Origin of the sequence: Streptomyces sp. TG1A-8 (assembly GCF_030499535.1) — a bacterium.
In the GTDB taxonomy this organism is placed as follows: domain Bacteria; phylum Actinomycetota; class Actinomycetes; order Streptomycetales; family Streptomycetaceae; genus Streptomyces.
Genome location: NZ_JASTLB010000001.1, coordinates 2642996 through 2698933 on the forward strand (window position 1 = coordinate 2642996; position 55938 = coordinate 2698933).

51 protein-coding genes and 5 pseudogenes (2 of these 56 only partly in view) are annotated in these 55938 nt (G+C 72.9%); 25 read left to right on the top strand and 31 right to left on the bottom strand.

Features of this window, described 5'->3' with window-relative positions:
• The 3 genes from QQY24_RS11145 to QQY24_RS11155 all read left to right on the top strand — a co-directional run.
• Positions 1 to 223, top strand: partial view of an aspartate ammonia-lyase gene (locus tag QQY24_RS11145; RefSeq protein WP_301972515.1) — the final stretch only. Its footprint begins 1163 nt before the window's first position; 223 of the gene's 1386 nt are visible here — the last part of the coding sequence; its start codon lies beyond the left edge, outside the window; the stop codon is at positions 221 to 223.
• 83 nt (positions 224 to 306) lie between these two features.
• Entirely contained in the window at positions 307 to 996 is a 690-nt protein-coding gene (locus tag QQY24_RS11150; RefSeq protein WP_301972516.1) for a DUF402 domain-containing protein, read from the top strand.
• 295 nt (positions 997 to 1291) lie between these two features.
• Positions 1292 to 3388 carry a SpoIIE family protein phosphatase gene (locus QQY24_RS11155; RefSeq protein ID WP_301972517.1) on the top strand — a complete coding sequence of 699 codons (2097 nt, stop codon included), beginning with the start codon at positions 1292 to 1294 and terminating at the stop codon, positions 3386 to 3388.
• Positions 3389 to 3465: 77 nt separating this feature from the next.
• On the opposite strand, the gene QQY24_RS11160 is transcribed toward QQY24_RS11155, so the two are convergent.
• Positions 3466 to 5760, bottom strand: a complete 2295-nt coding sequence (locus QQY24_RS11160; RefSeq protein WP_301972519.1) for a transglycosylase domain-containing protein — start codon at positions 5758 to 5760, stop codon at positions 3466 to 3468.
• Between the two features lie 314 nt (positions 5761 to 6074).
• On the opposite strand from QQY24_RS11160, the pseudogene QQY24_RS11165 reads away from it, so the two are divergent.
• The 5 genes and pseudogenes from QQY24_RS11165 to QQY24_RS11185 form a co-directional block, all read left to right on the top strand.
• A pseudogene (locus tag QQY24_RS11165) lies at positions 6075 to 6290 on the top strand (SPFH domain-containing protein); the annotation flags it as partial.
• A complete protein-coding gene (locus QQY24_RS11170; protein ID WP_301972520.1) occupies positions 6287 to 6523 on the top strand; it encodes a hypothetical protein in 237 nt (78 codons plus the stop codon). The pseudogene QQY24_RS11165 and the gene QQY24_RS11170, both read left to right, overlap by 4 nt.
• A gap of 94 nt (positions 6524 to 6617) precedes the next feature.
• On the top strand, positions 6618 to 7142 hold the full coding sequence (locus tag QQY24_RS11175; protein ID WP_301972522.1) for a PadR family transcriptional regulator: 525 nt from the start codon (positions 6618 to 6620) through the stop codon (positions 7140 to 7142).
• Complete coding sequence (locus tag QQY24_RS11180) at positions 7139 to 7828, top strand: ABC transporter ATP-binding protein (RefSeq protein WP_301972523.1); 690 nt, start codon at positions 7139 to 7141, stop codon at positions 7826 to 7828. The genes QQY24_RS11175 and QQY24_RS11180 overlap by 4 nt, the downstream gene beginning before the upstream one ends.
• The gene (locus tag QQY24_RS11185) at positions 7825 to 10176 is read left to right on the top strand and encodes an ABC transporter permease (RefSeq protein ID WP_301972524.1); all 2352 of its coding nucleotides are present in this window, start codon (positions 7825 to 7827) and stop codon (positions 10174 to 10176) included. Before QQY24_RS11180 ends, QQY24_RS11185 begins: the two co-directional genes overlap by 4 nt.
• Positions 10177 to 10284: 108 nt before the next feature.
• On the opposite strand, the gene QQY24_RS11190 is transcribed toward QQY24_RS11185, so the two are convergent.
• Positions 10285 to 11238, bottom strand: coding sequence for a LysR substrate-binding domain-containing protein (locus tag QQY24_RS11190; RefSeq protein WP_301972525.1), 954 nt, complete (start codon positions 11236 to 11238; stop codon positions 10285 to 10287).
• A 133-nt stretch (positions 11239 to 11371) separates the two neighbouring features.
• Between QQY24_RS11190 and QQY24_RS11195 the strand changes: the two genes are divergently transcribed.
• Positions 11372 to 11926: a peroxiredoxin gene (locus tag QQY24_RS11195; protein ID WP_301972526.1), complete on the top strand. Its 555-nt coding sequence runs from the start codon at positions 11372 to 11374 to the stop codon at positions 11924 to 11926.
• Between the two features lie 3 nt (positions 11927 to 11929).
• Positions 11930 to 12463 (top strand): alkyl hydroperoxide reductase, encoded by a 534-nt coding sequence (locus QQY24_RS11200; protein WP_301972527.1) that lies wholly within the window; start codon positions 11930 to 11932, stop codon positions 12461 to 12463.
• A 30-nt stretch (positions 12464 to 12493) separates the two neighbouring features.
• Here the strand turns inward: QQY24_RS11200 and QQY24_RS11205 are convergent, their stop codons facing one another.
• The 4 genes from QQY24_RS11205 to QQY24_RS11220 form a co-directional block, all read right to left on the bottom strand.
• Entirely contained in the window at positions 12494 to 13870 is a 1377-nt protein-coding gene (locus QQY24_RS11205; RefSeq protein WP_301972528.1) for an AI-2E family transporter, read from the bottom strand.
• A 125-nt stretch (positions 13871 to 13995) separates the two neighbouring features.
• Complete coding sequence (locus QQY24_RS11210) at positions 13996 to 14715, bottom strand: transglycosylase SLT domain-containing protein (RefSeq protein WP_301972529.1); 720 nt, start codon at positions 14713 to 14715, stop codon at positions 13996 to 13998.
• 369 nt (positions 14716 to 15084) lie between these two features.
• Positions 15085 to 16410 (bottom strand): PhoH family protein, encoded by a 1326-nt coding sequence (locus QQY24_RS11215; RefSeq protein ID WP_301972530.1) that lies wholly within the window; start codon positions 16408 to 16410, stop codon positions 15085 to 15087.
• 348 nt (positions 16411 to 16758) lie between these two features.
• Complete coding sequence (locus tag QQY24_RS11220; RefSeq protein ID WP_301972531.1) at positions 16759 to 17532, bottom strand: isoprenyl transferase; 774 nt, start codon at positions 17530 to 17532, stop codon at positions 16759 to 16761.
• A gap of 1325 nt (positions 17533 to 18857) precedes the next feature.
• Here QQY24_RS11220 and QQY24_RS11225 point away from each other — a divergent pair.
• The gene (locus tag QQY24_RS11225) at positions 18858 to 19283 is read left to right on the top strand and encodes a DUF192 domain-containing protein (protein WP_301972532.1); all 426 of its coding nucleotides are present in this window, start codon (positions 18858 to 18860) and stop codon (positions 19281 to 19283) included.
• Positions 19284 to 19359: 76 nt separating this feature from the next.
• On the opposite strand, the gene QQY24_RS11230 is transcribed toward QQY24_RS11225, so the two are convergent.
• From QQY24_RS11230 to QQY24_RS11295, 14 genes are all read right to left on the bottom strand, one after another.
• Positions 19360 to 19992, bottom strand: a complete 633-nt coding sequence (locus QQY24_RS11230) for an OmpA family protein (RefSeq protein WP_301972533.1) — start codon at positions 19990 to 19992, stop codon at positions 19360 to 19362.
• A 7-nt stretch (positions 19993 to 19999) separates the two neighbouring features.
• Positions 20000 to 20578 (bottom strand): hypothetical protein, encoded by a 579-nt coding sequence (locus QQY24_RS11235; protein WP_301972534.1) that lies wholly within the window; start codon positions 20576 to 20578, stop codon positions 20000 to 20002.
• A gap of 33 nt (positions 20579 to 20611) precedes the next feature.
• The gene (locus QQY24_RS11240) at positions 20612 to 21148 is read right to left on the bottom strand and encodes a pilus assembly protein TadG-related protein (protein ID WP_367657988.1); all 537 of its coding nucleotides are present in this window, start codon (positions 21146 to 21148) and stop codon (positions 20612 to 20614) included.
• A gap of 56 nt (positions 21149 to 21204) precedes the next feature.
• Positions 21205 to 21435 (bottom strand): hypothetical protein, encoded by a 231-nt coding sequence (locus QQY24_RS11245; protein ID WP_301972535.1) that lies wholly within the window; start codon positions 21433 to 21435, stop codon positions 21205 to 21207.
• Positions 21436 to 21548: 113 nt separating this feature from the next.
• Complete coding sequence (locus tag QQY24_RS11250; RefSeq protein WP_301972536.1) at positions 21549 to 22304, bottom strand: response regulator transcription factor; 756 nt, start codon at positions 22302 to 22304, stop codon at positions 21549 to 21551.
• 13 nt (positions 22305 to 22317) lie between these two features.
• Entirely contained in the window at positions 22318 to 23550 is a 1233-nt protein-coding gene (locus tag QQY24_RS11255) for a sensor histidine kinase (RefSeq protein WP_301976210.1), read from the bottom strand.
• 398 nt (positions 23551 to 23948) lie between these two features.
• Positions 23949 to 24836 (bottom strand): DUF5936 domain-containing protein, encoded by an 888-nt coding sequence (locus tag QQY24_RS11260; protein ID WP_301972537.1) that lies wholly within the window; start codon positions 24834 to 24836, stop codon positions 23949 to 23951.
• Between the two features lie 10 nt (positions 24837 to 24846).
• Positions 24847 to 25791 carry a type II secretion system F family protein gene (locus QQY24_RS11265; protein ID WP_301972538.1) on the bottom strand — a complete coding sequence of 315 codons (945 nt, stop codon included), beginning with the start codon at positions 25789 to 25791 and terminating at the stop codon, positions 24847 to 24849.
• Between the two features lie 4 nt (positions 25792 to 25795).
• The gene (locus QQY24_RS11270; RefSeq protein WP_301972539.1) at positions 25796 to 27133 is read right to left on the bottom strand and encodes a CpaF family protein; all 1338 of its coding nucleotides are present in this window, start codon (positions 27131 to 27133) and stop codon (positions 25796 to 25798) included.
• Between the two features lie 18 nt (positions 27134 to 27151).
• Positions 27152 to 27499: a TadE/TadG family type IV pilus assembly protein gene (locus QQY24_RS11275; protein WP_301972540.1), complete on the bottom strand. Its 348-nt coding sequence runs from the start codon at positions 27497 to 27499 to the stop codon at positions 27152 to 27154.
• A gap of 1 nt (position 27500) precedes the next feature.
• On the bottom strand, positions 27501 to 27830 hold the full coding sequence (locus tag QQY24_RS11280; protein WP_301976211.1) for a pilus assembly protein: 330 nt from the start codon (positions 27828 to 27830) through the stop codon (positions 27501 to 27503).
• Positions 27831 to 27896: 66 nt separating this feature from the next.
• Positions 27897 to 29159 carry an AAA family ATPase gene (locus QQY24_RS11285; RefSeq protein WP_301972541.1) on the bottom strand — a complete coding sequence of 421 codons (1263 nt, stop codon included), beginning with the start codon at positions 29157 to 29159 and terminating at the stop codon, positions 27897 to 27899.
• A gap of 12 nt (positions 29160 to 29171) precedes the next feature.
• The gene (cpaB, locus tag QQY24_RS11290) at positions 29172 to 29876 is read right to left on the bottom strand and encodes a Flp pilus assembly protein CpaB (protein WP_301972542.1); all 705 of its coding nucleotides are present in this window, start codon (positions 29874 to 29876) and stop codon (positions 29172 to 29174) included.
• Between the two features lie 62 nt (positions 29877 to 29938).
• Positions 29939 to 30766: a hypothetical protein gene (locus QQY24_RS11295; RefSeq protein WP_301976212.1), complete on the bottom strand. Its 828-nt coding sequence runs from the start codon at positions 30764 to 30766 to the stop codon at positions 29939 to 29941.
• A gap of 423 nt (positions 30767 to 31189) precedes the next feature.
• Between QQY24_RS11295 and QQY24_RS11300 the strand changes: the two genes are divergently transcribed.
• On the top strand, positions 31190 to 32905 hold the full coding sequence (locus QQY24_RS11300) for a chitinase (RefSeq protein WP_301972543.1): 1716 nt from the start codon (positions 31190 to 31192) through the stop codon (positions 32903 to 32905).
• Positions 32906 to 33051: 146 nt separating this feature from the next.
• Here the strand turns inward: QQY24_RS11300 and QQY24_RS11305 are convergent, their stop codons facing one another.
• From QQY24_RS11305 to QQY24_RS11320, 4 genes are all read right to left on the bottom strand, one after another.
• Positions 33052 to 33582 carry a hypothetical protein gene (locus QQY24_RS11305; protein ID WP_301972544.1) on the bottom strand — a complete coding sequence of 177 codons (531 nt, stop codon included), beginning with the start codon at positions 33580 to 33582 and terminating at the stop codon, positions 33052 to 33054.
• 452 nt (positions 33583 to 34034) lie between these two features.
• Positions 34035 to 34445 carry a RidA family protein gene (locus QQY24_RS11310; protein WP_301972545.1) on the bottom strand — a complete coding sequence of 137 codons (411 nt, stop codon included), beginning with the start codon at positions 34443 to 34445 and terminating at the stop codon, positions 34035 to 34037.
• Positions 34442 to 35206: an IclR family transcriptional regulator gene (locus QQY24_RS11315; protein ID WP_301972546.1), complete on the bottom strand. Its 765-nt coding sequence runs from the start codon at positions 35204 to 35206 to the stop codon at positions 34442 to 34444. Before QQY24_RS11315 ends, QQY24_RS11310 begins: the two co-directional genes overlap by 4 nt.
• Positions 35203 to 36219, bottom strand: a complete 1017-nt coding sequence (locus QQY24_RS11320; RefSeq protein ID WP_301976213.1) for a sugar kinase — start codon at positions 36217 to 36219, stop codon at positions 35203 to 35205. Before QQY24_RS11320 ends, QQY24_RS11315 begins: the two co-directional genes overlap by 4 nt.
• 197 nt (positions 36220 to 36416) lie before the next feature.
• Here QQY24_RS11320 and QQY24_RS11325 point away from each other — a divergent pair, with 197 nt between their 5' ends.
• Both QQY24_RS11325 and QQY24_RS11330 read left to right on the top strand, forming a co-directional pair.
• On the top strand, positions 36417 to 37694 hold the full coding sequence (locus QQY24_RS11325) for an alanine racemase (RefSeq protein ID WP_301972547.1): 1278 nt from the start codon (positions 36417 to 36419) through the stop codon (positions 37692 to 37694).
• A 13-nt stretch (positions 37695 to 37707) separates the two neighbouring features.
• Positions 37708 to 39319, top strand: a pseudogene (locus tag QQY24_RS11330) (amidohydrolase family protein).
• A 21-nt stretch (positions 39320 to 39340) separates the two neighbouring features.
• Here QQY24_RS11330 and QQY24_RS11335 read toward each other — a convergent pair.
• The gene (locus QQY24_RS11335; protein WP_301972548.1) at positions 39341 to 40165 is read right to left on the bottom strand and encodes a serine protease; all 825 of its coding nucleotides are present in this window, start codon (positions 40163 to 40165) and stop codon (positions 39341 to 39343) included.
• A gap of 383 nt (positions 40166 to 40548) precedes the next feature.
• On the opposite strand from QQY24_RS11335, the gene QQY24_RS11340 reads away from it, so the two are divergent.
• On the top strand, positions 40549 to 41760 hold the full coding sequence (locus QQY24_RS11340) for a pyridoxal phosphate-dependent aminotransferase (protein WP_301972549.1): 1212 nt from the start codon (positions 40549 to 40551) through the stop codon (positions 41758 to 41760).
• Between the two features lie 97 nt (positions 41761 to 41857).
• Positions 41858 to 42280: a hypothetical protein gene (locus QQY24_RS11345; protein WP_301972550.1), complete on the top strand. Its 423-nt coding sequence runs from the start codon at positions 41858 to 41860 to the stop codon at positions 42278 to 42280.
• Positions 42281 to 42404: 124 nt separating this feature from the next.
• Here the strand turns inward: QQY24_RS11345 and QQY24_RS11350 are convergent, their stop codons facing one another.
• The gene (locus QQY24_RS11350) at positions 42405 to 44237 is read right to left on the bottom strand and encodes a phosphoenolpyruvate carboxykinase (GTP) (protein ID WP_301972551.1); all 1833 of its coding nucleotides are present in this window, start codon (positions 44235 to 44237) and stop codon (positions 42405 to 42407) included.
• Between the two features lie 273 nt (positions 44238 to 44510).
• Here QQY24_RS11350 and QQY24_RS11355 point away from each other — a divergent pair, with 273 nt between their 5' ends.
• The 4 genes and pseudogenes from QQY24_RS11355 to QQY24_RS11370 all read left to right on the top strand — a co-directional run bounded on the left by QQY24_RS11355 (position 44511) and on the right by QQY24_RS11370 (position 47220).
• Positions 44511 to 45224: a hemolysin III family protein gene (locus QQY24_RS11355; protein ID WP_301972553.1), complete on the top strand. Its 714-nt coding sequence runs from the start codon at positions 44511 to 44513 to the stop codon at positions 45222 to 45224.
• Between the two features lie 166 nt (positions 45225 to 45390).
• Positions 45391 to 45813, top strand: a pseudogene (locus QQY24_RS11360) (MFS transporter); the annotation flags it as partial.
• Positions 45810 to 46454, top strand: coding sequence for a TetR/AcrR family transcriptional regulator (locus tag QQY24_RS11365; RefSeq protein ID WP_301972554.1), 645 nt, complete (start codon positions 45810 to 45812; stop codon positions 46452 to 46454). The pseudogene QQY24_RS11360 and the gene QQY24_RS11365, both read left to right, overlap by 4 nt.
• A gap of 34 nt (positions 46455 to 46488) precedes the next feature.
• A complete protein-coding gene (locus QQY24_RS11370; protein WP_301972555.1) occupies positions 46489 to 47220 on the top strand; it encodes a Mut7-C RNAse domain-containing protein in 732 nt (243 codons plus the stop codon).
• A 4-nt stretch (positions 47221 to 47224) separates the two neighbouring features.
• Here QQY24_RS11370 and QQY24_RS11375 read toward each other — a convergent pair whose 3' ends face one another.
• The 3 genes from QQY24_RS11375 to mca form a co-directional block, all read right to left on the bottom strand.
• Positions 47225 to 49267, bottom strand: coding sequence for a thioredoxin domain-containing protein (locus tag QQY24_RS11375; RefSeq protein ID WP_301972556.1), 2043 nt, complete (start codon positions 49265 to 49267; stop codon positions 47225 to 47227).
• 151 nt (positions 49268 to 49418) lie between these two features.
• Positions 49419 to 49652 carry a hypothetical protein gene (locus QQY24_RS11380; RefSeq protein ID WP_301972557.1) on the bottom strand — a complete coding sequence of 78 codons (234 nt, stop codon included), beginning with the start codon at positions 49650 to 49652 and terminating at the stop codon, positions 49419 to 49421.
• Complete coding sequence (mca, locus tag QQY24_RS11385; protein WP_301976214.1) at positions 49645 to 50505, bottom strand: mycothiol conjugate amidase Mca; 861 nt, start codon at positions 50503 to 50505, stop codon at positions 49645 to 49647. Before mca ends, QQY24_RS11380 begins: the two co-directional genes overlap by 8 nt.
• A gap of 174 nt (positions 50506 to 50679) precedes the next feature.
• Here mca and QQY24_RS11390 point away from each other — a divergent pair, with 174 nt between their 5' ends.
• Together QQY24_RS11390 and greA are read left to right on the top strand one after the other, a co-directional pair.
• Positions 50680 to 51078: a DUF4307 domain-containing protein gene (locus QQY24_RS11390; RefSeq protein WP_301972558.1), complete on the top strand. Its 399-nt coding sequence runs from the start codon at positions 50680 to 50682 to the stop codon at positions 51076 to 51078.
• 189 nt (positions 51079 to 51267) lie between these two features.
• Positions 51268 to 51768 carry a transcription elongation factor GreA gene (greA, locus tag QQY24_RS11395; RefSeq protein ID WP_301972559.1) on the top strand — a complete coding sequence of 167 codons (501 nt, stop codon included), beginning with the start codon at positions 51268 to 51270 and terminating at the stop codon, positions 51766 to 51768.
• Between the two features lie 292 nt (positions 51769 to 52060).
• Here greA and ilvA read toward each other — a convergent pair whose 3' ends face one another.
• Complete coding sequence (gene ilvA / locus QQY24_RS11400; protein WP_301972560.1) at positions 52061 to 53290, bottom strand: threonine ammonia-lyase; 1230 nt, start codon at positions 53288 to 53290, stop codon at positions 52061 to 52063.
• 142 nt (positions 53291 to 53432) lie between these two features.
• On the opposite strand from ilvA, the gene QQY24_RS11405 reads away from it, so the two are divergent.
• From QQY24_RS11405 to QQY24_RS11415, 3 genes and pseudogenes are all read left to right on the top strand, one after another.
• Complete coding sequence (locus tag QQY24_RS11405; protein ID WP_301972561.1) at positions 53433 to 53957, top strand: MarR family winged helix-turn-helix transcriptional regulator; 525 nt, start codon at positions 53433 to 53435, stop codon at positions 53955 to 53957.
• Positions 53958 to 54082: 125 nt separating this feature from the next.
• Positions 54083 to 54584, top strand: a pseudogene (locus QQY24_RS11410) (sigma factor-like helix-turn-helix DNA-binding protein).
• Between the two features lie 25 nt (positions 54585 to 54609).
• On the top strand, positions 54610 to 54858 hold the full coding sequence (locus tag QQY24_RS11415; protein ID WP_301972562.1) for a hypothetical protein: 249 nt from the start codon (positions 54610 to 54612) through the stop codon (positions 54856 to 54858).
• Positions 54859 to 54865: 7 nt separating this feature from the next.
• Here QQY24_RS11415 and QQY24_RS11420 read toward each other — a convergent pair.
• Positions 54866 to 55938: pseudogene (locus tag QQY24_RS11420) on the bottom strand (cystathionine gamma-synthase) (it continues 84 nt past the right edge of the window).

The window sequence follows — 55938 nt, forward strand, 5'->3', positions numbered from 1 at the left end:
CCGCGAACGGGCCCGCGAGTACGCCGAGTCCTCCCCCTCGGTGGTGACCCCCCTCAACAAGTACATCGGCTACGAGGAGGCCGCGAAGGTCGCCAAGAAGTCCCTCGCCGAGCGCCGGACGATCCGCGAGGTGGTGCTGGAGGGCGGCTACGTGGAGCGCGGCGACCTCACCCTGGAGCAGCTGGACGAGGCGCTGGACGTCCTGCGGATGACACGTCCGTGACCGCCGGCGAACCTTTCCGGCCACGTCGCGCAACCGTGGCCCGCGCCGCAGCGTCGTACGTCCGCGGCACCTAATATCTGGCCATGGCGGACGACGGAACGGTGAGACGAGTGGCGGCGGGCCCTGCGGCGTACTGGACCCCCGGGACCCCCATCCTGTGGCGGTACCGGGAGAACGCCGGCGACCAGGTGCACATCGCGCGGCCCGTCACCGTCGTGCGGGACGACGAGGAGGGCCTCGCGGTGTGGCTGGCGCCCGGTACCGAGTGCGTCAGGCCGGTGCTGGCCGACGGCACGCCGGTGCACGCGGAGCCGCTGGAGTCCCGCTACACCAAGCCGCGCACGGTGCAGCGGGACCGGTGGTTCGGCACGGGCGTGCTGAAGCTGGCCCGGCCCGGTGAGCCGTGGTCGGTGTGGCTGTTCTGGGAGCCGGGCTGGCGGTTCAAGAACTGGTACGTGAACCTGGAGCAGCCGCTGGCCCGGTGGGCGGGCGGGGTGGACTCCGAGGACCACTTCCTGGACATCTCCGTGCACCCGGACCGCAGTTGGCACTGGCGCGACGAGGACGAGTTCGCCCAGGCCCAGCGGGACGGCCTGATGGACGCGGGGACCGCCGAGCGGGTGCGGGCGGCCGGGCGGGCCGCGGTGGAGGTGGTCCGCGCCTGGGGCCCGCCGTTCTCGGACGGCTGGGAGCACTGGCGCCCCGACCCCTCCTGGGCGGTACCGTCACTTCCGGAGGACTGGGACCGTACGCCCGCGCGCGTGTCCACATGAGACCCTTGATGCGCCCCGGGGCAAGAAACGTAGGATCGTCCTCCGCAAGGGCGCACAGCGACAACTCCCGGCGCACGCGCCGGGCCTGATCAGACGTCACCGAGGGGCGGCAGGACGTGAGCGAGGGGTACGAGCGCAGCAGCGCCGCGGACCACGGGGGGTCCGCCGGTGGTACGGGCACGACCCCCGGCCCCGCGGGAACCCCGTTCCCCGGGCACGTATTGCGGGTATCGGCATGTCGGCGGGACCGACTGCGCGCGGAGCGCGCAGCCCCGGACGGATGGATGCGACACGCGTGACGGAGCAGCCCACGTCGTACGACCGCCCGCAGCCGGGCGTCGACCCCGCGGAGGCCCGCGGGGCGCTCCTGCGTGTCCCGGCGGTGTCCGGCTCCCCGGCCTTACCCGTCCGGGCCGGGACGGACGGGACACCCGCCGGCCCGGGGACGGCCACGCCCTGCGGCAACGGGAACAAGGGGAAGGAGCCCCCAGTCAACGGCCCGGAGCATTCCCAGCCCGCCACCGCCGAGACCGACGCGCACCGGCCGCGTCCGGCACCGGAGGCCGTTCCGCCGCAGCCGGGCGCCGAGCAGGAGCGTGCGTCGGGCGGCCAGGAGCGCCGCACCGGGCGGGGCCTGCCGCCGGGGCGGCCGATGCCGATGCGGCGTGACGGGGACCGGTTGCGGTTCGTCGGCGCGGCCACCCGGCGGATCGCGCGCGGCCTGGACCTGGACGAGATCGTCATGGGGCTGTGCCGGGCCACGGTGCCGACGTTCTCGGACGCGATCCTGGTCTACCTGCGCGACCCGCTGCCGGTCGGCGACGAGCGGCCCACCGGCCCGGTGGTGCTGCGGCTGCGCCGCACGGACCGGATACCGGAGGAACGGGACACCGAGAACGGCTTCCTGCTGCCGTCCGCGCCGGACCCGGACCCGGACTCCGCGGCGGCCGTGTTCGCGGGGCTGTCGTCGCTGACGACGGAGCTGTGCGAGGTGCGTCCCGGAGGCGCGCTGAACGAGGTGCTGCGCGGGGTGCGGCCGGTGTTCGCCGACGCGCCCGGCGCCCGGGCCGCGCTGCCCGAACTGCTCGGCGAGAGCGGTGAGACGGTGGTGCCGGGCGGGCGGCACGCGATCCTCGCGCCGCTGCGCGGCCGGCGCCGGGTGATCGGCGCGGCGCTGTTCCTGCGCCGCCCGGAGCGCCTGGCGTTCGAGGCGGACGACCTGCTGGTGGCCGCGCAGCTGGCCACGCACAGCGCGCTCGGCGTCGACAAGGCGGTGCTGTACGGCCGCGAGGCCTACATCGCCGACGAGCTGCAGCGCACCATGCTGCCCGAGACGCTGCCCCGGCCGACCGGGGTGCGGCTGGCCTCCCGGTACCTGCCGGCCGCGGAGACCGCGCGGGTGGGCGGCGACTGGTACGACGCGATCCCGCTGCCGGGCAGCCGGGTGGCGCTGGTCGTCGGCGACGTCATGGGCCACTCCATGACCTCGGCGGCGATCATGGGCCAGCTGCGCACGACCGCGCAGACCCTCGCCAATCTCGACCTGCCCCCGCAGGAGGTGCTGCACCACCTGGACGAGCAGGCGCAGCGGCTGGGCACGGACCGCATGGCGACCTGCCTGTACGCCGTCTACGACCCGGTCACGCACCGCATCACGATCGCCAACGCCGGCCATCCGCCGCCCGTGCTGCTGCACCTGGGCGGACGGGCCGAGGTGCTGCGGGTGCCGCCGGGCGCGCCGATCGGCGTGGGCGGGGTGGACTTCGAGGCGGTGGAGCTGGAGGCACCGGCCGGCGCGACGCTGCTGCTGTACACGGACGGGCTGGTGGAGTCCCGGCTGCGGGACGTGTGGACCGGGATAGAGCAGCTGCGGGAGCGGCTGGCCGCGACCGCGCAGCTGACCGGCCCCGACCACCCGCCGCCGCTGGAAGCGCTGTGCGACGAGGTGCTGGACATGCTCGGTCCGGGCGACCGGGACGACGACATCGCGCTGCTCGCGGCCCGCTTCGACGGGATCGCGCCGAGCGATGTGGCGTACTGGACGCTGGAGCCGGAGGACTCGGCCCCCGGCCGGGCCCGGCGGCTGGCCCGGCGGGCGCTGGCCCGCTGGGACCTGGAGGAGCTGACGGACGCGGTGGAGCTACTGGTCAGCGAGGTCGTGACGAACGCGGTCCGCTACGCCTCGCGTCCGGTCACGCTGCGGCTGCTGCGCACGGACGTGCTGCGCTGCGAGGTCGGCGACGACGTGCCCCAGCTGCCGCGGCTGCGGCAGGCCCGCGCCACGGACGAGGGCGGCCGGGGCCTGTACCTGGTCAACCGGATGGCCCGGCGCTGGGGTGCGACACGGCTGAGCACCGGCAAGGTGGTCTGGTTCGAGCTGAACCGGAGCTAGCCCCCGCTCCGCCGCGCTCCTGCGGCGCGGGAGGGGGCGCCCGGTGTCCGCCGGGCGCCCTCGGCGCGTGTCCGCCCCTAGTCGTCCTGGGCCTCGGGGTCGAGCGGTTCCTCGGTACCGCCGTCCGTCGGCGCGCTGGTGGTCGGGGTGTGCGACGGCGTCTGGGAGGGGCTCTGCGAGGGGGTGCCGCTCGGTGTGCCGCTGGGTGTGCCGGACGGCTCCTCGGACGTCGGCGGCTGGCTGCTCGGCGTCTGCGAAGGGGTCGGGGACGGGCTCCGGGACCAGGTCGGGGTGTCCGTCGGCGCGACGGCCGCGCCCTGGGTGGTGTCGAGGTCGAAGACCGCCCTGCCGGTCACGCCGAAGGTGTACGTCGCCCAGATCTGCGCGGGGTAGCCGCCGCCGTTGATGCGGCCGGGGGCCGGGAGGAGCCCGGTGGCGCCCGTCAGGGAGACGTGGGCGTGGGTCTTGGGGTCCTCGCCGAACAGGCCCACGGAGGTGACCAGGTCGGGCGTGTAGCCGGTGAACCAGGCGGACCTGTTGTAGTCGGAGGTGCCGGTCTTGCCGGCCACCTGCTGGCCGTTGCGCAGCGGGTTGCCGGCCACGGACCTCTTGGCCGTGCCGTCGTCGACCACGCCGGTGAGCACCGAGGTCACGGTGTCGGCGGCGGTGCGGCCGATGACCTGGCCGCCCACCGGGTCGGGTATCTCGGCCGTGCGGTCCTTCTTCTCCGCCGACTTCAGGATGGTCGGCGTGACCTTCCGGCCGTGGTTGTCGAAGGTGGCGTAGATCCCGGCCATCTCCAGGGGGCTCGCGCCCATCGAGCCCAGGGTCTGGGCGGGCACCGCCTCCATGCCCTTGGTGTCCATGCCGAGCTCCCGCGCGGTGGCCATCACGTCGGCCATGCCGACGTCGACGCCCATCTGCGCGAAGACGGAGTTGACGGACTTGTTCATGGCCTCCTGGACGGTGATGTCGCCGTAGCTGACCTCGTCCTCGTTGGGCGGGCCGAAGCCGACCCGGGTGCCGTGGTCCACCACCTGGCGTCCGCTGGTGCCGTCGTAGAGCGTGTCGGCGTTGATCGGCTTGCCGCCCTGCGTGGTGGCGTTGCGCTCCAGCGCGGCGGCGAGGATGACCGGCTTGAAGGTGGAGGCGGGCTGGTAGTCGCGGCGGGTGGCGTTGTTGATGTAGTGCTTGAAGTAGTCCCGGCCGCCGTACAGGGCGACGATGCGCCCCGTCCTCGGGTCCACGGACACGGCGCCGGCCTGGACGTCGGCGTCGACCTTGCGCTTCTCCGGGTCGAGCTTGCCGGTCAGCTGGGACGCGACCGCCCGCTCCAGCGCGGCCTGCTTCCTGCGGTCGATGTTCAGGGTGATGGTCCAGCCCTGGTGCTCGACCTTGGCCTCGGCCTCGGACTCGGAGATGCCGTCCTGCCGCATGATCTGCTGTGCCAGCTGGGAGTTGGCGAGGGCGACGAGGTAGCCCTTCTGGCCCTCCATGCCGGGGGCGCCCTTCGGCTCCTCGGGCACGGGGAACTTCATGGCCCGGCGCTTGGCCCGGTCCAGCCAGCCCTCCTTGGCCATGTTGTCCAGGACGTAGTTCCAGCGCGCCCTGACCAGGCGCTTGCCGGTGTCGGTGGCCACCGCCCAGTCGTACTGGCTCGGCGCCTGCAGCAGCGCGGCCAGGTACGCGCCCTGGGCGACGGTGAGGTCCTCGGCGTCCACGCGGTAGTAGGCCTGTGCCGCGGCCTGGATGCCGTAGGCGCCGCGGCCGTAGTAGCTGGTGTTGATGTAGCCGGCGAGGATGTCGTCCTTGGACTTCTCGCGCTCCACCTTGAGCGAGATGACCAGTTCCTTCAGCTTGCGGGTGACGGTCTGGTCCTGGTCGAGGTAGTAGTTCTTGACGTACTGCTGGGTGATCGTGGAGCCGCCCTGCTTGCCCTTGCCGGCCAGCGTGTTGGCCAGAGCGCGGGCGGTGCCCCGGATGTCGACGCCGGGGTCGCTGTAGAAGGACTTGTTCTCCGCGGCCACGAAGGTCAGCTGGACCTTCCTCGGCACCTTGGAGAGGTCCACGATCTCGCGGTTGACCTCGCCGTCGCGGGCCAGGACCGTGCCGTCGCTGTACTTGTAGACGTTGCTCTGGCGCTGGGCGGCGACGTTGCCGGCCGGGACGTCCACCGACGTGTACAGCGCGACGAAGCCGACGATGCCCAGCAGGCACAGTCCGAAGAACGTGCCGAGGATCTTCTTCCAGGTGAAGAGGCGGCGCAGGAAGCCCTTGGCGGGCTTGCCGCCGGCCGCGGATGCGGAGCGGCGCCCGGGCGCCGCGCGGTGGCCGGCGCGCTGTCGCGCCCGCCTGTCGTCCGCTCGTCCCATGGGTTCCTACGCCCCGCTTCCGTTTCGATGGTCAGCTTCGAAAGCTAACACCCGCCTGTACGACGAAGGACGTCCGATCCGTTCTTTTAGGGCGTGACAATCAGCACCCGCCCCTGGGAACCGACGCTCCGGACCGGACCGCGGTTGCTCGACGCGTTTAAGCGATATCACTTGGATAGGAAAACGATGGACGCCACGAGAGCGGGGGACCCACCCATGCCCGCACACGATCCCGCCGGGCCGGCCGATCCGGCCGCCACCGCCGACGTTCCCGAGATGCCCGCGCCGCGCGTCCGCGAGGTCCCCGCGCACAGCAGCGGCAGCAGGCCGGGGCGGTCGTCGCCGCGCGGCGGCAGATCGTCGACGGCGCGGTCGGCATGGTGGAGGCGGCGCTCGCCCGGATCGCGGAACAGGGCGTCGTGGAACTGGACGAGGAGCGGAAGGCGGCGATGGTGTCGAACCTGATGGTGGTGCCGTGCGGGGACCGGGCACCGCAGCCGGCGCTCAACACGGGGACGCTCCACCAGTGACGGATCCGTCGCGGGAGCCGCAGGGGCGCCGGCCGCTGCAGCGCAAGCAGGTGCCGCTGCGGCTCGACCCGTCGGTGTACGAGGCGCTGGCGCGGTGGGCCGGGGACGAACTGCGGTCGGCCGACGCGCAGATCGGGTTCCTGCTCCGCGGGGCGCTGGCGGACGCGGGGCGGCTGCCGAAGGACACCGGCCCCCTGCCCCGCAGGGGGCGCCCGCCCGTTTCCGAACCGTGACAACCGGCGCCCACCTGCACCGCCGCCCACCCTGCCGCGCTCTCCGCACTCCGTGTATACACCCGGCGTATACACCGTGTGTAGAGTGCGGGGCATGTCCATCGGTCACACCCTCCTGGGACTCCTGGAGTCCGGCCCCCGACACGGTTACGACCTGAAGCGGGCCTTTGACGAGAAGTTCGGTCACGACCGGCCGCTGCACTACGGCCAGGTCTATTCGACGATGTCCCGGCTGCTGAGGAACGGGCTGGTGGAGGTCGACGGGATCGAGGCCGACGGCGGCCCCGAGCGCAAGCGGTACGCCATCACCGACGCCGGCGTCACCGACGTCGAGCGCTGGCTCGCCACCCCCGAGAAGCCGGCGGAGTACCTCCGGTCGACCCTCTACACCAAGGTCGTCCTCGCCCTGCTCACCCACCGCGACGCGGCCGACGTCCTCGACACCCAGCGGGCCGAGCACCTGCGCAGCATGCGGATCCTGACCGACCGCAAGCGCAAGGGCGACCTCGCCGACCAGTTGATCTGCGACCACGCCCTGTTCCACCTGGAGGCCGACCTGCGCTGGTTGGAACTGACGGCCGCGCGGCTCGACAGGCTCCGTGAGGCGGTGTCCGCATGACCCCGCCCCCCGGCTCCCTGCTCGCCGCCGAGAACCTGTGCAAGGCCTACGGTCCCACGCTCGCGCTCGACGGCGCCGCCTTCTCCATCCACCCCGGTGAGGTCGTCGCCGTGATGGGCCCCTCCGGGTCCGGCAAGTCGACGCTGCTGCACTGCCTGGCCGGCATCGTCCCGCCCGACTCGGGCTCGATCACCTACGCGGGCCGGGAACTGGCCACCATGGGCGATGCCGGGCGCAGCGCCCTGCGCAGGAGCGAGTTCGGGTTCGTCTTCCAGTTCGGGCAGCTCGTGCCGGAACTGACGTGCGTGGAGAACGTCGCGCTGCCGCTGCGGCTGAACGGCACCTCCCGCAAGGAGGCCGAGCGGGCCGCGCTCACCTGGATGGAGCGGCTGGAGGTCGACGGCCTGGGGGGCAAGCGGCCCGGCGAGGTCTCCGGCGGCCAGGGACAGCGGGTGGCGGTGGCGCGGGCGCTGGTGACCGGCCCCCGGGTGCTGTTCGCCGACGAGCCGACCGGCGCGCTGGACTCCCTCAACGGCGAGCGCGTGATGGAACTCCTCACCGACGCGGCCCGCTCCACCAACGCGGCCGTCGTGCTGGTGACGCACGAGGCCCGGGTGGCCGCCTACTCGGACCGCGAGGTCGTCGTGCGCGACGGCAGGTCCCGGGACATGGAGCGCATCGTATGAGTGCCCGTCAATGGGCCCGGGACCTGGGCATGGGCGCCAGGTTCGCCTTCACCGGCGGGCGCGAGGGCTGGGTGCGGGTCCTGCTGACGGCGGTCGGCGTCGGACTCGGCGTCGCGCTGCTGCTGCTGACGACCGCGCTGCCGAACGCGCTGGCGGTACGCCACCAGCGCGACGAGGCCCGCCTGGACTACACCTACGCCCGGGAACCGCTGCCGAAGGCCGCCGACACCCTGGTGATCGCGCAAGCCGACACGACGTACCACGGCAAGGACGTCCGCGGCCGGCTGGTGGAGCCCGAGGGGCCGCGAGCGCCCCTGGCCCCGGGCCTGTCGCGGTACCCGGCGCCGGGCGAGATGGTCGTCTCCCCCGCGCTGGAGGAGCTGCTCGGCTCCGGCGACGGCGAACTGCTGCGCGCGCGGCTGCCCTACCGGGTGACCGGGACGATCGGTGAGGCCGGGCTGATCGGCTCGCGCGAACTCGCCTACTACGCCGGCGCGAAGGACCTGGCGCCGCGCATCAACGGCTGGCAGACGGCCCGCATCAAGGAGTTCGGCCGGCCGGACCCGGCGCCGGCCGACCGGCTGGACCCGGTCCTCCTCCTGCTCGTGCTGGTGATGTTCGTGGTGCTGCTCATGCCGGTCGCCGTGTTCGTCGCCGCGGCCGTGCGGTTCGGCGGCGAGCGGCGCGACCGCAGGCTGGCCGCCCTGCGGCTGGTCGGCTCCGACAGCCGGATGACCCGGCGCATCGCGGCGGGCGAGGCGCTCGCGGGCGCGCTGGCCGGGCTGGGCTTGGGCACGGTCTTCTTCCTGTCCGGCCGCCGGCTCGCCGGTTCCGCCGAGGTCCTCGGCATCAGCGTGTTCCCCAGCTACCTCGACCCGACGCCCGGGCTGGCCTCGCTGGTCGCCGTGGCCGTCCCGGCGGCGGCGGTGGTGGTCACCCTGTTCGCGCTGCGCGGGGTGGTCATCGAACCGCTGGGCGTGGTCCGTACGGCCGGATCCGCGCGGCGCCGGCTGTGGTGGCGGCTGCTGCTGCCGCTCGGCGGACTGGCGATGCTCGCGCCGATGATCGGCCAGGGCCGGTCGAACGGCGACTTCAACCAGTACCTGGTGACCGGCGGCGTCCTGCTGCTGCTCGTCGGTGTGACCGCGCTGCTGCCGTGGATCGTCGAAGCGGTGGTCGCCCGGCTCGGTCCGGGCCCGGTCGCCTGGCAACTGGCCGTGCGACGGCTGCAGTTGAGCAGTGGCTCGGCGGCCCGCATGGTGAACGGCATCGCGGTCGCGGTGGCCGGGGCGATCGCGCTGCAGATGGTGTTCGCGGGCGTCCAGAGCGACTACACCAAGGAGACCGGCAACGACGTCACCCGGGCCCAGATGCAGGTCTCCCTGCCCCGGGGGACCGCCCCCGCGCCGGCCGCCGCACGGCTCTCCGCCACCCGGGGCGTGCGGAAGGCCGTCGCGCTGTCCGGCGCCAAGGTCGGCGACCGCAGCTGGCACAGTGAACAGGGGCCCTCCTCCTCGGCGTCCGTGACGGTCGGCGACTGCGCCTCCCTGCGCGAGGTGGCCCGCCTGTCCTCCTGCCGCGACGGGGACGTCTTCGTGGTGCGGGGGACCGACCCGGAAACCGACCGGAACACCGCGGCGCTCGCCCGGACGGGCCGCACGCTCCACTTCGACAGCGACTACGGCTTCCACCGCGGCCCGGAGGTCACCTGGACCGTGCCCGGCGGCCTGAAGCCGGCCCGCACGGCCACCTCCCCCACGGGGGACGAGATCGGCGGGTTCCTGATGACACCGGCCGCCGTGCCCGGCCGGGTGGCGCCGGTGATCAGCGGGACGGTGTACCTGTCGCTGGACGAGGCGGTCCCGGACGCGCGCGAGTACGTCCGCAACACCTCGGCGCGGATCGACCCGCTGGCGGACGTGTCGGTGTGGGCGTCCACGGAGGAGTCCTACGAGTTCACCTCCCTGCGGACCGGGCTGTTCGTCGGGGCCACCTGCGTCCTGGCGCTGATCGGCGCGAGCCTGCTGGTCTCCCAGCTGGAGCAGTTGCGCGAGCGCCGGAAGCTGCTGTCGTCGCTGGTCGCCTTCGGCACCCGGCGCCGCACCCTGGGCCTGTCGGTGCTGTGGCAGACGGCGGTCCCGGTCGTGCTCGGCCTGCTGCTCGCGGCGGCCGTGGGGCTGGTGCTGGGCGTGGTGCTGATGAAGATGACGGGCACGACGGTGGCCGTGGACTGGCGGGGCGTGCTGGCGATGACCGCCGTCGGCGCGGGCGTGGTCCTCGCGGTCACCCTGCTGAGCCTGCCGCCGCTGTGGCGGCTGATGCGGCCGGACGGGCTGCGCACCGAGTAGGCGACCGGCTCCGCGCCAGGGGCCCCCACGGCTTCCGCGGAGGGGCCCCTCGCGGCTTTGCGGCTCCTCTCCAGGAGCCTCCCCCGGCCGCGGGCGGGCTTTCGCGCGTCAGGCGCGTCCGTCCAGGACCCGGACCGGCAGGGGGCGCATGGCCTCGCGCAGGGCGGCCGCCAGCGCCTCGTACTCCGCGCCGCGGGCCGCGCCCGCGCGCATGGCGAGGGCGACACGGCGGCTCGGGGCCGGTTCGGCGAAGGAACCGGTCAGCAGCCGGCCGCCGCGGGCCGTCTCCAGTTCCAGGGCGGTGCGCGGGAGCAGGGTGCAGCCCAGGCCGCCGGCGACGAGCTGGACCAGCGTGGACAGTCCGGCGGCCGTGGTGGTGACCGGGGCGTCCTTGCGCCCCGCCTCCCGGCAGATGTCCAGGGCCTGGTCGCGCAGGCAGTGCCCCTCGTCCAGGAGCAGCAGGTTGAGCTCCCGCAGCGCCTCGCGCGCGATGCCCTCGCGTCCGCCGAGCCGGTGGCCGAGCGGGGTGACCAGCACGAAGTCCTCGTCGAACAGCGGCAGTTCGGTGACCCCCGGGACACCGAGCGGGACGGCGAGCAGCAGCAGGTCCAGGCGGCCGGAGGTGAGGCCGTCGATGAGGCTGGCGGTCTGCTCCTCGTGCACCTGCAGGTCGAGCTGCGGATACCGCTCGTGGACCAGCCGCAGCACGGTGGGCAGCAGGTACGGCGCGACGGTGGGGATGACCCCCAGGCGCAGCGCGCCGGTGAAGGGCGCCCGGACCGCCTCGGCCTCCTCCAGCAGTGCCCCGACCTCGTCCAGCACCGCCCTGGCCCGCACCGCGAGACGCTCACCGGCGGGCGAGAGCAGCACCTTGCGCGTCGTACGCTCGAGGAGGGTCACGCCGAGGGTCTCCTCCAGGGACGAGACCGCGCCCGACAGGGCGGGCTGGCTCATCCCTATGGCCGCCGCCGCGTCGCGGAAGTGCAGGTGCTCGGCCACGGCGGAGAAGGCCCGCAGCTGTGCGAGGCTGGGCTGCCTGCGCCTGCCGTTACTGACGGTCACTGATAGCCACCTCCGATCAACACGACCGAGTGTAGCTATTTCCCGGATCAATGCACCCTGTGCCAACATCAACTTTGTCCGACCCGTGGGAAGCATCCCCAAAAGGGGTGTTTCTTCGTTGCAAGGAGAGCGTGTGCTCACTGTTGGTGACAAGTTCCCCGAGTTCGAACTGACCGCCTGCGTCTCGCTGGAGAAGGGCAGGGAGTTCGAGAAGATCGACCACAAGTCCTACGAGGGCAAGTGGAAGGTGATCTTCGCCTGGCCCAAGGACTTCACCTTCGTGTGCCCGACCGAGATCGCCGCCTTCGGCAAGCTGAACGACGAGTTCGCCGACCGGGACGCCCAGGTCCTCGGCTTCTCCGGCGACTCCGAGTTCGTCCACCACGCCTGGCGCAAGGACCACGACGACCTGCGCGACCTGCCGTTCCCGATGATGGCCGACTCCAAGCACGAGCTGATGCGCGAGCTGGGCATCGAGGACGAGGAGGGCTTCGCCAAGCGCGCCGTCTTCATCGTGGACCAGAACAACGAGATCCAGTTCTCCATGGTGACCGCCGGCTCCGTCGGCCGTAACCCCAAGGAGGTCCTGCGGGTCCTGGACGCGCTGCAGACGGACGAGCTGTGCCCCTGCAACTGGAGCAAGGGCGACGAGACACTCGACCCGGTCGCGCTGCTGGCCGGTGAGTGACGCATGTCGCTCGACTCCCTGAAGTCCCGCGTCCCGGACTACGCCAAGGACCTGAAGCTCAACCTGGGTTCGGTCATCGGCAACTCCGAGCTGCCGGCGCAGCAGCTGTGGGGCACGGTGCTGGCGACCGCCATCGCCTCCCGCTCCCCGATCGTGCTGCGTGAGCTGGAGCCGGAGGCGAAGGCGAACCTCTCGCCCGAGGCCTACTCGGCCGCGAAGGCCGCCGCCGCGGTGATGGCGATGAACAACGTCTTCTACCGCACCCGGCACCTGCTGTCCGACCACGAGTACGGCACCCTGCGCGCCGGTCTGCGGATGAACGTCATCGGCAACCCGGGCGTGGACAAGGTCGACTTCGAGCTCTGGTCGTTCGCCGTCTCGGCGATCAACGGCTGCGGGATGTGCCTGGACTCGCACGAGCAGGTGCTGCGCAAGGCCGGCATCGAGCGCGACGTGATCCAGGAGGCGTTCAAGATCGCTTCCGTGGTGCAGGCGGTCGGCGTCACCCTGGACGCCGAGGCCGTGCTGGCCGAGTAGTCCGTCGGGACCGCCCGGCCGGGGCCTCGCTCACTCCTGGTGGGCGAGGCCCGCCGTGTTCTCCGGGACCTCCCCGGGCTCCCCGTCCGCGGCTTCCGCCCCGGCCCCGGGGTCCTCCACGCCGGGCGCCTCCGGGGCGGCCGGGGGCTGCTGCTGCGCGGGCGGGGACGGCTGCCCCTCGGAGTACGTCCGCAGGTACCCCACCACCGTGTTCGTCACCGCCACCAGCGGGACGGCCACCACCGCGCCGCCGATGCCCGCCACCATGCCGCCCGCCGCCACCGTGAGGACCACGGCCAGCGGGTGGACGCGCACCGCGCGGCCCAGGATGAACGGCTGCAGGACGTGGCCCTCGATCTGCTGCACCGCCAGCACCACCAGGAGGGTCATGACGGCCGCAAAGACGCCCTGGGTCACCAGCGCGACCACGACGGCCAGGGCGCCGGAGGCGACCGCGCCGACCAGGGGGATGAAGGAGAACAGGAAGATGAACACGGCCAGCGGGACGGCCATCGGCACGTCCAGGAAGTAGATGCCGAGGCCGATGAAGGTCGCGTCGATCAGGGCGACCAGGACCGTGCCGCGGACGTAGGCCGTCAGGGTGCGCCAGGCGCGCGGGCCGGCGCCGGCCACGCCCGGGCGGGCGGCGGCGGGCACCAGCTTCAGGAACCACTGCCAGATGCGCGCGCCGTCGTAGAGCAGGAACAGCGTCGAGAAGAACACCAGCAGGATGCCGGTCATGGCCTCGACGACGACCTGGACGCCCTCCAGACCCGCGGACGTTATCTGGTCAGTGTTGGCGCCGATGGCCTCGCGCAGGTTCTTCGCGACCTGGTTGATCTGCTTGTCGGTGACGTGGAAGGGGCTCTTCAGCAGCCAGTTGCGCAGGTCGTCGATGCCGCTCTGGATCTGGCTGGAGAGCGTGTCGATGTTCTCCATGACCTGCCAGGTCACGAACCAGCCCATCAGGCCGATCACGACGAAGCCCAGGATCGCGGTGAGGGCGGTGGCCGGGCCGCGCGGCACGCCGTGCCGGGTGAGCCGGGCAACCGTCGGCTGGAGCAGCGCGGTGACCAGCAGCGCGATGACGAAGGCGAAGACCACCAGTTGCACGGCGCTGATGACCCGCATCAGCACCCACACCGTGCCGGCCAGGACCAGCAGCCGCCAGCCGGCCTCGGCCGCGACGCGCACGCCCCACGGCACGGCCTGCGCGGGATCGGGACGGGGACCGGGCGGGACGGCCGGCGGCGCGGCGGGCGCCGCGGGGCCGGGGAGCAGGCCGGCCGCGGACGCCGCGGACGTGGTGCGCTCCTGCTCCACCTCCGCGCGGCGTTCGTCCAGCCGCTCACTCATCTGGGTGAGTCCGGCGCCGATCCGGCCGAGCCACCCTGGCACTCGTGACATGATCCGTCCTCTTCCCCCGCCTGACCGGGTGCACGCCACTCCCCCTGGAGTCGTTCGTGCTCCGACCGTACAGGGCGAAAGCCCCTCACCCTAGGACGGGGAGGGGCTGCGCGGGGTGGAACGGCCTAGTACCAGTGGTTGGCCTGCCAGAACGACCAGGCCTCGCACGGGCTGCCGTACCGGCCGTTCATGTAGTTGAGGCCCCACTTGATCTGGGTGGCCGGATTGGTCTGCCAGTCGGCGCCGGCGGACGCCATCTTGGAACCGGGCAGGGCCTGGAAGAGACCGTAGGCGCCGGAGGAGGCGTTGACCGCCCGGTAGTTCCAGCTGGACTCGTGGTCCACGATGTTGCTGAAGCACTGGAACTGCCCGCCCGCCACCATCTGACGCGCCATCGCCTGGATCTGCGCGACGGAGTAACTGCCCTGGACGGGGAAGCTGGAGGAGTCGCGGGCGGCGTCGCGGCTGGCCGCGGCCTTCGCCTCGGCGCGCTCCTTGGCCGCCTCCTTCGCCGCCTTCTCGGCGGCGGCCTTCTTGGCGACCGCGATCTCGGCGGCGGCCTTGCGGGCCGCTTCCTCGGCGTCCTTCTTGGCGCTCGCGTCCGCGGCGATGGCCTGCGCGTCGGCCTGCTGCGTCAGGGACGCGGTCTGCACCTGCGCCTGCTGACCCGCGGGTATGTCCGCGAGGAGCGTGGTGTCGGCTGCCGTCGCCTCGGCGGCGTCGTTGGTCTGCGCGGTGCTGCCCGAGGCAACGCCGACGACGCTTCCGACGGCGGTGACCGCGGTGGCCGAGGCCACTGCGAATCCCCGGACCGAAATCCGGCTCACACGGTTTCCTTCCAGCATCGCCCGCTTCGGTGACCCTGGCGGACGCGATCGTGCCCCTGGCACTGGCCTCCCAACTGCGGGGTCACGGGAGGCGCGGGCCCGGTGGGCAACTCCCCGGCAGGGAGCGCCACATGATGCTCGGGCGGCATACGGCGGCTCTATGGAGTTGAGGCTTGTGGTGCCGTACTACTGGGGGTACAGGTGTGCCGTATGCGGGGCCTGACAGGAATGAGACTCTGCCGTAACCCGACGCCGGGTGGCAATTCGGAGTTGCGTGTGAAAGCTCACACCGCGTTCGGCCCCACCGGTTCCGGGAAACCACTCCACGCGAAGGCGCCGCCCGGCTAGGCTTTTTCGCCTTTGCCGGACGGCGCCCTCCAGGACTGCTCAGATGTGACCTTCTTCGAGCATTTCGGTCACAAGGGCCGCGATCTGGGATCTCTCGGACCGGTTCAGCGTGACGTGCGCGAAGAGCGGATGCCCCTTCAGCTTCTCCACCACGGCGACCACGCCGTCGTAGCGGCCGACCCGCAGGTTGTCCCGCTGCGCCACGTCATGGGTCAGCACGACCCGCGAATCGGCGCCGATCCGGGACAGGACGGTCAGCAGGACGTTGCGTTCCAGCGACTGCGCCTCGTCCACGATCACGAACGCGTCGTGCAGGGAGCGGCCGCGGATGTGGGTGAGCGGGAGCACCTCCAGCATGCCGCGCGCGGTGACCTCCTCGATGACCTCGCGGCTGGTGACCGCGGACAGCGTGTCGAAGACGGCCTGCGCCCACGGGCTCATCTTCTCCGCCTCGGTGCCCGGCAGGTAGCCCAGTTCCTGCCCGCCGACCGCGTACAGCGGACGGAAGACCATCACCTTCTGGTGCTGGCGGCGCTCCAGGACCGCTTCCAGGCCCGCGCACAGTGCCAGCGCCGACTTGCCGGTGCCGGCCCGGCCGCCCATGGAGACGATCCCGATGTCCGGGTCGAGCAGCAGGTCGAGCGCGATGCGCTGCTCGGCGCTGCGGCCCTTGATGCCGAACGCCTCCCGGTCGCCGCGCACCAGGCGGACGTTGCCCTCGGCGGTGACCCGGCCGAGGGCCTTGCCGCGCTCGGACTGGATGGTCAGGCCGGTGTGCACGGGCAGGTCGGAGGCCTCCGGGACGTACACGTGCCCCTGCTCGAAGAGGATGTCCACCTGTTCGCCCGGCAGGGTCAGTTCCGACATGCCGGTCCAGCCGGAGGCGTCCGTGATGGCCAGTTCGGCCCGGTACTCCTCGGCGAGGAGGCCCACGGACGACGCCTTGATCCTGAGCGGCAGGTCCTTCGAGACGACGGTGACGTCGTACCCCTCGGCCTGCAGGTTGCGGGCCACCGCGAGGATGCGGGAGTCGTTGTCCCCCAGGCGGTAGCCGGTGGGCAGCACGCTGGGGTCCGAGTGGTTGAGCTCGACACGGATGGTCCCGCCCAGTTCCCCGATCGGGATGGGGGCGTCGAGGCGACCGTGCTTCACCCGGTAGTCGTCCAGCAGGCGCAGGGCCTGGCGGGCGAAGTAACCGAGCTCCGGATGGTGCCGCTTGGCCTCCAGTTCCGTGACCACCACGATGGGGAGCACGACCTCGTGCTCGTCGAAGCGGGTCAGGGCGTTCGGGTCGGCCAGCAGGACGCTGGTGTCGAGAACGTAGGTGCGCCGGTCGGGCTTGTGGCGCTTTGTGCTGGTCACCACGGAAGGACGTACCCCCTCGGATGAGGTCGGGGAGCGACGAGGCGGAAGCCGGGCCGGGAGAGCGGGAGCAGGGCGGCCGGTCGGCGGCCGCTGTGCGCGACGGGCCGCGGACCGGCCCTGCGCGGCTGCTTCCGTGCGCCGTCCGCACGGTCGGGCTGGTGCAAAGGGCCTCCCGGGCGGACGGCCCCGTGCCGCCCGCTGAGATCCGACACCCGTGGTTCGGGCGTCGGCCTGCCTGAGTTATGCCCTGGAAGACGCGCCGCCATGCAATTACGGCCAGCGGCACGCCGGTGAACTCCTCGTTGCGTCCGCCCCGGCCGGCGGGGCACCGGGGGCGCGAGCGGGGTCTCAGCCGCCGTAACGGCGGTGACGTGCGGCGTAGTCGCGCAGGGCGCGCAGGAAGTCGACCTTGCGGAAGGCGGGCCAGAAGACCTCGCAGAAGTAGTACTCCGAATGGGCGGTCTGCCAGAGCATGAATCCGGACAGCCGCTGCTCGCCGCTGGTGCGGATGACCAGGTCGGGGTCGGGCTGGTCGCCGGTGTAGAGGTGCCGGCCGATCATGTCGGTGTCGACGGACTCGGCGAGGTCCGCCATCGGCACGCCCTTCTGCTGGGCGTCGAGGAGCATGGAGCGCACGGCGTCGGCGATCTCCTGGCGGCCGCCGTAGCCGATGGCCACGTTGACCACTATCCCGTCGACGTGGGCGGTGGTCTCCTCGGCCTCCTTCAGCGCCGTCTGCATCCGGGCGGGCAGCAGATCGGGCGTGCCGACGTGGTGGACGCGCCAGCGGCCGTCGGCGGCGAGGGTGCGCACGACGTCCTCGATGATGCCCAGCAGCGGCCCCAGCTCGTCCTGGGGCCGGTCGAAGTTGTCCGTGGACAGCAGCCACAGGGTGACGACCTCGACGTCCGTCTCGGCGCACCAGCCGAGGAACTCCTCGATCTTCTCGGCGCCGGCGCGGTGCCCGTGGACCGTACTGGAGCCGGCGGCCTTCGCCCAGCGTCGGTTGCCGTCCATGATGACGCCGATGTGCTTGGGCACCTGAGCGTGGTCCAGGTGGCCCTCCACCCGGCGCGCGTAGAGCCTGACGAGCAGGCCGCGCAACTTGTCGCGCAGGTTCACGTGGCCCTCCGGGGGTCGGACGTGGGGATGGTGGCCGCGGGGCCCGAGCCTACCCGCGCCGCGGGGGCGGGGCGGGCAGGGGGTGCGCAGGGGCGGGTCGGGGCCCCGGCGCGGGCAGGACCCACGCGGGCGGAGCGCCGCGTACGGACGCGGGACCTCCGCCTCGGGTACGGGGACGCCGGTCCTTCGCCGCCCGGTTCCCGCAGTCATTCGCCGCCGGGCCCCGGGCCGGGGCGCCCACGGAAAACGGGCCGGTCCGTGGGGGGAGACGGACCGGCCCGAGGGGGGGTTTCCACCATAACCCTTCGTGAGGGATGGTGCGTGCACCGGCGTGCCACAACTACTCTGCGGAGTCGTCCGGTGACGCCCCGGTGGCCGCGGGACGTTGGATTCAAGGGCGTCACGCGGCCGGTTCGCAGTGGAATCCAAGGAATTCGAGCCGCATACGGAGAGATCGAAAGCGTTTGGGCCGTCCTGACGATCGATCGGCGACTCGCGTCAATGTCCCCCCGATGGGCTACCCCGCCGGTGAACGGCGGCTTGACGCACCCGGCGGCGCGAACCCCCGGCGCCCGCCGGCGCCACGGCACCGCGCAGCCCCCTCCACCGCGGGGTGCCGCCCGCGCAGCTTTGCTCACGCGAATTACCTTGGTCTGCACTTACGTGACCCGCGGGGCGGACGGGAACCATCGCCGGTAACGATGGGGAAACCGGTGGTGGATCCCGGGTGAACCGGACTCCGGTAGGGGCGTCGACCCCTTCGGCCGGGAGGCGCGGGCCCTCGCCGACGGGACCGCTTCCGCCCCGTCGCCGGTGGGGCGGCACGCTCGCGGACGGGGTCGCGGGCGGCGGCCCCTTCGGCCACGGGGTCCCCGCAACGATCGACGGCGCGACGGGCGACCACCGCCCGGCCACCCCCTCGGCCTGACACCCGGCCGACGCCCGCACCTGGGTCCCCGGGGCACCCGGAGCGCCCCGAACCCCGTCGAGCAGGCACCCCGGACCACTCCCCGGAACCGCCGGAGTGGGAACCGGGGGCGGCACACGGGGCCTGGTGCGGCCGGGGGCGGCGGCCGGCTGGTCGGGGTGTGCTCGTCCGTGATCGACCTGCCGGACGGTGGAACGCGAGTGCGTCACCGCGGTCGGCCCCTCGCCGCGGACCTGCCCGGGCCCGTGCCGTTCGCGAAAGCGCGCGTCGCCTCCTGGCGCACTCCGTCAGGCGCCCTGGGACCCGCCGGGCAGGCGCGACAATGGGACGGAGCGGACCGCTTGAGGAGAACCGGACCTCAGTGCCGGGTGGGTCGGGGCAGCGCAGGAGGCTGGGGATGGGGCGTTGGCGGGACGGGTGGGGGCGGCTGGTCGTCGGGCGTGGTGACGGGGGGACGGGGGCGGTCGTGCCCCTGGAGATCGCGGCGTCCTACCGGGCCCGCGCGAAGGGCCTGTTGGGGCGCGACTCCGTCGACGGGGCGATGCTGCTCTCCCCGGCCAGCGGCGTGCACACGTTCCGCATGAGCATCCCCATCGACGTGGCCTACCTCGATCGCCGGCTCACCGTCATCGCCGTACGCACCATGAAGCCGGGTCGCCTCGGCCTGCCCCGGCTCCGTTCCCGGCACGTGCTGGAGGCGGAGGCGGGGGCCATGGCGGGGTGGGGGGTGGAGGCGGGCGTGCGGGTGACCGTCGAGGCCGGTGACGGCGCCGGGGGTGCCGGCCGGGATCCGGGGGGCCGGCGGCCCGGCGGCCGGGGCTGACGGCGCCCGTCGGGGGTCAGGTTCGAGTGGGGGGTCCGCGCGGCGGAGGAGCCGGGACCGCCGGGGTCCGTTCCGGTCACTGGCCCGTGCGCGGGAAGGAGACCTCCACCCGTCGGTTCTTCTTCCGGCCCTCCTCCGTGGAGTTGTCGGCGATCGGGTACTGCTCCCCGTAGCCGCGTACCTCGAAGATGACTCCCGGGTCGTTCAGGTCCTGGTCCAGCACGGTCTGCACGGCGTTGGCGCGCTGCCGGGACAGGACGTCGCCGTGGGCGGAGGAGCCGAGGTTGTCGGTGAAGCCGAAGACGCGGATCCGGGTGGCGTTCTGCTTCTTGATCTCTTCGGCGATCGTCTCGATGCGGGCCCTGGCCTCGTCGCCGAGCCTGGCGCTGTCCCTGCTGAAGAGGACTTCGGCCTGGAGGGCGAAGGTGACGTCGGCGTTGGTGTCCTCGCGGCGCTCGTCCCCGCTCTGGTCCTCGACCACCGACTTGATGTCCAGGACCTTGGGGTCGGCGAGGGTGGCGCCCTCGGGGAGCTTGAGGTCCGGGTCGGTGCGGTCGACCTTCACGGGGGCGGTGGCGGAGGGCTCGGTGCCGGGGGGTTCGCTGGGACCCGTGTCGTCGGCTCCGGCGAGGGTTGCGGCGCACAGGTTCGCTGCGACGAGCAGGGCGGCCGTGGTGAGGGTCAGGGCGAGGCGGGGTGCGGTGGTCACTTCGGCCTCACCCGGTGATCTGGATGGTGGCCGTGGGGAAGGTCGGCAGTTGGAAGCTGACTTCGGCTGTACTCGTGGGGGGTGCCGGGAACTGCATGAAGATGGGGACGGTGTCGCCTGCCCTCACCGATTGAACGCCGATGGTGGTGAGCGGTCGCCCATCCGTGTCTCGGAGAACGTAGTAGCGCTTCCTCCCCTTCGGGTCCACAAGAGTGGCTCCTCCGAAGGACTGTCCGTTCTTCATGATCTCGGTTTCATTGCCGGTGAGCTGCGATGAGAGGACGGCGTCCTTGCTGCCGTCATTCTTGAGCTGTGCGTTGACGGTCACGAAACCACCGGAGTCACGCTCCGCCGACGTGATCTTCAGCGTCAGGCCGTCCGGTCCCCGCAGCTCTGCCAGTGGCTCCGCGGACTGCCCTTCCTGAGGACTTGCTCCGTTGCCGTCCTGCTTAGCGGAGGACGGCGAAGCCTCCGACGCCTTCTCGTCGCCTCCCCCGCCGCAACCGGCTGCACCGAACGCCAAGCCGCCCACGATGGTCATTGCGACCATCCCTCTGCGAGCTTTCGCAGTGAACCGAATGCTCATAGCTCTGCTTCCTTCTCCACTCGTGAATCACTGTCAGTCGGTCAGGTGCACGTCAAAAAGGTCCTCGGCGTTGGGGAGTCCGGCGTGGTCGTCCGGCTCCAGATCCCAGTCCCTTCCCTTGCAGGTGAGTCGGGGCAGCTCCTCACCCCCGGTGTCCTCGCCAGGCAGGTCGAACGTGCACAACGGCTCTATCACAGCGGTGGCTGACTCGGTCGACCTGATGTCCTCGGTCCCGGGGACGACGGAGTCGCCGACGGACTTGTTGGCCTCGACCTCCACCTGGTAGCTCAGCAATCGAGGCGAGTCGCAGGCGTTCAGACGAGCGTCGTTCTGCGCGGCGAGTTGCCCGGCTCTCCAGCAGGGGTCATCAATGTGCGCCTTGCCGTCGAAGACGTCCTGCCACTTGGCGGGGTCGAGGACGTCGTTCAGCCACTGACCGGCGAGCTGGTCACGTGCTTCCTGGGCCGCTGCCAGCGCCGCGGCATCAGCTGCGGTCTGGGCACCATTGCGGTTCACGGCCGCCTGGCCCACCGCCAGGTATGCCAGGGCAAGAAAGAGCAGACCCGCCACCACCGTGATGTAGATGGGGAAGGCCTGCCCGGAGTCGTACTCGGCGCGTAAGGGGATCAGGTGATTTCCGTGATCTTGGACTTGATCTTGTCGAGAATTGTTTTGCCGATGTCCGTGCCGGTGATGGCCAACACGATCGCGACCACCACTGCGATGATGCCCAAGTACTCGACTGCGGTCTGCCCCTTGTCCCCGGCACGCCGTTGAATCGCCGCGACCGTCGTGTTCTTCCAGCCGCTCAAGCGCACCTTGGTCGCCACGGCCGACTTCAGCATCAGATCGCTCACGCTGTTCTCCTCCGCCTACGCTTCCGACGCCCGCACCGTAGAGCGGTGACCGGTCCCTCCCCCAGGGCCCCAGGGCCCAAACCCGGGCCCACGCCCTCGGTGTGGTTGTCACCTCAGACCACCCCCAGCCACTTGGCGGTCGCCTGGGACCGGCTCGTGCTGTGGAGTTTGGCGAAGATGCGGTTGATGTGGTTCTTGACCGTCTTCTCGCTGATGAAGCAGGTGGCGGCGATCTGCTGGTTGCTCATGCCGGACGCGATGAGGTCCATGATCTCCGCCTCCCTCGTACTCAGGTGGAACCGCGACCGGGTCGACTGTCCCACAGTGGATTGCTTCTGCGAAAGTCCGGTGGGGGAAATTTGGCCCTCAACGAGCGGAAGTTGATGCCCCGTGTGTGCATTCGCACTCATCCGCAACTCCGCCAGTAACGCCTTCGCCGCCCCGGGCGTCACGTGCGGCCGGCCCTCCCCGACGTCGCGCACCGCCCTCACCAACTGCTCCGTCGTGAACTCGCCGTGGACCAGGTAGCCCCCGGCCCCCAGCCGCAGCGCATCCCGCACGGTCTCCGCCTCGTGGGTGTACGTGAGCATCATGACGGGGGCCAGCGGGACCAGGTGGGGCAACGCGGTGATTCCGTCGACGCCGGGCATGCGGACGTCGAGGAGGATGACGTCGGGGCGGTGCCGGAGCGCTGCCTCGTAGGCCTGGCGGCCGTCCGCCGCCTCCGCCACCACCGTGATGTCCTCACGGCACGTGAGCAGGGCGGTCAGGCCCGCGCGGACCACCGGGTTGTCGTCGGCCACCACGACGCGCAGGGGGTCCGCTCCGGCGGGCGGGGGGAAGTCCGCCCGGGACGGGTTTCGCTGCATCGTGCGCCTCCTCTCAGGCTTCCGGATGTGGGGGGTCGGGCGTCGGCGGCACCAGGGGCAACTCCACCCGGACTTCCGTGCCCCGCCCGTGGCCGCCCCGGCCGATGCTGATGCGGGCACCCGCCGACTCGGCCCGTTCGACCATGCCGAGCAGGCCGAAGTGGCCCGAGTCGCGGAGGTTGCCCAGGGTGGTGCCGGGGGACAGGCCCCGGCCGTCGTCGCGGACGGTGAGGCGGAGCCGGTCGTCCTCCGCATCCGCCGTCACCTCCACGTGCGTCGCGCGCGCGTGGCGGTGGGCGTTCTCCAGCGCCTCCGCGACGATGGCCAGAAGGTGGCGGGAGAGGTCGGGGGGCAGGGGCGGGAGGGAGTGGATCGCCCGGGGGTGGCAAGTGACTCGCAAACCCGTTTGCGCGGTGAAGTCGGCGAGCCGCGTTGTCAGACGTGTCCAGGTGTCGGTGGCCGTTCCCGGGGGGTCCTCCCGGCGCAGGTCCGTCAGCAGTTCCCTGGACTCCGCCGCCGCCCTGCGCGCCGAGCGGGACACCAGGTCGGCCTGCTGCCGGACGCGTGCCGGGTCGGGGTCCGGGTCCGACGCCGTGGCCGCCAGGCCGTCCGCCGCCAGGGCCACGCCGTACAGGGTCTTGGCCACCGAGTCGTGCATCTCGCGGGCCAGCCGAGCCCGTTCCGCGTGCACCGCCTCCGTCGCCGCCAGCCGGGCCTGGACCGCCGTCAGGGCCTGGGTCGCGGCGCCGAAGCGGAGCATCAGGTTGCGCAGGGTCGAGCCCATCGCGCCCGCGATCACGCACAGGCCGGGCAGCAGGAGGGTCTCCGCGATCCCGGGCCGCCGGTCCGCCTGCACGGTGGCGTGGGCCAGGAGCAGGATCAGGGACTGGAGGGAGGCGAAGCAGGCCGCTCCCCGCCAGCTGTAGACCAGGCCGGCCAGGAGCGGGGTGCAGACGCTGACGTAGGCCAGGGTGGTGTCCGGGCCCGCCGAGACCAGCAGGAAGGAACCGAAGAGGGTGTCCGCGGCCAGGAGCGACGGATGGCGCAGGAGGAGGGGGCCGAAACGCTCCCAGTCGCGGAACAGGACGTAGGAGACCATGACGGTGGCGACGACCGCCGCGCCCACCAGGCGGACGCCCAGGCCGGGAGCGGCGTTGAGCAGGGCGGCGGGGGCCGCCAGGACGATCATCGCCAGCCGGAAGCCGAAGACCTGCCGGCACATCGCCTGCAGGGCCCGGAGCTGGATCTTCTCCGACGGTTCGGGGAGCGGCGCCGGCCGGGGTCCGGTGGGCGGGGACGGCTGGACTCCGGGGAGGGGGGCGGGCCGGGGCCGGGGTCCCCTTGCCGACGCGCCCGCCCTCTTCGTCCCCGTCCTCGGCTCGGGCGGCTCCGCCCCCGCGACCCTCCCCCTCCCCTCGCCCTCCCCTCCCGCACCCGCTTCCTCCCGCCCCTGTCCCTGCCCTCGTTCCTGCTCCGGTTCCCGCCCCCGCCCCTCCTCACGACGGCCCGCACGCCCGAACGGCGCCCAGCCCCGCCCGGACGCCCCCGCCCCACCCCTCGACAGCCCCCGCCCCCGCCCGGACGGCTCCACCGCGCGCACCCCCGATCCCGACCCGGCCGCCACCGACCCCGACCCCACCCTCCTCACTTCCCCGTGAGCGAACCGAAGTCCACGCCCGAGCCCAGGATCAGCCCGGCGCCGAGGAGCAGCATCGTGGCCGGGACCATGAACGTGGTGATCATCAGCGTGGCCTTGGGCACCGCGCGGGCGGCCTTGCGGCGGGCGTTCTGGGCGTCCGTGCGGCGCATGTCCTTGGCCAGGGCGACGAGGGTGTCGACGATCGGAGCCCCCAGTTCCTCGCCCTGCTGCAGCGCGGTCACGAACATGGCGACCTGCTCGGAGTCGTTGCGGCGGCGCAGTTCCGCGAAGGCCTGGCGGCGGCTCATGCCGAGGTCCATCTGACGGAGCGTGATGCGCAGTTCGTCGGCCCACGGACCCTCGTAGCGGGCCGCCACCCGGTCCAGGGCCTGGCGGAAGCCGAGTCCGGCGCTGACCACCACCGCCAGGACGTCGAGGAAGTCCGGCAGGGTCCGCTCGATGACGTCCCTGCGGACGCGGATCGCCGACCAGATGCCGACCTCCGTCCAGAACGCGCCGAAGGCGAGCAGGAGCAGGGCCACGAACCACTGGCCGCGCAGGAGGAAGACCAGGAAGCCGACGCCGCCGAGGGCGCCGTAGACCGCGCGGCGGGCCGCGTAACGGTCGATGGTCAGGCCGCCGGGGTTGCCCGCGAGGTCGATCCTGCGGCGGTACCGGGCGACCAGGCGGGGGCCCATCAGGCGCAGCACGGCGGGGGCGTAGCGCATGCCGAGGCGGTCGATCAGCGAACCGACCGCGCCGGTGCGGGTGGCGCCGACCTCCAGGGCCAGCGCGAGGTCGCCGGGGAGCTTGGCGTCGGCGCGGTACATGCGGATGCCGGCGAAGGCGCCCCAGACGGCGAGGCCCGTCAGCAGGGCGAGCAGGAACGCCATCGTGCCCTCCTCAGACGTCGATCCGGCTCATGCGGCGGATGAGGACGAAGCCGACGGCGTACATGGCGAACGCGACGACCACGCAGGCCTGGCCGACCGGTGAGCCGGTCATGCGTTCCAGGGCGCCGTCCTTGACGCCGTTCATCAGGAACAGGGCGCCGATGCCGAGGACGGGGACGGCGTACGAGGTCATGGTCACCTGGGAGAGCTGGGTGCGGACCTCGCGCCGGGTCTCCTTGCGTTCCTCCAGGGTCTCGGTCAGGTTGCGCAGGGCGGAGACGACCTGGCCGCCCGCCCGGTTGGACAGCACGAGGGTCGTGACGAGGACGACCAGTTCGCGCGAGGGGAGGCGGTCGGCCAGTTCGCCGAGCGCGTCCTCCATGGAGTGGCCGACGGCCAGTTGGTCGGCGACCTTGGACAGTTCCTCGCCCGCGGGCGCCTCCAGCTCCTCGGCGGCCATGCCGATGGCGGTGCGCAGGGCGAGGCCGGCCTGGGTGGCGTTGGCCAGGATGCGGGCCAGTTCGGGAAGTTGGTTGATGAAGCGTTCGATGCGTTTCTGGCGCTGCCAGGTGAGGAACTGCACCGCCGCGCCGATGCCGAGGAGGCCGGCGAGCGGGCCGAAGAAGGGGGCGAGGGTGGCCTGGCCGATCAGCCAGAGCGCGGCGACCGTGGCGAGCAGGTAGGCGAGGAACTCGCCCGGGGTGACGTCCAGGCCGGTCGCGGCGAGCCGGGTCTCCAGCCGGCGGCCCGGGGACGTGCCGCGCAGGCGGCGGTCCAGGGCGCGGAAGCGGCGCCGGCGGCCGGCGGCCGGGGCCTGGCCCGCGTGCGAGAGGCGGTCGATCAGGGCGGCGCGCCGGGCCCGGCCCGAGGCGTAGGTGTGCACGCCGGCGACGGCCAGGACGCAGGTCAGCAGGGCGGTGCCGGTGGTGAGCCGGACGAGGGTGGGCAGTTCCATGGTCCTACCTGGCTTCTCGGGTGGCGAGCTGGTCCGCGGAGCGGGCGACTCCGAAGGCCTGCGGGACGGGCTGGCTCGCCATGTGGAGGCGGTCGGCGGTGCGGCGCGGGAGGGGGTGGTACTCGAAGGTGCCGTGCACGCGTCCGTCGGGCGTCATGGGCCGGGCGTGGAAGCGGGCCGCGGTGGCCAGGCGGTACGGCTCGCCTCCGTGGCTGTCCAGGAGCGCGATCTCGGTGATGCGGCGGGCGCCGTCGGCGAACCGGGTGAGCTGGACGATGACGTCGACGGCACTGTTGATCTGGTCGTGCAGGGCCACGAAGGGGACCTCGACGTCGGACATGGAGGCGAGGGTCTGCAGGCGGGTGAGCGCGTCCTCGGCGCTGTTGGCGTGGACGGTGGCGAGGGAGCCGTCGTGGCCGGTGGACATGGCCTGCAGCATGTCGAGGGACTCGCCGCCGCGGACCTCGCCGACGACGATCCGGTCGGGCCGCATGCGCAGCGAGTTGCGGACCAGGTCGCGGATGGTGACCTGGCCCTTGCCCTCGACGTTGGGCGGGCGGGACTCCAGGCGGACGACGTGGGTCTGCTGGAGCTGGAGTTCGGCCGAGTCCTCGATGGTGATGATGCGCTCGTGCGCCGGGATGAGGCCGGACAGGGCGTTCAGCAGCGTGGTCTTGCCGGTGCCGGTCGCACCCGAGACGATGATGTTGAACTTCGCCTGCACCAGGCCGGCCAGCAGGTACACCATGTGCTCGTCCAGCGAGCCGAAGCCGACGAGCTCCCGCAGGGTGAAGGAGCGCGGGAAGCGGCGGATGGTGAGGATGGGCCCGGTCAGGGACAGCGGCGGGATGATGACGTTGACGCGCTCGCCGGAGGGGAGGCGGGCGTCGACCATCGGGGTGGACTCGTCCACGCGGCGGTTGACCGTGGAGACGATCCGTTCGATGGTCTGCATCAACTGGTCGGCGGAGGCGAAGCGCAGGGGCAGCTGCTCGACCCGGCCGCCGCGTTCGACGAAGATCGCGTCGGGGCCGTTGACCATGATTTCGGTGATGGAGACGTCCTCGAGGAGGGGTTCCAGGATGCCCAGGCCCAGTGCCTCGTCGACGACGCGGCGGATCAGCTGGGAGCGCTCCGCCGTCGACAGGACCGGGCCCTCGCGGCTGATGATGTGTCCCAGGACCCGTTCCAGGCGCGCCCTGCGTTCGGCGGCGACCAGCGAACTCATCTCCGCGAGGTCGATCTCCTCCAGCAGCTTGGCCCGGTAGGCGGCGACCAGGTGCCCGTCCTCGCCCCGGCTGCCCTGCTCCTCGGGGGAGTTGATGCGTGCCCGCAGGCTCATGGGTTCGCTTCTCCTCGGTCAGTGGTCGAGCGGCATGGTGGCGGTCCTGCGGGCGTCGCCGAGGTCCCACACGATCGTGGGGATGTGGACGGTGGCGGTGACGGTGACGGTGTCGCCCCCCGTGGCGGAGGAGCACCGCACGTCGATCCCGCCGCTGACCGCGCCGGCGCAGGCCCCTCCCGCGTCCTGGCGCAGCGACGCGGCCCGCGCCCCCGCCCGCGCGGCCGTGCCGGCCTGTTCGGCGGCGTAGGCGACGGCCCCGAGCTGGAGGCCGGCCAGTCCCACGACCAGCAGGACCGGGATGAACCCGAGGTACTCGATGGCGACCTGGCCCCGGTCGCGGGGCCTCGTGCGGCGGTGGGGCATCTCAGTCCTTCACCTCCTCCACCGTGCCCGCGTGGCCGTGCACCGTGACGGGGAAGGGGACGGCGCCCGGGAAGAGGACGGGGACCTTGAGGGAGACGTCGGCGGTGACGTAGCCGGACGGGCTGCAGTTCACCGCCGCGTCCCCTTCCCACGCCCCCGACAGGTGCCCGAGCCCCGCCTCCCGGCAGGCGGCCAGGCGGGCACCGCCGGGTGCCGCCGCCGTGCCCGCGCGGACCGCCTCGTCGGCGGCGTTCCCGGCGAGCGTGAAGGTGTAGCCCACGAGCACGCACTGCCACATCAGCACCAGCGTCAGGACGATCAGCGGAGTCATCCCGAGCAGTTCGACGCTGACCTGCCCCCGGTCCCCGCGCGCGCCTTCCGGTCGTCTGCGCACCCCTCACTCCTTCCGCCGCCGGAAGCCGGCCGCTCCGCGGTCGCCGCGCACGCGGTCGCCGCGCACGCGCCCCCCGCCCCGGTGCGTCCCCTCGGCGGTCTTCACCAGTCCCAGTTCCCCGGCGAGGCTCCACAGGGCCTGTTTGACCGTGGACCTGCTGTCGAGGTCGTGCAGGCGGCCGGCGTCCACGACCGCCTGGAGTTCCCTGAAGTGGGCGGGGACCGTCGTCCGCGCCAGCGCGGTCCCGGTGATGCGCCGGATGAGCGGTGGCTGGATGTCCGCGGTGCGGGTGTGGCGGTTGACGACGACCGTGGTCTCCTCCGCCTTGCGGATCTGCAGCCGGTCCCACATGCGGACGGTGCGCTTGGCGGCGCGCACGGCGATCACGTCGGGCGTGGTCACCAGCACCGCCGTGTCGGCCGTCTCCACGGCCGCCGCGTTCGCCCCGCCGAGCTGGGCGCCGCAGTCGACCACGACGACCTCGTAGCGCGAGCGCAGGGCGCTGATGATCTGGCGGGCGGCGCGGTCGGTGACCTCCTCGCCGCGTTCGCCCTCGCCGGGGGCGAGGAGCAGGGCGAGGCCGGTGTCGTGGCGGAAGACGGCGTCGGCGAGGACGCGCGGGGAGACGTCGGTGATGGCGGCGAGGTCGGCCACCGAGCGGCGGAACTGGACGTCCAGGTAGGAGGCGACGTCGCCGGTCTGCAGGTCGAGGTCGACCAGGGCGGTGGGCCGGCCGGAGGCCTGGGCGGCGAGGGCCAGTTGGACGGCCGTCAGGGTGGCGCCGACGCCCCCCTTGGCGCCGCTGACCGTGACGACCGTGCCGCCGGCGCCGCCGGAGACGTCGGCTCCGTGCCCGAGATGGCGCCGCACGCCGGTGGACCACTGGGCGACGGCCTGGACGCGGTTGGCGAGTTCCTCGTACGACAGCGGGAGCGCCACCAGGCCGCGGGCTCCGGAGTCCATGGCGGCGGCGAACAGGCCGGGGCTCGCGTCGGTGGTGACGAGGATGACGCCGACGGCCGGGAAGCGCAGGGCGACCTCGCGGATCAGCTCCAGCGCGGGGACGGGACCGATGCGTTCGTGGACGACGACCACTTCGGGCAGTTCGTCCACCGACTCGGCGGCGAGCCGGGCGAGGGCGTCGACCAGTTGGGTGGAGTCACCGAGGGGCGGCTGCGGTTCGGCGTCGGGGAGCTGGCTGAGCAGGGTGACGAGGGAGCGGACGGCGTCCGGGTCCGTGCCGGCCGGGAGGATCCTGGTGGGCATGCGGGCCGCCTCTCACTTGTCCGTCGCGAGTTCGTAGGTGCGGTCCCTGTCCGGGACGCTGGTCTCGCTGCCCGGCGCCACCAGCGCGAGCCGGACCCGCTGGGCGAAGGACTCGGCGTAGGTGATGCGCTGGGCGTCGAGGGTGGACAGCGCGAAGGTGATCGGGACGGCGTCGGTGGGCTGCTGGTCCTTGCCGCTGTCGGGGTCCAGGGCGGTGATCTGGCCGACGTCGAGGACCCGGGCGTTGGTGACGATGATCTTCGATTGGTCGAGGTCGCCCTCCTTCCGCCCCTCGAAGGTGGCGTAGACGTTGACCCGGGCCCCCGGGGTGATCTTGCCCGCCACGCCGGTCGCCGCGTCGATCATGATGGCGACCTCCTGCTGGCCGGGCTGGAGGGCCGGCTGGTCCACGATCATGTCGGTCTGGAGCAGCGAGCCCGCGCGCAGGGTGGTGACGGCGATCTTGCCCCGGATCTGGCGGAGGTCGGTGACGGCGTTGCCGGACAGCCACCGCCTGGGCATCTCCGTCCTCTCGAACTGGCCGGTGGACAGGGCGGTGTAGGGCTTCACGTCGGACTTGACCCGGTAGGCGGTGACCTCGGGGCCGACCTTGGACTGCACGTCGTCCACGACGGACAGGACGCCGGCGAAGGCGCCGACGGCGCACAGGACCGACAGGATCAGGAGCAGCACGCCGCGGCGCTGACGGGAGTTCATGAACCGTGCAACCTCGTTGGGGATCGGCCGAGCGGGATGTGAGCGGGTCCGGGCGGTGCGGGTCAGGCGGGCGTGTGCTGTTCCGGGGCGCGCGGGGCCGGGGGTTCGTGTCCGGGCGGGACGGCCGAGCAGAAGACGCAGCGGTCGCCGATGACGTCGATGCCGCACCAGTGGCAGCTGGACTGTCGTACGGAGGCGACCAGTTGGTACAGCACGGAGAGGTCGGCGAGGTAGCTGCAGAACTCCACCACGCGGCCGGTCCCCCACCACCGCGGCGATTCGGCGGGCAGCGGGGTCTCGCGCAGCCCGTGGACGTTCCACTCCTTGGCGAGGGCGGCGACCCAGTCGCCCGGCAGCTGCCCCTTGGCGACGAGCATCCAGGTGCTGAACTCGGGCCCCTTCAGCGTGGCGTCGGGGCCGATCCGCACGAGCTGGGGTTCGGGGTGGGCGAGGACGGCGAACTGGCTGCCGGGCACCCAGGACCTGGCGTGCGCCTTGAGGCCGACCGGCACCCGGTCCAGCCTGGCCACCGAGCCGAGGACGGCGCCGGCGTGGATGTAGTGGGTGAGCAGCCGGCCGGCGCAGGCCAGCACGCCGGGACTCAGGTCGCAGGAGGCGAGCTGGCGCAGCTGGCGGGCGAGGACGGCGACGCCCAGGGGGGGCAGGTCCGGCCGGAAGAAGGCGATGCGGTCGCTCTCCAGCAGGGAGCGCAGGGTGTACAGCCGGCGCACGACGGTCACCGGGGTGGCCCGGGAACAGATGACGACCACGTGCCCGGACTGCTCGGTCAGGGCGTGCAGTTCGGCGAGGGCCTGCTCCAGCGGCCGCTGGTCGAGGTCGCGCAGCACGACGGCGGGCATGGTCCGGTCGTCCTGCGCCGGCAGTGCCATGTCGGCACTGGTCACGGCGATGGCAGTTGGCACGCGCGGCTCCCCGTTCCTCGCACCTTTCGGCCCACCGGTGCAACGCCAATGCGCCAGGACGACTTCATTGCGTGACTACGTGAGCACTGTATCCACGCCCCCGCGACCGGAGAACAGCGTTCGTGCAGCCGATGGGGAACTCTTCGGTCACAAGTCTCCCCAAACGCGGGCAGGTTGATCCGCGGGTCGGGCGCCCGGTTGGTCTGGACCTCTTGACAGCCGGATTGGTCTGGACCAACTTGGAGCACAGCGGTGGCCACCGCCCCTCACCCCCTTCCCCGTGCCTTTCCTTCCCCATCTCTTCCCCCCTCTCCCTCTCCTCTCCCCTCTCTCCCCCTCCTCTCCCCTCTCTCCCCTCTCTCCCGCGAACTTCCCCACCGGAGGACCGAAGTGGACCGTGCACCAGGCACACCCAGACCTCGTACCCGCCGGATCGCCACGTGGTCCGCCGCCGGCGCCCTCGCCCTGGCCGTGGCGGGCCTCGCCGCCACTCCCGCGGCCGCGGCGGACGTCAACAACGCCAGGAACGCCGGTTTCGAGTCCGGCCTGGCCGACTGGACCTGCACGGCCGGCAGCGGCACCACGGTCTCCTCCCCCGTCCACTCCGGCGCGGCCGCGCTGAAGGCGACCCCGGCCGGGCAGGACAACGCCCAGTGCACCCAGACGGTCGCGGTGAAGCCGAACTCGACGTACACGCTGAGCGCGTGGGTGCAGGGCGGCTACGCCTACCTGGGCGTGACGGGCACCGGCACGACGGACGTGTCGACCTGGACCCCCGACACCGCGTCCTGGAAGCAGCTGTCGACCTCGTTCACGACCGGCGGGTCGACCACGTCCGTCACCCTGTACACCCACGGCTGGTACGGCCAGGCCGCGTACTACGCGGACGACGTCTCCGTCTACGGCCCCGACGGCGGCTCGAGCGGCGACCCGGCCCCGACCGTCCCATCCGCGCCCGCCGGCTTGGCGGTGTCCGGCACGACGTCCTCGTCCGTGTCGCTGTCCTGGTCCGCGGTGCCCGGCGCGACCGGCTACGACGTCTACCGCGACGGCACCAAGGTGACGGCGGTGACGGGCACCTCGGCGACCGTGGCCGGCCTGTCGGCCGCCACCTCGTACTCCTTCCAGGTCACCGCGACCAACTCGGCGGGCGAGTCGGCGAAGTCGGCGGCGGTGACGGGCACGACGGCGACCTCCGGGACCGGCGGCGGGGGCGGCACGCTGCCCAAGCACGCCGTGACCGGCTACTGGCAGAACTTCAACAACGGTGCGAAGGTCCAGAAGCTGTCGGACGTGCCGTCGGCCTACGACATCATCGCCGTGGCCTTCGCGGACGCGACGTCGACGCCGGGCGCGGTCTCCTTCAGCCTCGACTCGGCCGGACTGGGCGGTTACACCACCGACCAGTTCAAGGCCGACGTCAAGGCCAAGCAGGCGGCCGGCAAGAAGGTCATCATCTCCATCGGCGGCCAGAACGGCACGGTCTCGGTGAGCGACACGGCATCGGCCAACAACTTCGCCAGCTCCGTGTACTCCCTGATGCAGACGTACGGCTTCGACGGCGTCGACATCGACCTGGAGAACGGCCTCAACGCGACCTACATGACGCAGGCGCTGCGCTCCCTGTCGGCGAAGGCGGGCCCGTCCCTGATCATCACGATGGCCCCGCAGACGATCGACATGCAGTCGACGTCCAACTCCTACTTCCAGACGGCCCTGAACATCAAGGACATCCTCACGGTCGTCAACATGCAGTACTACAACAGCGGTTCGATGCTCGGCTGTGACGGCAAGGTCTACAGCCAGGGCTCCGTGGACTTCCTGACGGCCCTGGCCTGCATCCAGCTCCAGGGCGGCCTGTCCCCGTCCCAGGTGGGCCTCGGCCTCCCGGCCTCCACCAGCGCGGCCGGCAGCGGCTACGTGTCCCCCACGGTGGTCGACAACGCCCTGGACTGCCTGGCCAAGGGCACGAACTGCGGCACCTTCAAGCCGTCCAGGACCTACCCCGACCTGCGCGGTGCGATGACCTGGTCGACCAACTGGGACGCGACGTCGAACAACGCGTGGTCGAACTCGGTGGGAACGCACGTGCACGCGCTGGGCTGACACCGGCGGGACGGCCCGCCGGGCCCGGCCGCCCTTCTCCGGCGCGTCGACGCCCGGGCCCCCTCGGGGCCCGGGCGTCGACGCGGGCCCCGTCCCGCCGGCCGGGGCCCGCGTCCGGGCCGGCGAAAGTCCGGACGACGGGGCCCCTAGGCCTCCTCGAAGTACGCGTCCAGGACCTCGTCCAGCCGCGTCTCCCACTCCTTGAAGCGCGACCTGGACGCGGCCTCGATCTCGATCGGGTACCAGCGGCGCTCGGGCGTGTGCACCGTGACGGTGAAGCGCTTGCCGAAGCGGGCGGACTCCGTCTCGACCGCGGCGATCTCGTTCCAGCGGAACTCGCAGGCCTCCTCGTCCAGGCTGAGGCGGACACCGCGGCGGTCGGCGACGATCCGGGCGCGGCGGTCGGCGGCCTCGAAGACGGGGCCCCCGGGGGCCTGCTCCTCGTCCGCGCCCTCCTCCTCCGCCACGGCCTCCGCCGCCGGCCCGGCCGGCCGTTCCTCCCCCTCCGCGGCGCCTTCCGGTTCCGGCGACCGCGAGGGCCCCGCCGACTCCGCGTCCTCCGGCTCGGCCGCCGTCGCGGGCGCGGTGATCCCCGGGATGAAGGCCGGGTCGAACCCGGCGCCCTTGACGGGCTCGCCCTTCAGGGGCTGGCTGCTCGATCCTATGCGCTGCTCCACGGCGGCAGTATGGACGACTTCCCTGTGCCGGAACCAGTCAGCCCACCGGTCCCCTCCCCGCTCCGGGCCCACTCGTCCGTGAAGACGGTGCGCCGCGGCCGGATCCCGTCCCCCGGTACCGGTGCCACCACCGCCCGTCCCGCGGGCGCCGCCCGTTCGCGGGACGGGGCGCGGACCTCCTCGATCCGCGCGGGACCGCTGGCACCGGGCGGACGCACCTGGGCCAAGGCCTCAGGACGTACGGCTCCTTCGGGTGCTTCGGCTCCTTCGGCCGGGCGATGCCGCCGCAGGGCGCCCGGTGCCCCCGTGCCCCCACGGGCCCCGACCGCCACGGGTGACGAGCCGGCGGGCGGAGCGCGGAAGGCGGAACACGGAAGGCGAACGCCGGTGACGCCGCGCCGAGAGCGCGGGCGTCGTACCGGACGCACCGTCACGTGGCGCCCCGGCGCGCGTCAGTCCAGGACGGCGAGCGCGTCGATCTCGATGAGCAGGCCGGCCGGCAGGCCGACGTAGACGGTGGTGCGGGCGGCGGGCGGCCCGGTGAGGCGCTGTTCCTGGAAGTAGGCGTTGTAGACCTCGTTCATCTCCGCGAAGTGGTCCACGTCGGTGAGGTAGACGCGGATCATCATCACGTCGTCCCAGTCCGCGCCGCCCTCTTCGAGGACCGCCTTGACGTTGGCGAGGGTCTGCAGGGTCTGCTCGCGCAGGGTGGGCCCGGCGGGCGTCGGGGGCCTGCCCTCCTCGGCGGGCAGGAAGCCGACCTGGCCGGCGACCTGCAGGATGCCGCCCTTGCGCACGCCGTGGGAGAACATCGCGGGCGGCGTGGTGTGCGTGCTCGGGGTGAGCGCGGTCTTCTCGGTCATGCGATGGGGTCCTTCACTGGAGTTCGTCCGGAGTACTCGGCGCTGATGGCGTCCGCGGTACGGCGCACCTGCGGGAGCAGGGCGAGCAGTTCGTCGGCGGGGACGACGACGTTCGGGGCGGACACCGACATCGCGGCGACCACCCGGCCGTCGGCGCCGCGCACGGGGGCCGCCACGCAGTTGATCGACTCCTCGTGGCCGCCGAGGTCGGTGGCCCACCCCTGTTCGCGCACCTGCTCCAGCTCCCGCAGGAAGGCCGCGGCGTTCGGGGTGGAGCGGGGCGTGTACGAGGGGTAGTCGATCCGGTCCGCGAGGGCGCGCCGCTCGGGTTCGGGCAGGTCGGCCAGGAGCAGCTTGGCGACGGCGGCGACGGTGAGCGCGACGGGCTTGCCGATGCGCGAGTACATCCGCACCGGGTAACGGCTCTCCACCTTGTCGATGTAGAGCACCTCGTCCTCCTCGTGGACGGCGAGGTGGACGGTGTGGCCGCACCGCTCGTTGAGCCGGACCAGGTGCGGGTGGGCGATCTCGCGGACGTCGAGGCTCTCCATCGCCTCCTGGGCGAGGGCGAACAGGCGGGCGCCGAGGCGGTAGCGCTGGTCGGACTGGCGGTGGACCAGGCCGTGCCGGTGCAGGGTGCGCAGGAGGCGCAGGGCCGTGGACTTGTGGACGCCGAGGCGGTCGGCGACCCGGCCGAGGTCGGCGGGGCCCTCGGCGAGCAGCGGCAGGATGCTCAGCGCGCGGTCGACGGTCTGGCTCATGGGGTGATCGCCTCCTGGGGGGCCTGCTCGGCCCGCGTCCAGCCGGGGCCGAACCGCAGTCTCCCCCATGCGCCGTCGTCGAGGGCGGCCAGGCGGTCGGCGTGGCCGCGGGCCGGGGGTGCGGCGAGGTCGCCGGGGACGGTGAGGGCGGCGGCGGCCATGAGGTGGCCGTGCCTGAGCCGTTCCCGCAGGGGACGGCCGCGCAGGGTGGCGGAGAGGAAACCCGCCGCGAAGGCGTCTCCGGCGCCCGTCGCCGCCACCACGTCGACGGCGGGGGCGGGGACGGACACGGTCGCCCCGTCCGCGAACACCGTCGCCCCCCTGTGCCCGTCCTTGACCACCAGCACCGCCGGCTCCGGCAGGCACGCGCGGATCGCCTCCGCGTCGCCCGGCACGCCCCAGGCCGCCTGTGCCTCGTCCGCGCCGACGAAGACGAGGTCGGCGCGGTTCGCCAGGTCGCGCAGGACGAGGGCGTCGTCCCGGTGGCGCCACAGGGCCGGGCGGTGGTTGACGTCGAAGGAGACCAGGGGGCGGCCGGGGCCGGGCGCCGTCAGTGCGCGCAGCAGTCCGAGGCAGCCGGCGGACAGCGCCGCCGTGATCCCCGACAGGTGCAGCACGCGCCCCGCCCGGACCGCCTCCGGGCCGACGTTGTGCACGCTCATGGCGGAGGCCGCCGAACCGGCCCGGTAGTACGCCACCTCGTGGGCGTCGCCGGCCCGGTCGGCGGCCGTGCGGAAGTAGACGCCGGTCGGCCGGTCCGGGTCGACGGTGACGGCGCTCGTGTCCACCCCGTACCCGGCGATCCGCTCCACCAGGTGCGTCCCGAACCCGTCCGCCCCGACCCGGCTCACCCAGCGCGTGGGGTGTCCCGCCGCCGCCAGCGCGCACACCACGTTGGACTCGGCTCCGCCGATGGTCCGCGTGAAGGAGGGGACGTCGGCGAGGCGGCCCGGGCGGGTGGGCAGGAAGGTGACCATGGACTCGCCGAGCGCGACGACGTCCACGGCCTCCACGCTCCGCGCGCCGGCGGCCGCGGGGCCGCGGGCGGCGCTGGAGGGGCCGTCGGCGGTCACGGTGGCGGCGCTCCTCGTCGGTCCTGGAATCGGCGGTGCTCCGTTGACCCCGCCCTGGGCGAGATGTTAGACAGCCGCAAGCGGTACACGCAATGGACGTTGCACCATCCGCAACACCGTACGTTCGGGAGGCCCGCATGGTCCGTGACACCGGCGCCGAAGCCCTCGCCCGCCTCGCCGGGGAACGCGTCGACCACCGCTTCAAGGGCCTGCCGCCGGACGCCGCGGGCCTGACCGTCGCCGAACTGGCCGCCCAGCGGCGCAACCTGTTCACCGGCGGCTTCACCACCCCCGTCCTCGCCCTGTCCGCCGAGCGCCTGGAGCACAACCTCGCGCTCATGGAGACGTACGCCGCCCGGCACGGCCTCGCCTTCGCCCCGCACGGCAAGACCTCCATGGCCCCGCAGCTGTTCCACCGCCAGATCGGGCACGGGGCGTGGGGCATCACCCTGGCGGTGCCCCACCAGGTGTGGGTGGCCCGCGCGTTCGGCGTCCGGCGGATCTTCCTGGCCAACCAGCTGGTCGACCCGGCCGCCCTGCGCCGCGTCGCCGCGGACCTGGCGGCCGACCCCGGCTTCCGCTTCGTCTGCTACGCCGACTCCGTGCGCGGGGTGGAGCTGATGGACGCGGCCCTGCGCGGCTCGGCCCGCCCGGTGGACGTCGTGGTGGAACTGGCCGCCGGCGAGGGCGCCCGTACCGGGGCGCGCACGGAGGCGCAGTGCGCGGCCGTCGCCGAAGCCGTGGCCGCCACGCGCACCCTGCGGCTGGTCGGCGTGGCGGGCTACGAGGGCGAGGTGCCGCGGGCCGACCCGGAGCGGGTGAGGGCCTACCTGCGCCGGCTCACCGCGCTGGCCGCCGCGTTCGACGGGGCGGGCCGGTTCGCCGGGACCGACGAGATCGTGGTGAGCGCGGGCGGCAGCGCCTGGTTCGACACCGTCGCCGACGTCCTCGCCGAACTCCCCGAACTGTCCCGGCCGGCTCTGAAGCTGCTGCGCTCCGGCGCGTACGTCTCGCACGACGACGGGCACTACCGCCGGCTCACCCCGTTCACCCGCGTGCCGCAGGAGGGCGCCCTGGAGTCCGCGCTCCGGCTGTGGGCGCAGGTCGTCTCCCGCCCCTGCTCCGAGCAGGCCTTCGCCAACGCGGGCAAGCGCGACGCCTCCCACGACCTGGACCCGCCCTGCGCCCAGGTGGTGCGCCGGGACGGCGCCGAGCGCCCGGCCGCCGGCATCTCGGTGACCGGCCTGTCCGACCAGCACACCTGGCTGCGCACGGCGCCGGAGGCGGACGTGGAGGTGGGCGACTGGATCGGGTTCGGGCTGTCCCACCCGTGCACGGCCTTCGACAAGTGGCAGCTGATCCCGCTCGTGGCGGCGGACGGGACGGTCGTCGACTACATCCGCACGTTCTTCTAGGGGGTCGCCGACCGTGGAACAACTCGTCGTCCGGGACGCGGACGTGGTCGACGGCAGCGGAGAGCCCTCGTACCGCGCCGATGTGGTGGTGGACGGCGGCCGGATCGTCTCCATCGTCAAGGAGGCCGCCGCGGCCGACTGCCAGCGCCCGGGCGCGGTGCGGGAGCTGGACGCCGCGGGCCTTGTCCTCTCCCCCGGCTTCATCGACATGCACGCCCACTCCGACCTGGCCCTGCTGCGCGACCCCGACCACAGCGCGAAGGCCGCGCAGGGGGTCACGCTGGAGGTGATCGGCCAGGACGGCCTGTCGTACGCGCCGGTGGACGACCGGACGCTGGCGGAGGTCCGCCGGACGATCACCGGCTGGAACGGGCACGGCGACGACATCGACTTCGACTGGCGCACGGTCGGCGAGTACCTGGACCGGCTGGACCGCGGGATCGCCGTCAACGCGGCCTACCTGATCCCGCAGGGCACGGTCCGCGCGCTCGCCGTCGGCTGGGAGGACCGTGCGGCCACGCCCGCGGAGCTGGACCGGATGCGGCAGTTGGTCGCGGAGGGCCTCGAACAGGGCGCGGTCGGCCTGTCGTCCGGGCTCACCTACACGCCCGGCATGTACGCCCGCGACGCCGAACTGGGCGAACTGTGCCGGGTGGTGGCGCGGTACGGCGGCTACTACTGCCCGCACCACCGCTCCTACGGCGCCGGTGCCCTGGCGGCCTACGCCGAGATGATCCGACTGGCCCGGGAGGCGGACTGCCCGCTGCACCTGACCCACGCCACCTTGAACTTCGGCGTCAACGAGGGCCGGGCGCCCGAACTGCTGGCCCTGCTCGAACCGGGCGCTGGACTCCGGCGCGGACATCACGCTGGACACCTACCCCTACACGCCCGGCTGCACCACGCTGGCCGCGCTGCTGCCGAGTTGGGCGGGCGAGGGTGGCCCCGAGGCGGTCCTGGCCCGGCTCGCCGACCCGGCGACGGCCGAGCGGATCCGGCACGACCTGGAGGTGACCGGCTCGGACGGCTGCCACGGCGTCCCCGTGGCGTGGGAGACGGTCGAGATCTCCGGCGTGAGCGACCCGGCCCTCGCCGATCACGTGGGCCGCACCGTCCGGGAGGCGGCGGACCTGCGCGGCGAGAGCCCCTGGGCGACCGCGCGCCGCCTGCTGACCGGCGACCGGCTCGGTACGACGATCATCCAGCACGTGGGCCACGAGGAGAACGTCCGCGCGATCATGCGGCACCGCGTCCACACCGGCGGTTCCGACGGCATCCTGCGGGGCAGCAAGCCGCACCCGCGGGCCTACGGCACCTTCCCCCGCTACCTCGGCCACTACGTGCGGGAGCTGGGCGTCCTCCCGCTGGAGGAGTGCGTCGCCCACCTCACCGCACGGCCCGCGGCCCGGCTGCGGCTGCCGGACCGCGGACTGGTGCGCGAGGGCTACCGGGCGGACCTGGTCCTGTTCGATCCGGACACGGTCGCGCCCGGCGCCACCTTCGCGGCGCCCCGCAGCCTCCCGGCGGGGATCCCGTACGTCCTCGTCGACGGCCGTTTCGTCATCGAGGACGGCAAGCGGACGGACGTGCTGGCCGGCCGGGCGGTCCGCCGCACACCGGTGTGACCGGCCGCCCCGCCGGCGGCCTCACGGCCTGGGCAGGGTGCAGCCGGCCGCGTTGAGGTTCAGCGTGTTGCCGGTCGTGAAGCAGGCCGGGATCTGGTAGGTCTCCTCGGCGTAGTTGATGCCCTGGCGGACGGTGACGTTGCCGCTCTGGTCGACCTCGCACGGGTTGTTATCCGTGCAGCGCCCGCCGTCCTCGTTGCCGGTGTTGTTGACGGCGATCACCTTGCCGGTGGCCGTGTCGATCACCGGGGAGCCGGAGGTGCCGCCGATGGTGTCGCAGGCGGAGGTGTAGCGCAGCGAGTCCTTCCAGGTCCAGCTGCCCTCCTTCAGCCGGTACACGAACCCGTCGACGTTGCAGCTGTAGGTCCGCTTCCAGTAGCCGGAGACGACCTTGATGGCGGTGCCGGCGACCGGGTGGCTGTCGTTCAGCGTGAGCGCGCTGATGCCGTACGCGCTCTTGATCTGCGCGTAGGTCGAGGTGAGGCGGTAGATCGTGACGTCCGTGTCCGTCATGGTCGAGTAGACGACCTGGTTGGCACGGAGCGTGGCGACCTTGGTGCCGGCGGAGTTCAGCAGGCCGAAGGTGCGGCTGGAGGACTGGCCGGTGATGACCTGGCCGGGGGCCGGGAAGCCGGTCTCCAGGCAGTGGCCGTTGCTCAGCACGAGCGCCGGGTCGCTGTCCGCGGAGCCGGGGAGGCGGACGACCGAACCGGAGCAGTTGCTGAGCGAGACGGTCCCGGCGTAGCTGACGGTCACCGCCTTGGCCTGCGGCGCGGCGACCACGGGTGCCGCGCCGATCCCGGTGATGGCCAGGGAGGTGAGCGCGGCCAGGAGAGGCTTGTTCATGTGGGGTCCCCTCTGCAGACATGGGCGGCCGGAGATCTTCCGGCCGCCTGTCTTGTCATGGGCATTCTCATGACGGGGGCGTGCGGGGGCAAGGAGCCGTACGCCACGCGCGTCACCGACGTCACGTCACATGGCTTGATCCGACCGGTCGACGGGGGTGTCCCGCGCGGCCGCGCCCCGGCGGACGGAGGGTGCCGGGGCCTGCGCGGATGCGGAGGGGACGGGGCCGCGCAGCGGGCGGCGCGCACCGGAGGCGGTGCGCGAGCGGGAACGGGCGGCACCCTCCCCCGGGACGGCCGGCGGCGGCCCGCGCGCGAAACGCCCGGTCCCGCGTGGCGGAAAACACGAGCCATGAGGCGTTACCGGGCCGTAAGCTCACCGGCATGCAGGTGATCCAGTCGACCAAGCTCGCCAACGTCTGTTACGAGATCCGGGGTCCGGTGCTCGAGGAGGCGATGCGGCTGGAGGCGGCCGGCCACCGCATCCTGAAGCTCAACACCGGCAACCCGGCCGCGTTCGGCTTCGAGTGTCCCCCGGAGATCCTGGAGGACATCCTCCGCAACGTCTCCACGGCGCACGGCTACGGCGACGCCAAGGGCCTGCTGGCCGCCCGCCGCGCGGTCGTCATGCACAACCAGACGCTCGGCATCGAGACGGACGTCGAGCACGTCTTCGTGGGCAACGGCGTCTCCGAGCTGATCGTGATGGCCATGCAGGGGCTGCTGGACGACGGGGACGAGGTCCTCGTACCGGCCCCCGACTACCCGCTGTGGACCGCCGCCGTGTCCCTCTCCGGCGGCACCGCGGTCCACTACCGGTGCGACGAGCAGTCCGACTGGATGCCCGACCTCGCCGACGTCGAGCGCAAGGTCACCGACCGCACCAAGGCCATCGTCGTCATCAACCCGAACAACCCGACGGGCGCGGTGTACGGCGAGGCGGTGCTCAAGGGCCTGACCGACATCGCCCGCCGCCACAACCTGCTGGTCTGCTCGGACGAGATCTACGACAAGATCCTCTACGACGGCGCCACGCACACCCCGACCGCCAAGGTCGCCCCCGACCTGCTCACCCTCACCTTCAACGGCATGTCCAAGGCCTACCGGGTGGCCGGGTACCGCGTCGGCTGGATGGCGATCTCCGGCCCGCGCGCCCACGCCGACTCCTACATCGAGGGCCTGACGATCCTGGCGAACATGCGGCTGTGCGCCAACATGCCCGGGCAGCACGGCGTGGTCGCCGCGCTCAGCGGACGCCAGACGATCAACGACCTGGTCCTGCCGGGCGGCCGGCTGAAGGAGCAACTGGACGTGGCCTACGACCTGCTGACGCAGATCCCGGGGGTGAGCTGCGTGCGGCCCAAGGGGGCGCTGTACCTCTTCCCGCGCCTCGACCCCCAGGTGTTCCGGATCAGGGACGACCGGCGGATGGTGCTGGACCTGCTGCGCCAGGAGAAGATCATGGTCGTCCAGGGCACCGGCTTCAACTGGCCCGAACCCGACCACTTCCGGGTGGTGACCCTGCCGGCCGTCGGCGACCTCAGGGACGCGATCACCCGCATCGGCACCTTCCTGGACGGCTACGGCCAGCCGTAGCACAGAGGCACGGACGCGGTACAGGCCGTGACCCACGTCAACTTTAGACGAAATCCAAGGTAGGATGGTTTCCTGTCAGCGCACAGGAGGCCGTCCCATGTACGAACCGATCCGCACCAAGTCGGTCCACAGCACGGCGGCCGACAGCCCGCCCTCCGACTTCCCCCACCGCTCCCGCGAGGAGGAACTGGACATCCAGCTCGCCGGGCACCTCGCCGCACTGCTCGCCGTCACCGACGAGCTGCGCGCCCTGGTGCCGTCCGCCGAGCTGGACACCGCGGCCGAGCGGCTGGCCGGACAGGTGGCCCGGCTGCGGGGAGGCCGCACGCCGGTACGGGCCGCGCCGGCCGCCGAGGACCGGCCCGCCGCGCTGCACCGGCGGGCGCACGCCCTCGCGGGACGCGCGCTGGTGGTCGCCGCCTCGCGCGCCGACACCGCGGCGGCGATCCTGTCGGCGCAGCGGATGGACGCGCACGCCGCCGCCCTGACCGGCCCCAGGGAACTCACCGCCACCCCCTGATCCGCGCCGGTCCCCCCGATCGGCCCCGGTCCGCGTGCACCCGCAGCGACGCGCGGACCGGGCGCCACGCACGGCACCGGCCCGGCCCGGTGCGGGCCGGCCCGCACCGGGCCGGCCGCGGGGCTCAGTCCAGGCGCTCCACCAGGGCGCGGTACTGGTCCCACAGCTCCTTCGGCGTGTGGTCGCCGAAGGTGTCGAGGTGTCCGGGGATGAGGGAGGCCTCCTCGCGCCACACCTGCGTGTCCACCGTGAGCAGGAAGTCCAGGTCGGACTCGCTCAGTTCGAGGCCGTCGGTGTCCAGGGCCGACTTGGCCGGCAGGATGCCGATCGGCGTCCGCACGCCCTCCGCCCTGCCCTCCAGCCGCTCCACGATCCACTTCAGCACCCGGGAGTTCTCGCCGAAGCCCGGCCAGACGAACGCGCCCTCGTCGTTCTTCCGGAACCAGTTGACGTAGTAGATCCTCGGCAGCTTGGACTGGTCCCTGCCCCTGGCCACGTCGATCCAGTGGGCCATGTAGTCGCCCATGTTGTAGCCGCAGAACGGCAGCATCGCGAACGGGTCGCGGCGCAGCTCGCCGACCTTGCCCTCGGCCGCCGCCGTCTTCTCCGAGGCCACGTTGGCGCCCAGGAAGACGCCGTGGTTCCAGTCGAAGGACTCCGTCACCAGCGGTACCGCGCTGGCGCGCCGTCCGCCGAAGAGGATCGCCGAGATCGGCACGCCCCCGGGGTCCTCCCACTCGGGCGCGATGATCGGGCACTGGGCGGCGGGCACCGTGAAGCGGGCGTTCGGGTGGGCGGCCGGGGTCCCGGACCGGGGGGTCCAGTCGTTGCCCTTCCAGTCGGTCAGGTGGGCCGGGGGCTCCTCCGTCATGCCCTCCCACCACACGTCGCCGTCGTCCGTCAGCGCCACGTTGGTGAAGACCGCGTTGCCCCACAGCGTCTTCATGGCGTTGGCGTTGGTGTGCTCACCGGTGCCGGGCGCGACGCCGAAGAACCCGGCCTCGGGGTTGATCGCGTACAGGCGGCCGTCCTCGCCGAAGCGCATCCAGGCGATGTCGTCGCCGATGGTCTCCACGGTCCAGCCGGGGATCGTGGACTCCAGCATGGCGAGGTTCGTCTTGCCGCAGGCCGAGGGGAAGGCCGCGGCGACGTACTTGGACCCGCCCTGGGGCGGGGTGAGCTTGAGGATCAGCATGTGCTCGGCCAGCCAGCCCTCGTCGCGGGCCATGACGGAGGCGATGCGCAGGGCGTAGCACTTCTTGCCGAGCAGGGCGTTGCCGCCGTAGCCCGAGCCGTAGGACCAGATCTCGCGGGTCTCCGGGAAGTGGGAGATGTACTTGGTGCTGTTGCAGGGCCAGGGCACGTCCCGCTGTCCCGGCTCCAGCGGGGCGCCGAGGGTGTGGACGGCCCTGACGAAGAAGCCCTCCTCGCCCAGCTCGTCCAGCACGTCCTGGCCCATGCGGGTCATCGTGCGCATGGAGACGGCGACGTAGGCGGAGTCGGTGATCTCCACGCCGAGCGCGGACAGCGGGGAACCGAGCGGGCCCATGCAGAACGGGACGACGTACATGGTGCGGCCCCGCATGGAGCCCCGGAACAGGCCGCCCTCGCCGCCGGAGCCCCGGAAGACCTCCCGCATCTCCGCGGGGGCCTTCCAGTGGTTCGTCGGGCCCGCGTCCTCCTCCTTCTCGGAGCAGATGAAGGTGCGGTCCTCGACCCGCGCGACGTCGGTCGGGTCGGAGGCGGCGTGGTAGGAGTGCGGGCGCTTGACCGGGTCGAGCTTCGTGAAGGTGCCCTTCTCGACGAGCTCCTCGCACAGGCGCTCGTACTCGGCCTCGGATCCGTCGCACCAGACCACGTCGTCCGGCTGGGTCAGTTGGGCGATCTCGTTGACCCACGAGACCAGTTCCCGATGGCGGGTGGGCAGGACGCTGGGAGCCGCGATGTCGCGCGCCACGATTGCTCCTAAAAGAGGGATTTTTGACTTGTCGCCCCGTGGGGGCTGCGACCCGGACGCTTCGCAGCCGCTCATCCGGTGCCGACGGCACTCATTTGATCCTGCGATGGAAGCGCCCATCTGTCCAGGGGGCCTCACAGGTGAGCGGCGTGACGATTGCCATGGTTTTCGAGGTCCTTTGCGCTCTCATGACCTCCGGCGGGTGAGCCCTTTGCGTTCCGCCCCGCCGGTCGCGTTCGCCCCGGGCCCGCGGGGCGTGGGTACCATGCCCGCATGACTGCGTCCGCCTCCGACGCGCCCCCGGACACGCAGGCCACCGGCCGCGGTCCCGTGGCGCTCTCCCTGCCGCACCCGGTCAAACCCCGACTCAGGGGCTGGTTGCACCTCGGCATGTTCCCGGCCGCGCTCGTCGCGGGGCTCGTCCTGACCGCGCTCGCCCACTCCACCAGGGGCCGCGTCGCCTGCGGCGTCTACGCCCTGACCGCGTGCCTGCTCTTCGGGATCAGCGCGCTGTACCACCGGGGCACCTGGAGTCCCCGGATGGACGGCGTCCTGCGCCGCCTCGACCACGCCAACATCTTCCTGATCATCGCGGGCACCTACACCCCGCTCACGATCCTGCTCCTGCCCGACGCGAAGGGGCGGTGGCTGCTGTGGGGCATCTGGGCCGCGGCCGGCGCCGGCATCGCCTTCCGCGTCCTGTGGGTCGGCGCGCCCCGCTGGCTCTACACGCCCTGCTACATCGCGATGGGCTGGGCGGCCGTCTTCTTCCTGCCCGACTTCCTGCACGCCGGGGGCGTCGCCGTCCTGGTCCTGGTGGTCACCGGCGGCCTGCTGTACAGCGCGGGCGGCGTGATCTACGGCATCAAGCGGCCCAACCCGTCACCGCACTGGTTCGGCTTCCACGAGGTCTTCCACGCCCTCACGCTGGCCGCGTTCGCCGCCCACTACGTGGGCATCTCCCTGGTGGCGTACCGGCACGCGTAACCCCTCCCCGCCCCTTGAGGCCACGGCTCGCGAGCCGTGGCCTTTTCCATGCCCGGGCCGCCCTACCGCAAGATGATGCCAGTTGACTATGACTAGTTTTTGACAGTTACCTTCACTTCATGGTTACTGTCACCCACTCGGACGGGGCGGGCCGCGACCCCCGCCGCTGGTGGGCAGCCGGACGACGGCCGGCTCCGGCTACGGCTTCACCGCGCCGTGGCTGGCCGTCGCGGGCCTCGGCTTCGGCTTCTCGGTCGCCCCCGCCATGGACGGCGCGCTCGCCGCGCTGCCCGCCGACCGGCTCGACGTGGCCGGACTGCCCGCCCCCGCCGCGCACACCGCCGGACAGTCCGCGGTCGCCGCGCACCTGGTGGCCGCACGGACCGGCTCGGCCCGCCTGACCGCCTCCGCGGACGCCGCCTACGTCCACGGCGTGGACCTGGTGCTGCTGGTGTGCGGGGCCGCGGCCCTGGTCACCGCCCTGCTGGCGGCGCTGCTGCTGCCGGACGCGCCTCCCGCCCGGCACGCCGGGCGGGAGGAGGACGGGCCCCCGGCCGTGGCCGCTCCCGTGGCCGGTGCCGGACAATGACCGTCATGACGGCCGCACACTCCACCAGCACCGCCCCCGCCGACCGCCCCCGCCCCGGCCTGCGGGAGCGCAAGAAGACCAGGACCCGGGAGGCGATCCGCGCGGCGACGTACGCCCTGGTCGAGGAGCAGGGCTACGACGCCACGACGATCGACCAGATCGCCGACCGGGCGGAGGTGTCGCCGTCGACCGTCTTCCGGTACTTCCCGACCAAGGAGGACATCGTCCTCACCGACGAGTACGACTCGGTCGTCCTGGAGCGGCTGCGGGCCCGGCCGGCGGACGAGCCGTGGCTGGACTCCCTGCGCCACGTGATGCGGGAGGCCGTCCGCATCGGCGTCGAGGAGGACGCGCGCGTCTCCCGGCTGCGGACGCACCTGATGGTGCAGGTGCCCGCGGTGCGCTCCCGGATGATGGAGAGCATGTCGGTCACCGGCCGCACGCTCTGCCGGGCCATCGCCGAGCGCACCGGCCACGACCCGGACGGCCTGGAGGTGCGGGTCTACGCCATGTCCCTGATCGGCGGCCTGATGGAGGTCTCCATGTACTGGGCCGAGAACGGCCACCGGGACGACTTCGAGGCCCTCCTCAACCGCGCCCTGGACACCCTGGAGCACGGTCTGCGCCGCGACGGCCGTTGACCGCCGCGCACCGGCCGCGTGCCATCCTGACGGGGTGAACGGACCCGAGATCCACGTCGAAGTCGCTCCCGCCCTGCACCTGTTCGTCCCGTCCGCCCGGCGCACCGGGGCCACCGCGCTCACCACGGACGGCGTCTCGTCCCTCGGCCACGCCGTGGAGTCCCTCGGCATCCCGCTGACCGAGGTCGGCGCGCTGGTCGTGGACGGCCGCGAGGTGCCCGTGTCGCACGTCCCGGCCGGGGGCGAGCACGTCTCGGTGCGGGCGGTCGCCCGCCCCCAGCGGGTCCCCGGCGCCCCGCTGCGCTTCCTCCTCGACGTCCACCTCGGCACCCTCGCCCGCCGCCTGCGCCTGCTCGGCGTGGACACCGCCTACGAGTCGACCGACATCGGCGACCCGGCGCTGGCCGCCCGCTCGGCGGCGGAGCGGCGGGTCATGCTCAGCCGCGACCGGGGCCTGCTGCGCCGCCGTGAGCTGTGGGCCGGCGCCTTCGTCTACAGCACCCGCCCCGAGGACCAGCTCGACGACGTCCTGGGCCGCTTCGCGCCCGAGCTGCGCCCGTGGACCCGCTGCACCGCCTGCAACGGCCTGCTGCGCCGGGCCACCAAGGAGGAGGTCGCCGACCAGCTCAAGGGCGGCACCCAGCGCTCGTACGACGTCTTCGCGCAGTGCTCGGCCTGCGGTCGCGCCTACTGGAAGGGCGCGCACCACGAACAGCTGGAGGCCATCGTGGAGCGGGCCCTGGCCGGGCACGCCGGACGCGGCTGACGCCTCACTCCGCCCGCACCGCGTTCAGCGCGGCACGGAGCCGGTCCGGGTCGGTCGTCGGGGCGTCGCAGGTGAAGTGGCGGCAGACGTACGCCGCCGGCCCTCCGCCGACCAGCGGGCGGCCGGCGAGCAGCGGGAAGCCCTCGCCGTCCGGCGTGCCCGCGGCGACGACCGCGCCCGGGGCGGTGCCCAGGAGCGCCGTGCGGTGCAGGGCGGCCGTCCGCTCCTCGTCCAGGGCCGGTCCGACGACCGCGACCTCCTTGGGCCCGTCCAGGAGCGCCTCGGCGACGGCCAGGCCCCAGCCGATGTACCTCGGCACGCGCGGCCCGAGTGCCCTGACGACACCGAGCGCCCGCTCGGCGGCCGTGCGGTGGGCCTCGGAACCGGTGTGCGCGGCCAGGCCGAGCAGCGCCCCCGCCGCCGCCGACCAGCCGGACGGGGTGGCGTTGTCGGTGGGGTCCTGGGGCCGGCGGATGAGCTGCTCGGCGTCGGACGCCGTGTCGTACAGGGCGCCGCTGCCGGGGTCGGCGAAGCGGGTGAGCACGTGGTCCAGGAGCAGCCCGGCGAAGTCGAGCCACACCCCCTCCCCGGTCACGGACGCCAGGGCGAGGAAGCCCTCGGCGACGTCGGCGTAGTCCTCCAGCACGCCGGCGTTGGGCCCGACGCGGCCGTCCCGGCTGGTCCGGGCGAGCCGGCCGTGCTCGTCGAGGTGCACGCGCACGAGGAGGTCCGCGGCGGCCACGGCGGCCTCCACGAGGTCGGGCCGGCCGAAGTAGGCGCCGGTCTCGGCGAGCGCGGCGACCGCCAGCCCGTTCCAGGCGGCGACGACCTTGTCGTCCCGGCCGGGGGCCGGCCGCCGGTCCCGGCGCTCCGACAGGCGCCGCCTGATGGAGGCGACCTTCTCCGCGTCGAGGACGGTCTCCCGCTGGGGCAGCTGGAGGACGGACTGGCCGTGCTCGAAGGTGCCCTCCCCGGTCACGCCGAAGTACTGGGCGGCGATGTCGGCGTCCTGGTCCCCGAGGGTGGCGCGCAGCTGCTCGGGCGTCCACACGTAGTACGCCCCCTCGACGGGCCGGCCGCTGCCGTCGTCGCTGTCGGCGTCGAGCGCGGAGGCGAAGCCGCCCTCGGCGGTGCGCAGTTCGCGGACCATGAAGTCGGCGGTCTCCAGGGCGACACGGCGGGCGAGAGCCGACCCGGTGGCCCGCCACAGGTGCGCGTACACCCGGCACAGCAGGGCGTTGTCGTACAGCATCTTCTCGAAGTGCGGCACGACCCAGTCCCGGTCCACGGAGTAGCGGGAGAACCCGCCCCCAAGCTGGTCGTAGATGCCGCCCCGGGCCATCCGCTCGCAGGTGTCCCGGGCCATCTGCAGGGCGCCCTCGGCGCCGGTGCGGGCGTGGTGCCGCAGCAGGAACTCCAGCACCATGGACGGCGGGAACTTCGGCGCGCCGCCGAACCCGCCGCGCTGCGGGTCGTACTCGCGGGTGAGCCCCAGGAGGGCCTGGGCGAGCTCCTGCTCGCCGGGCGCCTCGTCGCCGTGGTGGCCGATCTCCCGCTGGGCGAGGTCGCGGACGATCTTCCCGGCGACCTCGCCGACCTCGTCGCGCCGCTCCTCCCAGGCCAGCCGGACGCCTTCCAGCACCTGCCGGAAGGAGGGCATGCCGTGCCGGGGCGCGGGCGGGAAGTAGGTGCCGAAGTAGAAGGGCTCGGCGTCCGGGGTGAGGAACACCGTCATGGGCCAGCCGCCCTGCCCCGTGGCCGCCTGGACGGCCTCCATGTAGACGGCGTCGACGTCGGGGCGCTCCTCGCGGTCGACCTTGACACTGACGAAGTGGTCGTTCATGAAGGCCGCGGTGGCCCGGTCCTCGAAGGACTCGTGCGCCATCACGTGACACCAGTGGCAGCTGGAGTACCCGACGCTCAGCAGCACGGGTTTCCCGGCTCTGCGGGCCTCCTCGAAGGCCTCGGCCGACCAGGGCCACCAGTCGACGGGGTTGTCGGCGTGCTGGAGCAGGTACGGGGACGTCTCATGGGCCAGTCGGTTCACCTCTCCACTCTCCCACGGTGACGCGCGGGACGAGCGGTCGCCGGCGGGGGCGGGGCGCCGGCGGGAGGACGAAACCGGTGCCCGGGCACGACGGCGACCGCCACGCCCGGGGGTGCCGGGGCGGCGGTGCCGGCCGGGGCCCGGCCTCCGGTCAGTCCCGCTGCGGCGCGGACCCGGTCCTCTGCCGTTCCGCGCCGTCCGGGGACTCCTTGAAGTCGACCTTCTGCATGTGCTTGTTCATCGACTTCATCAGGCCCCACACGGCCAGGGCCATCACCGCGAAGACGATGAAGCCGAGGACGCCGGGGGTGACCTTGTTCTCGTCGACCTCCTGGGCGAGGGGTGCGAGATGCGTCAGTGCCAGGCTTGCGCTCATGTCAGGCATTGTCCCGGATGCCCGCGAAGAGGTCGTCCTCGGGGAGGGAGGTGTCGACGAGCGACTTCGCCAGCTCGTACTCCTCCGTCGGCCAGACGTCCTTCTGCAGCTCCATCGGCACCCTGAACCAGCCGCCCTCGGGGTCGATCTGGGTGGCGTGCGCGATCAGCGCCCTGTCGCGGACCTCGAAGAACTCCGCGCACGGGATGTGCGTGGTGAGCGTGCGCTCGGTGCGTTCCATCTCGCTCCAGCGCTTGAGCCACTCCCCGTACGGCGACTCCAGGCCGCGGTTGAGCATCGCCTGGTGCAGCGCCTCGGTGCGGGGGCGGTTGAAGCCCTGGTTGTAGTACAGCTTCAGCGGCCGGAAGGCCGGCCCGAACTCGCTCTCGGGGTACTTCTCGGTGTCCGCCGCGCCCTCGAACGCCACCATCGAGATCTTGTGGGTCATGATGTGGTCGGGGTGCGGGTAGCCGCCGTTCTCGTCGTAGGTGGTGATCACCTGCGGGCGGAAGGAGCGGATCTGCCTCACCAGCTCGCCGGCCGCCTTGTCGACGTCCTCCAGGGCGAAGCAGCCCTCGGGCAGCGGGGGCAGCGGGTCGCCCTCGGGCAGGCCGGAGTCGACGAAGCCGAGCCACTCCTGCCGGACGCCGAGGATCTCGCGGGCCTCGTCCATCTCCTTCCTGCGCACCTCGTGGATGTTCTCCTCGATGTACGCGTCCCCCTGCAGCTTGGGGTTGAGGATGGACCCGCGCTCTCCGCCGGTGCAGGTCACCACCAGCACGTCCACCCCCTCGGACACGTACTTCGCCATGGTGGCCGCGCCCTTGCTCGACTCGTCGTCGGGGTGCGCGTGTACGGCCATCAGTCGCAGCTGGTCAGTCAAGACTCATTCCTCGGTCAGTCGGAGCCCCGTGTCTTCGGGTATTCAACAGGTGCCGTCCGGTGGGACGTCGTCCAGGGCGGCGGTCGGGGGGCGGGGGGAGGGCTTCTATAGTGACGGAATCGGGGGGCGAATAATTCCGCGGAGAGGACGATCATGAGTACGGCGAGCACGCGGCTGCCCGAGGGCCGCTACGGCCGTTCCTCGGACGAGCGTGCCGACCGCAGGCTCAAGGCCGCCGCGGCCGTGTTCGGCGCCGCCCTGCTCGCGCTGGTGGGGTACTTCGCCTACCACTACGTCGCCGAGACGCAGATCAGCGCCCAGGTCGTCGCCTTCCAGGCGTCCGACGACGCGGTGCGGGTGCACCTGGAGGTCCACAAGGACTCCGGCGCCTCCGGCTACTGCACCCTGCGCTCCCAGTCCGCGGACGGCGCCGAGGTGGGCCGGGCGGACTTCCGCTTCACCGGGCCGGCCACGCGCATCGACAAGGTCGTCACGCTGCGCACGACGGCCAGGGGCACGACGGCCGAGCTGCTCGGCTGCCACACGGGCTGACGCGCCGGACATCGCCCGGTGTCACCCGGAATGCGTCGGCCGCGACCTGCGTTGACGCGAAAATAACGGCTTATGTCCTCCCCCTGGGGCCCGTGAATTGTTAGGCTCGTGGTTTCGCCCATCCAAGAAGGAACATTCTTCCGGGTAGGGCGATGCTTTTGTCTTCCCAGTACCGACGAGGAGCACCCTGTGACCCAGACCAGCGAGAACGTCACCTGGCTGACCCAGGAGGCGTACAACAAGCTCAAGGACGAGCTTGAGTACCTTACTGGTCCTGCGCGCACGGAGATCGCCGCCAAGATCGCGGCCGCGCGCGAGGAGGGCGACCTGCGTGAGAACGGCGGGTACCACGCGGCCAAGGAGGAGCAGGGCAAGCAGGAGCTGCGCGTGCGCCAGCTGACCCAGCTCCTCGAGAACGCCAAGGTCGGTGAGGCTCCCTCCTCCGCCGACGGCGCGGTGGCGCCGGGCATGGTCGTCACGATCGCCTTCGACGGTGACGAGGACGACACCCTGACGTTCCTGCTCGCCTCCCGCGAGTACGCGAGCGCCGACGTCGAGACGTACTCGCCGCAGTCCCCGCTGGGGTCCGGTGTCATCGGCCACAAGGTCGGCGAGGACGCGGAGTACGAGCTGCCGAACGGCAAGAAGGCCTCGGTGCGGATCCTGAAGGCCGAGCCGTACTCGGCCTGATCCCGCCCGGACGCCCCGTCGCGCCCCCGCAGTCCGCCCGGCGGACTGCGGGGGCGTCGTCATGCCGTGGCCCAGCGGCGCCCGCGGACCGCGCGGGTGCGCAGGACGGGGACGGCCGGCACCGGGCGGACCGGCGGGGCCCGCACCGGGTGCTGCACGGGGCGGACCGGCCGGGCGGGCGAACAGCACACGGGCCGCCCGCGCGGTGGCGCCGGCCGGGTTCCGCTCCGCGGTGCGGCGCGGCCGGGGGGTCGTGCGGCGGGCGCCGGCGAACGCGCCGGGGTCCCCGCCCTCAGCCGATGACCGTGTACCCCGCGTCGCGCAGGGTCCGGCCGACCTCGGCGCAGTGCACCGGGCCCTTCGTCTCCAGGTGCAGCTCCACCTCCGCCTCCGTGAACCCGAGCCCGGGGTCGGTCCGGATGTGGCTGACGTCCAGGACGTTCGCGTCGGTCGCCGACAGCGCCCCGAGCAGCGTGGCGAGGGCGCCGGGCCGGTCCGTCAGCCGCAGCCGGACCGCCAGGTAGCGGCCCTGCGCGGCCATGCCGTGCCGCAGCACCCGCTGGAGCAGCACCGGGTCGACGTTGCCGCCGGACAGCACGGCGACGACCGGCCCCGGGACGGCGCCGGCCTCCCCCAGCAGGGCCGCGACCGGACTGGCCCCGGCCGGCTCCACGACCAGCTTGGCCCGCTCCAGGCACAGCAGCAGCGCGGCCGAGAGCTGGTCCTCGCTGACCGTGCGCACCTCGTCGACCAGGTGCTCCACGATCCCGAACGGCACCGCGCCCGGCCGGCCCACCCTGATGCCGTCGGCCATCGTCGCCGGGTTGCGCACCGGCACCGGGCGGCCGGCCGCGAGCGAGGGCGGATAGGCCGCCGCGCCCTCCGCCTGCACGCCGACGATCCTGACGTCCGGCCTGAGCGCCTTCACCGCGACCGCGATCCCGGCCGCCAGTCCGCCGCCGCCGATGCCGACGACGATCGTGCGCACCTGCGGGCACTGGTCCAGGATCTCCAGGCCGACCGTCCCCTGGCCGGCGATCACGTCCGGGTGGTCGAAGGGGTGGATGAACACCGCGCCGTTCCTGGCCGCGTACTCCTGGGCCGCGGCCAGCGTCTCGTCGACCACCTGGCCGTGCAGGCGCACCTCGGCGCCGTAGTCCCGGGTCGCGCTGATCTTCGGCAGCGGGGCGCCCCTCGGCATGAAGACGGTGGCGTGCACGCCCAGCAGGGAGGAGGCCAGCGCCACGCCCTGCGCGTGGTTGCCGGCGCTCGCGGCCACCACCCCGGCGGCCCGCTCCTCCGGCAGCAGTCCGGCGATGCGGACGTAGGCGCCGCGCAGCTTGAACGAGCCGGTGCGCTGCAGGTTCTCGCACTTGAGGTGGATCGGTGTGCCGACCAGCCGGGACAGGTGGCGGCTGCTCTCCATCGCGGTCACCCGCGCCACGCCCGAGAGCGTCTTCTGGGCCCCGCGCACGTCGTCGAGGGTGACGGAGCGCAAGGAGTCGGCCGTGCCATAGCTCATGGGCTAAGTCTCGCAGTTCGCGCGCACCCGCTTCGAGCGACCGTGCTCCGGGACCGGTTCGCGCAGCGCCGGTACGGTTCACGGCCGGGCCGCGTACCCTGTTCCCCCAACCCAGCACCCCTCATGAAGCGAGCCTCCGGCCATGCCCACAACACCTGAAATGTCGATGGACATGACGACCGTCGGTGACACCGGCCTCCTCGACACCCTCCAGCACGAGGTGGCGGTGTTCGCCCGCCGAGCGGAACAGACCCGGCTCGGCGGTGTCGGGCAGGTGCGCAACACCATGGACCGCGCCGCGTACCTGCTGCTCAACCGTCTCGACAACGAGGGCCCGATGGGCGTCAAGGCGCTCGCCGCGAGCATGGGCATCGACTCCTCCACGGTCACCAGGCAGGTGGCCCCCCTGGTCGACACCGGCCTCGTCAAGCGCACCTCGCACCCGGAGGACGGACGGGCCGTGGTGCTCCAGCTCTCCCCGCGCGGGGCCGCCCGGCTGCAGGAGGTGCGCTCCTCGCGGCGCCAGCTGATGGCCGAGCTGACGCGCGACTGGACGCCGCAGGAGCGGGAGCAGTTCTGCGCGCTCCTCACGCGCTTCAACGGCGCGCTCTCCGCCCGCACGGCGGTGCAGGGCGCGCCGTCCGCGGAGCAGCCCCCGGCGTCCTGAGCCCCGCCCCGCGCGGCTGCGGTCCGGGCTCTTGACCCCGGGCCGCCGTCGGCCTCATATGGGATCGGGTCCCGCGTCGTGCGCGGTACGGAGTGCGTACCGGAGAGGGCCCTCGGGGAGGCGCGGTGCGTGATCGGCAGGCGTCCCGCGGTGCCCGCCGGGCCCGGGAGTTCGAGGCGTTCGTCGCGGGCGCGGCGGCGCGGCTGCTGCACACCGCCACGCTGCTCACCGCGGAGGCGCCCGACGCCAACCCGCGCGCGCGGCGCCTGCTGGCGCCGGCGCTCGCCCACACCTACGCCCGCTGGGACCGGTTGCGCGGCGACGACCCCTACGACTGCGCCCGCCGGCACCTCGCCGCGCGCTTCGCGCGCCGGACGTGGCAGCACCACGGCGCGTTCGGCCGCGCCCGCCCGGACCCGCGCGGTCCGCTCGCCGTGCTCACGCCGCGGGAACGGCTGGTCCTCGTCCTACGGGTGTACGAGGGTGTCGCCGAGGAGCCGGCGGCGGCGCTGCTCGGACTGCCCGTCGAACGCGTGCGCGCCCTCTGCGACCGCGCGACGGCCACCCTGCTGCGCCCCTCCCGCCCGGCCGCCCCGCGCGGCGAGCGCGAAGGCGGCGCCCTCATGAGGCGGCCGCCGGCCGGGCGGGCCCGGTGAACCGGTCCGAGCGGGAGGCCGCCGTACGGCGGATCATGGAGGCGGCGCCGGTGCCCGTGCCGCCGGGTCTGCACGGTGAGGCCGTCCGGCGCGGCACGCGTCTCCTGCGGCGCCGCAGGTTCGCCCGCCGGCTGCTGTGGCTGCTGCTGTGCGCCGCGGCCGTCGCGTTCACCGTCTGGGCGGTGCGCGCGCACCCCTGGGTGGAGCCGCCGTCGCGGACGACCCCACCGGTCACCGGCTGGTGAGACGCGGCTACCCGCCCAGCGCCTGGTGCAGGTCCTCCAGCAGGTCGTCCACGTTCTCGATGCCCACGGACAACCGCACCAGGTCGGCGGGCACCTCCAGGGGGAGCCGGCCGCGGAGGCGTGCGTCATCCGGCCGGGGTGCTCGATGAGGGACTCGACGCCGCCGAGGGACTCGCCGAGCGTGAACACCCGGGTGCGGTTGCACACCTCGAGGGCGGCCTCCTCGCCGCCCTCGACCCGGAAGGACACCATGCCGCCGAAGGCCCGCATCTGCTTGGCGGCGACCTCGTGCCCCGGGTGCTCGGGCAGGCCCGGGTACAGGACGCCCGACACGCGCGCGTGCCGGGACAGCATGTCGACGATCTTCGTGGCGTTCTCGCTGTGCCGGTCCATGCGCACCGCGAGGGTCTTGGCGCCGCGCAGCACCAGCCAGGAGTCGAAGGGACCGGCGACCGCGCCCATCGCGTTCTGGTGGTAGGCCAGCTCCTCGCCCAGCGCCTGGTCGGCGACGACCAGCGCGCCGCCGACCACGTCCGAGTGACCGCCCATGTATTTGGTCAGGGAGTGCACGACGACGTCCGCCCCGAGCGCCAGCGGCTGCTGGAGGTAGGGGGTGGCGAAGGTGTTGTCGACCACGAGCCTGACGCCCGCGTCGCGGGCGACCTGAGCGACGGCGGCGATGTCGGTGATGCCGAGCAGCGGGTTGGAGGGCGTCTCCACCCAGACGGCCTTGGTCCGCGGGGTGATCGCCTCGCGGACGGAGGCCGGGTCGCCGGTGTCGGCCACGGACCACTCCACGTGCCACCGCGTGGCGACCTTGGCGAAGAGGCGGAAGGTCCCGCCGTAGGCGTCGTTCGGGATGACCACGTGGTCGCCGGGGGTGAGCAGCGTCCGCAGCAGGGTGTCCTCGGCCGCCAGGCCGGACGCGAAGGCGAGGCCGCGGCAACCGCCCTCCAGCGCGGCGAGGTTCTCCTCCAGGGCGGTCCTGGTGGGGTTGGCGCTGCGGCTGTACTCGTAGCCGCCGCGCAGACCGCCGACGCCGTCCTGCTTGTAGGTCGAGACCTGGTAGATCGGCGGGAC

What these genes read in the sequence shown, in the direction of transcription:
- QQY24_RS11390 (WP_301972558.1), top strand. Translation starts at nt 50,680, where the DNA reads ATGAGTACGGCGAGCACGCGGCTGCCCGAGGGCCGCTACGGCCGTTCC.
- QQY24_RS11365 (WP_301972554.1), top strand. Translation starts at nt 45,810, where the DNA reads ATGACCGTCATGACGGCCGCACACTCCACCAGCACCGCCCCCGCCGAC.
- QQY24_RS11260 (WP_301972537.1), bottom strand. Translation starts at nt 24,836, where the DNA reads ATGGCGTTCCTGCTCGCCCTGCTGACGGGCCTCGCCGTCTGGGGCGCC.
- ilvA (WP_301972560.1), bottom strand. Translation starts at nt 53,290, where the DNA reads ATGAGCTATGGCACGGCCGACTCCTTGCGCTCCGTCACCCTCGACGAC.
- QQY24_RS11225 (WP_301972532.1), top strand. Translation starts at nt 18,858, where the DNA reads ATGGGGCGTTGGCGGGACGGGTGGGGGCGGCTGGTCGTCGGGCGTGGT.
- QQY24_RS11325 (WP_301972547.1), top strand. Translation starts at nt 36,417, where the DNA reads ATGGTCCGTGACACCGGCGCCGAAGCCCTCGCCCGCCTCGCCGGGGAA.
- QQY24_RS11380 (WP_301972557.1), bottom strand. Translation starts at nt 49,652, where the DNA reads ATGCCTGACATGAGCGCAAGCCTGGCACTGACGCATCTCGCACCCCTC.
- QQY24_RS11340 (WP_301972549.1), top strand. Translation starts at nt 40,549, where the DNA reads ATGCAGGTGATCCAGTCGACCAAGCTCGCCAACGTCTGTTACGAGATC.
- QQY24_RS11200 (WP_301972527.1), top strand. Translation starts at nt 11,930, where the DNA reads ATGTCGCTCGACTCCCTGAAGTCCCGCGTCCCGGACTACGCCAAGGAC.
- QQY24_RS11175 (WP_301972522.1), top strand. Translation starts at nt 6,618, where the DNA reads ATGTCCATCGGTCACACCCTCCTGGGACTCCTGGAGTCCGGCCCCCGA.
- QQY24_RS11355 (WP_301972553.1), top strand. Translation starts at nt 44,511, where the DNA reads ATGACTGCGTCCGCCTCCGACGCGCCCCCGGACACGCAGGCCACCGGC.
- QQY24_RS11185 (WP_301972524.1), top strand. Translation starts at nt 7,825, where the DNA reads ATGAGTGCCCGTCAATGGGCCCGGGACCTGGGCATGGGCGCCAGGTTC.
- QQY24_RS11310 (WP_301972545.1), bottom strand. Translation starts at nt 34,445, where the DNA reads ATGACCGAGAAGACCGCGCTCACCCCGAGCACGCACACCACGCCGCCC.
- QQY24_RS11345 (WP_301972550.1), top strand. Translation starts at nt 41,858, where the DNA reads ATGTACGAACCGATCCGCACCAAGTCGGTCCACAGCACGGCGGCCGAC.
- QQY24_RS11250 (WP_301972536.1), bottom strand. Translation starts at nt 22,304, where the DNA reads ATGCAGCGAAACCCGTCCCGGGCGGACTTCCCCCCGCCCGCCGGAGCG.
- QQY24_RS11265 (WP_301972538.1), bottom strand. Translation starts at nt 25,791, where the DNA reads ATGGAACTGCCCACCCTCGTCCGGCTCACCACCGGCACCGCCCTGCTG.
- QQY24_RS11150 (WP_301972516.1), top strand. Translation starts at nt 307, where the DNA reads ATGGCGGACGACGGAACGGTGAGACGAGTGGCGGCGGGCCCTGCGGCG.
- QQY24_RS11295 (WP_301976212.1), bottom strand. Translation starts at nt 30,766, where the DNA reads ATGGCACTGCCGGCGCAGGACGACCGGACCATGCCCGCCGTCGTGCTG.
- QQY24_RS11160 (WP_301972519.1), bottom strand. Translation starts at nt 5,760, where the DNA reads ATGGGACGAGCGGACGACAGGCGGGCGCGACAGCGCGCCGGCCACCGC.
- QQY24_RS11285 (WP_301972541.1), bottom strand. Translation starts at nt 29,159, where the DNA reads ATGCCCACCAGGATCCTCCCGGCCGGCACGGACCCGGACGCCGTCCGC.
- QQY24_RS11335 (WP_301972548.1), bottom strand. Translation starts at nt 40,165, where the DNA reads ATGAACAAGCCTCTCCTGGCCGCGCTCACCTCCCTGGCCATCACCGGG.
- QQY24_RS11280 (WP_301976211.1), bottom strand. Translation starts at nt 27,830, where the DNA reads ATGACTCCGCTGATCGTCCTGACGCTGGTGCTGATGTGGCAGTGCGTG.
- QQY24_RS11315 (WP_301972546.1), bottom strand. Translation starts at nt 35,206, where the DNA reads ATGAGCCAGACCGTCGACCGCGCGCTGAGCATCCTGCCGCTGCTCGCC.
- QQY24_RS11210 (WP_301972529.1), bottom strand. Translation starts at nt 14,715, where the DNA reads ATGCTGGAAGGAAACCGTGTGAGCCGGATTTCGGTCCGGGGATTCGCA.
- QQY24_RS11405 (WP_301972561.1), top strand. Translation starts at nt 53,433, where the DNA reads ATGCCCACAACACCTGAAATGTCGATGGACATGACGACCGTCGGTGAC.
- QQY24_RS11270 (WP_301972539.1), bottom strand. Translation starts at nt 27,133, where the DNA reads ATGAGCCTGCGGGCACGCATCAACTCCCCCGAGGAGCAGGGCAGCCGG.
- QQY24_RS11205 (WP_301972528.1), bottom strand. Translation starts at nt 13,870, where the DNA reads ATGTCACGAGTGCCAGGGTGGCTCGGCCGGATCGGCGCCGGACTCACC.
- QQY24_RS11275 (WP_301972540.1), bottom strand. Translation starts at nt 27,499, where the DNA reads ATGCCCCACCGCCGCACGAGGCCCCGCGACCGGGGCCAGGTCGCCATC.
- QQY24_RS11235 (WP_301972534.1), bottom strand. Translation starts at nt 20,578, where the DNA reads ATGAGCATTCGGTTCACTGCGAAAGCTCGCAGAGGGATGGTCGCAATG.
- cpaB (WP_301972542.1), bottom strand. Translation starts at nt 29,876, where the DNA reads ATGAACTCCCGTCAGCGCCGCGGCGTGCTGCTCCTGATCCTGTCGGTC.
- mca (WP_301976214.1), bottom strand. Translation starts at nt 50,505, where the DNA reads ATGGCCGTACACGCGCACCCCGACGACGAGTCGAGCAAGGGCGCGGCC.
- QQY24_RS11180 (WP_301972523.1), top strand. Translation starts at nt 7,139, where the DNA reads ATGACCCCGCCCCCCGGCTCCCTGCTCGCCGCCGAGAACCTGTGCAAG.